General features: G+C 70.8%; 46 protein-coding genes and 3 pseudogenes (2 of these 49 cut by a window edge). 15 read left to right on the top strand and 34 right to left on the bottom strand.

The window, feature by feature from the left end; all coding sequences use genetic code 11:
- The 22 genes and pseudogenes from ACFV7R_RS30205 to ACFV7R_RS30100 all read right to left on the bottom strand — a co-directional run.
- Positions 1–97: the beginning of a PIG-L deacetylase family protein gene (locus tag ACFV7R_RS30205; RefSeq protein WP_385269053.1), read on the bottom strand. 551 nt of this gene lie to the left of the window's left edge; only the first 97 of its 648 coding nucleotides appear in the window; its start codon is at positions 95–97; its stop codon lies beyond the left edge, outside the window.
- Positions 94–903, bottom strand: a complete 810-nt coding sequence (locus ACFV7R_RS30200) for a glucose-1-phosphate cytidylyltransferase (RefSeq protein ID WP_385269051.1) — start codon at positions 901–903, stop codon at positions 94–96. Before ACFV7R_RS30200 ends, ACFV7R_RS30205 begins: the two co-directional genes overlap by 4 nt.
- 11 nt (positions 904–914) lie before the next feature.
- Complete coding sequence (locus tag ACFV7R_RS30195) at positions 915–2,150, bottom strand: class I SAM-dependent methyltransferase (RefSeq protein ID WP_385269049.1); 1,236 nt, start codon at positions 2,148–2,150, stop codon at positions 915–917.
- Positions 2,147–3,391 carry a glycosyltransferase gene (locus tag ACFV7R_RS30190; RefSeq protein WP_385269180.1) on the bottom strand — a complete coding sequence of 415 codons (1,245 nt, stop codon included), beginning with the start codon at positions 3,389–3,391 and terminating at the stop codon, positions 2,147–2,149. The genes ACFV7R_RS30195 and ACFV7R_RS30190 overlap by 4 nt, the downstream gene beginning before the upstream one ends.
- A gap of 21 nt (positions 3,392–3,412) precedes the next feature.
- Positions 3,413–4,695: pseudogene (locus ACFV7R_RS30185) on the bottom strand (O-antigen ligase domain-containing protein); the annotation flags it as partial.
- A gap of 1 nt (position 4,696) precedes the next feature.
- A complete protein-coding gene (locus ACFV7R_RS30180) occupies positions 4,697–6,223 on the bottom strand; it encodes a right-handed parallel beta-helix repeat-containing protein (protein WP_385269178.1) in 1,527 nt (508 codons plus the stop codon).
- Positions 6,224–6,237: 14 nt separating this feature from the next.
- Positions 6,238–8,196: an alginate lyase family protein gene (locus tag ACFV7R_RS30175; RefSeq protein ID WP_385269047.1), complete on the bottom strand. Its 1,959-nt coding sequence runs from the start codon at positions 8,194–8,196 to the stop codon at positions 6,238–6,240.
- Positions 8,193–10,364 (bottom strand): bi-domain-containing oxidoreductase, encoded by a 2,172-nt coding sequence (locus ACFV7R_RS30170; RefSeq protein ID WP_385269045.1) that lies wholly within the window; start codon positions 10,362–10,364, stop codon positions 8,193–8,195. Before ACFV7R_RS30170 ends, ACFV7R_RS30175 begins: the two co-directional genes overlap by 4 nt.
- A gap of 18 nt (positions 10,365–10,382) precedes the next feature.
- A complete protein-coding gene (gene asnB / locus ACFV7R_RS30165; protein WP_385269043.1) occupies positions 10,383–12,305 on the bottom strand; it encodes an asparagine synthase (glutamine-hydrolyzing) in 1,923 nt (640 codons plus the stop codon).
- 3 nt (positions 12,306–12,308) lie between these two features.
- Positions 12,309–13,811 (bottom strand): Wzz/FepE/Etk N-terminal domain-containing protein, encoded by a 1,503-nt coding sequence (locus ACFV7R_RS30160; RefSeq protein WP_385269041.1) that lies wholly within the window; start codon positions 13,809–13,811, stop codon positions 12,309–12,311.
- Positions 13,808–15,175: a Wzz/FepE/Etk N-terminal domain-containing protein gene (locus ACFV7R_RS30155; RefSeq protein ID WP_385269039.1), complete on the bottom strand. Its 1,368-nt coding sequence runs from the start codon at positions 15,173–15,175 to the stop codon at positions 13,808–13,810. Before ACFV7R_RS30155 ends, ACFV7R_RS30160 begins: the two co-directional genes overlap by 4 nt.
- Entirely contained in the window at positions 15,172–16,437 is a 1,266-nt protein-coding gene (locus ACFV7R_RS30150) for a glycosyltransferase family 4 protein (protein WP_385269037.1), read from the bottom strand. The genes ACFV7R_RS30155 and ACFV7R_RS30150 overlap by 4 nt, the downstream gene beginning before the upstream one ends.
- Positions 16,427–17,743: a nucleotide sugar dehydrogenase gene (locus tag ACFV7R_RS30145; RefSeq protein WP_385269035.1), complete on the bottom strand. Its 1,317-nt coding sequence runs from the start codon at positions 17,741–17,743 to the stop codon at positions 16,427–16,429. The genes ACFV7R_RS30150 and ACFV7R_RS30145 overlap by 11 nt, the downstream gene beginning before the upstream one ends.
- Before the next feature lie 73 nt (positions 17,744–17,816).
- On the bottom strand, positions 17,817–19,295 hold the full coding sequence (locus tag ACFV7R_RS30140; protein WP_385269033.1) for a sugar transferase: 1,479 nt from the start codon (positions 19,293–19,295) through the stop codon (positions 17,817–17,819).
- 903 nt (positions 19,296–20,198) lie between these two features.
- Positions 20,199–20,576 carry an SDR family oxidoreductase gene (locus ACFV7R_RS30135; RefSeq protein ID WP_385269031.1) on the bottom strand — a complete coding sequence of 126 codons (378 nt, stop codon included), beginning with the start codon at positions 20,574–20,576 and terminating at the stop codon, positions 20,199–20,201.
- Entirely contained in the window at positions 20,468–21,559 is a 1,092-nt protein-coding gene (locus ACFV7R_RS30130; RefSeq protein ID WP_385269029.1) for a hypothetical protein, read from the bottom strand. Before ACFV7R_RS30130 ends, ACFV7R_RS30135 begins: the two co-directional genes overlap by 109 nt.
- Positions 21,560–22,548: 989 nt before the next feature.
- Positions 22,549–22,872, bottom strand: coding sequence for a helix-turn-helix domain-containing protein (locus ACFV7R_RS30125; protein ID WP_385269027.1), 324 nt, complete (start codon positions 22,870–22,872; stop codon positions 22,549–22,551).
- A complete protein-coding gene (locus ACFV7R_RS30120) occupies positions 22,869–23,909 on the bottom strand; it encodes a tyrosine-type recombinase/integrase (RefSeq protein ID WP_385269176.1) in 1,041 nt (346 codons plus the stop codon). The genes ACFV7R_RS30125 and ACFV7R_RS30120 overlap by 4 nt, the downstream gene beginning before the upstream one ends.
- A 76-nt stretch (positions 23,910–23,985) precedes the next feature.
- On the bottom strand, positions 23,986–24,408 hold the full coding sequence (locus ACFV7R_RS30115; protein ID WP_385269025.1) for a hypothetical protein: 423 nt from the start codon (positions 24,406–24,408) through the stop codon (positions 23,986–23,988).
- A 6-nt stretch (positions 24,409–24,414) separates the two neighbouring features.
- A complete protein-coding gene (locus ACFV7R_RS30110; protein WP_385269174.1) occupies positions 24,415–24,804 on the bottom strand; it encodes a hypothetical protein in 390 nt (129 codons plus the stop codon).
- Positions 24,805–24,873: 69 nt separating this feature from the next.
- Positions 24,874–26,445 carry an oleate hydratase gene (locus ACFV7R_RS30105; RefSeq protein WP_385269023.1) on the bottom strand — a complete coding sequence of 524 codons (1,572 nt, stop codon included), beginning with the start codon at positions 26,443–26,445 and terminating at the stop codon, positions 24,874–24,876.
- A 294-nt stretch (positions 26,446–26,739) separates the two neighbouring features.
- Positions 26,740–28,452: a SulP family inorganic anion transporter gene (locus ACFV7R_RS30100; protein ID WP_385269021.1), complete on the bottom strand. Its 1,713-nt coding sequence runs from the start codon at positions 28,450–28,452 to the stop codon at positions 26,740–26,742.
- A gap of 293 nt (positions 28,453–28,745) precedes the next feature.
- Between ACFV7R_RS30100 and ACFV7R_RS30095 the strand changes: the two genes are divergently transcribed.
- The 4 genes from ACFV7R_RS30095 to ACFV7R_RS30080 all read left to right on the top strand — a co-directional run bounded on the left by ACFV7R_RS30095 (position 28,746) and on the right by ACFV7R_RS30080 (position 31,483).
- Positions 28,746–29,651: a universal stress protein gene (locus tag ACFV7R_RS30095; RefSeq protein WP_385269019.1), complete on the top strand. Its 906-nt coding sequence runs from the start codon at positions 28,746–28,748 to the stop codon at positions 29,649–29,651.
- Positions 29,652–29,677: 26 nt separating this feature from the next.
- A complete protein-coding gene (locus ACFV7R_RS30090; RefSeq protein WP_385269017.1) occupies positions 29,678–30,583 on the top strand; it encodes a universal stress protein in 906 nt (301 codons plus the stop codon).
- Positions 30,584–30,840: 257 nt separating this feature from the next.
- A complete protein-coding gene (locus tag ACFV7R_RS30085; protein WP_385269015.1) occupies positions 30,841–30,969 on the top strand; it encodes a hypothetical protein in 129 nt (42 codons plus the stop codon).
- A 16-nt stretch (positions 30,970–30,985) separates the two neighbouring features.
- Entirely contained in the window at positions 30,986–31,483 is a 498-nt protein-coding gene (locus tag ACFV7R_RS30080) for a flavodoxin domain-containing protein (RefSeq protein WP_385269013.1), read from the top strand.
- A gap of 32 nt (positions 31,484–31,515) precedes the next feature.
- Here the strand turns inward: ACFV7R_RS30080 and ACFV7R_RS30075 are convergent.
- Positions 31,516–32,213: pseudogene (locus ACFV7R_RS30075) on the bottom strand (CBS domain-containing protein).
- Positions 32,214–32,846: 633 nt separating this feature from the next.
- On the opposite strand from ACFV7R_RS30075, the gene ACFV7R_RS30070 reads away from it, so the two are divergent.
- Positions 32,847–33,770: a carbamate kinase gene (locus ACFV7R_RS30070; RefSeq protein WP_385269011.1), complete on the top strand. Its 924-nt coding sequence runs from the start codon at positions 32,847–32,849 to the stop codon at positions 33,768–33,770.
- A gap of 194 nt (positions 33,771–33,964) precedes the next feature.
- Here ACFV7R_RS30070 and ACFV7R_RS30065 read toward each other — a convergent pair whose 3' ends face one another.
- Positions 33,965–34,546 carry a hypothetical protein gene (locus ACFV7R_RS30065; protein WP_385269009.1) on the bottom strand — a complete coding sequence of 194 codons (582 nt, stop codon included), beginning with the start codon at positions 34,544–34,546 and terminating at the stop codon, positions 33,965–33,967.
- A 314-nt stretch (positions 34,547–34,860) separates the two neighbouring features.
- Between ACFV7R_RS30065 and ACFV7R_RS30060 the strand changes: the two genes are divergently transcribed.
- The 7 genes from ACFV7R_RS30060 to ACFV7R_RS30030 all read left to right on the top strand — a co-directional run bounded on the left by ACFV7R_RS30060 (position 34,861) and on the right by ACFV7R_RS30030 (position 43,440).
- Entirely contained in the window at positions 34,861–35,859 is a 999-nt protein-coding gene (locus tag ACFV7R_RS30060) for an Acg family FMN-binding oxidoreductase (RefSeq protein ID WP_385269007.1), read from the top strand.
- A 382-nt stretch (positions 35,860–36,241) separates the two neighbouring features.
- Positions 36,242–36,682 carry a pyridoxamine 5'-phosphate oxidase family protein gene (locus ACFV7R_RS30055; protein WP_385269005.1) on the top strand — a complete coding sequence of 147 codons (441 nt, stop codon included), beginning with the start codon at positions 36,242–36,244 and terminating at the stop codon, positions 36,680–36,682.
- 266 nt (positions 36,683–36,948) lie between these two features.
- Entirely contained in the window at positions 36,949–37,782 is an 834-nt protein-coding gene (locus ACFV7R_RS30050) for a universal stress protein (RefSeq protein ID WP_385269003.1), read from the top strand.
- A gap of 294 nt (positions 37,783–38,076) precedes the next feature.
- On the top strand, positions 38,077–38,700 hold the full coding sequence (locus ACFV7R_RS30045; RefSeq protein WP_385269001.1) for a hypothetical protein: 624 nt from the start codon (positions 38,077–38,079) through the stop codon (positions 38,698–38,700).
- Positions 38,701–38,934: 234 nt separating this feature from the next.
- Complete coding sequence (pflB, locus tag ACFV7R_RS30040; RefSeq protein ID WP_385268999.1) at positions 38,935–41,196, top strand: formate C-acetyltransferase; 2,262 nt, start codon at positions 38,935–38,937, stop codon at positions 41,194–41,196.
- Positions 41,193–41,939, top strand: coding sequence for a pyruvate formate-lyase-activating protein (gene pflA / locus ACFV7R_RS30035; protein ID WP_385268997.1), 747 nt, complete (start codon positions 41,193–41,195; stop codon positions 41,937–41,939). Before pflB ends, pflA begins: the two co-directional genes overlap by 4 nt.
- Before the next feature lie 508 nt (positions 41,940–42,447).
- Positions 42,448–43,440 (top strand): Acg family FMN-binding oxidoreductase, encoded by a 993-nt coding sequence (locus ACFV7R_RS30030; protein ID WP_385268995.1) that lies wholly within the window; start codon positions 42,448–42,450, stop codon positions 43,438–43,440.
- A gap of 115 nt (positions 43,441–43,555) precedes the next feature.
- Here the strand turns inward: ACFV7R_RS30030 and adhE are convergent, their stop codons facing one another.
- From adhE to adhP, 3 genes are all read right to left on the bottom strand, one after another.
- A complete protein-coding gene (adhE, locus tag ACFV7R_RS30025; protein ID WP_385268993.1) occupies positions 43,556–46,228 on the bottom strand; it encodes a bifunctional acetaldehyde-CoA/alcohol dehydrogenase in 2,673 nt (890 codons plus the stop codon).
- A gap of 216 nt (positions 46,229–46,444) precedes the next feature.
- Positions 46,445–49,129, bottom strand: coding sequence for a pyruvate, phosphate dikinase (ppdK, locus tag ACFV7R_RS30020; RefSeq protein WP_385268991.1), 2,685 nt, complete (start codon positions 49,127–49,129; stop codon positions 46,445–46,447).
- Between the two features lie 102 nt (positions 49,130–49,231).
- On the bottom strand, positions 49,232–50,242 hold the full coding sequence (adhP, locus tag ACFV7R_RS30015; RefSeq protein ID WP_385268989.1) for an alcohol dehydrogenase AdhP: 1,011 nt from the start codon (positions 50,240–50,242) through the stop codon (positions 49,232–49,234).
- A gap of 527 nt (positions 50,243–50,769) precedes the next feature.
- Here adhP and ACFV7R_RS30010 point away from each other — a divergent pair.
- Positions 50,770–51,036: pseudogene (locus ACFV7R_RS30010) on the top strand (helix-turn-helix transcriptional regulator); the annotation flags it as partial.
- A gap of 128 nt (positions 51,037–51,164) precedes the next feature.
- The gene (gene gap, locus ACFV7R_RS30005) at positions 51,165–52,193 is read left to right on the top strand and encodes a type I glyceraldehyde-3-phosphate dehydrogenase (RefSeq protein WP_385268987.1); all 1,029 of its coding nucleotides are present in this window, start codon (positions 51,165–51,167) and stop codon (positions 52,191–52,193) included.
- 305 nt (positions 52,194–52,498) lie between these two features.
- Here gap and ACFV7R_RS30000 read toward each other — a convergent pair whose 3' ends face one another.
- Positions 52,499–52,630 carry a hypothetical protein gene (locus ACFV7R_RS30000; RefSeq protein WP_385268985.1) on the bottom strand — a complete coding sequence of 44 codons (132 nt, stop codon included), beginning with the start codon at positions 52,628–52,630 and terminating at the stop codon, positions 52,499–52,501.
- 142 nt (positions 52,631–52,772) lie between these two features.
- Here ACFV7R_RS30000 and ACFV7R_RS29995 point away from each other — a divergent pair, with 142 nt between their 5' ends.
- A complete protein-coding gene (locus tag ACFV7R_RS29995; protein ID WP_385268983.1) occupies positions 52,773–53,765 on the top strand; it encodes an Acg family FMN-binding oxidoreductase in 993 nt (330 codons plus the stop codon).
- A gap of 135 nt (positions 53,766–53,900) precedes the next feature.
- Here ACFV7R_RS29995 and ACFV7R_RS29990 read toward each other — a convergent pair whose 3' ends face one another.
- The 6 genes from ACFV7R_RS29990 to narI form a co-directional block, all read right to left on the bottom strand.
- Positions 53,901–54,278, bottom strand: a complete 378-nt coding sequence (locus ACFV7R_RS29990; RefSeq protein WP_385268981.1) for a hypothetical protein — start codon at positions 54,276–54,278, stop codon at positions 53,901–53,903.
- Between the two features lie 148 nt (positions 54,279–54,426).
- A complete protein-coding gene (locus ACFV7R_RS29985) occupies positions 54,427–54,777 on the bottom strand; it encodes a cupin domain-containing protein (RefSeq protein WP_385268979.1) in 351 nt (116 codons plus the stop codon).
- Positions 54,778–54,788: 11 nt separating this feature from the next.
- Positions 54,789–55,634 (bottom strand): class I SAM-dependent methyltransferase, encoded by an 846-nt coding sequence (locus ACFV7R_RS29980; RefSeq protein ID WP_385268977.1) that lies wholly within the window; start codon positions 55,632–55,634, stop codon positions 54,789–54,791.
- A gap of 422 nt (positions 55,635–56,056) precedes the next feature.
- On the bottom strand, positions 56,057–56,245 hold the full coding sequence (locus ACFV7R_RS29975; protein ID WP_385268975.1) for a hypothetical protein: 189 nt from the start codon (positions 56,243–56,245) through the stop codon (positions 56,057–56,059).
- 68 nt (positions 56,246–56,313) lie between these two features.
- On the bottom strand, positions 56,314–56,949 hold the full coding sequence (locus ACFV7R_RS29970; protein ID WP_385268973.1) for a vitamin K epoxide reductase family protein: 636 nt from the start codon (positions 56,947–56,949) through the stop codon (positions 56,314–56,316).
- On the bottom strand, positions 56,946–57,671 hold the 3' portion of the coding sequence (narI, locus tag ACFV7R_RS29965) for a respiratory nitrate reductase subunit gamma (RefSeq protein WP_385268971.1). It continues 45 nt past the right edge of the window; only the last 726 of its 771 coding nucleotides appear in the window; the start codon falls outside the window, past its right edge; it ends in the stop codon at positions 56,946–56,948. Before narI ends, ACFV7R_RS29970 begins: the two co-directional genes overlap by 4 nt.

Raw genomic sequence — 57,671 nt, 5'->3', positions numbered from 1 at the left:
GCGTCAGCAGCGTGCCGCCGGCGCCGATGGCGATGTCGTCGCAGTGCGCGCCCACCGCGACGATCCGGTCCAGGCGCCCGGCGCCGAGCCGGATCACGCGGTCCTCACCCCGGCGTTCGCCCCCGCGCCGTCCCGTTCCCACACGGCCCACGGGCGGTCGCCCCGGGCGTAGGCGGCGTCGAGCGCGGCCCGCTCCTTCACGGTGTCGGTCGGCTTCCAGAAGCCGCGGTGCTGGTGCGCCACAAGGCGGCCCCGCTTGGCCAGTTGGGCGCATCCGTCCGCGACCAGGTCCCCGTTCTCCGGGATGTGGTCGAAGACCTCCTGGCGGAGCACGAAATAGCCGCCGTTCTCCCACAGCGGCAGTTCGCTCACCGCGGTGATGCCACCCACCAGGCCGTCCTCGCCCAACTCCACGCAGTGGAACGACGACTGCGGCGGCACCACCATCATCGACGCACCCGCGTCGCGCTGCGCGAACCGGTCGATCATCTCCGGCAGCGGGGCGTCGGTGAGCACGTCGGCGTAGTTGGCGAGGAACATCTCGTCGCCGTCCAGGTGGTGCCGCACCCGGCGCAACCGCTCCCCGATCGGTGACTCGATGCCGGTCTGCGCGAACGTGATCGTCCAGTCCGAGATGTCGGTGGACAGCAGCTCGGTCCGCCCGCCTCGCAGTACGAAGTCGTTGGACGTCGTCTCCTCGTAGTTGAGGAAGAAGTCCTTGATGTGGTGGGCCCCGTAGCCGAGGCACAGGATGAACTCCGTGTGCCCGAAGTGCGCGTAGTAGCGCATGACATGCCAGATCAGCGGCCTCGGCCCGACCATCGCCATCGGCTTGGGCACGTCGTCGGCGGCTCCGCTGCGCATCCGCATCCCGTAACCGCCGCAGAACAGAACGACCTTCATGCTGTGCCCTTTCAAGACGCGACCTCGACAATGCTCAGTTCCGGGATGGGAAAGACAAGGCGACCGCCCCAGTCGTGTACGAAGGACAGCTGCTCGACCAGCTCGACCCGCAGGTTCCACGGGAGGACGAGGACGTAGTCCGGTCTGTCGACGGCTATCTGCTCGGGCGGCAGGATCGGGATGCGGGTGCCCGGGGTGAACCTGCCGTGCTTGTAGGGGTTGCGGTCGACCGTGTACGGGAGCAGGTCGGGCCGGATGCCGCAGTGGTTGAGGAGGGTGTTGCCCTTGCCCGGGGCGCCGTAGCCGACGACCGTCTCGCCGCGCTCGGCCGCCTCGATGAGGAACCGCAGCAGGTCACGGCGCACCTTGGCCACCCGGGCTGAGAACTCGGTGTACCCGGACAGCTCCTGCAGCCCGGCGGCCTTCTCCCGGGCCAGCACATCGGCCACCCGCCGGCTCGGCTCGCCGGCCACCTCGACCGGCCGGGCCCACAGCCGGATGGAGCCACCGTGCGTGGGCAGCAGCTCGACGTCCACGAGCGCGAGTCCGCCGCTCGCCAGCGCCCGGGTCGCGGACGCGACCGTGTAGTACTGGAAATGCTCGTGGTAGATCGTGTCGTACTGGTTCTCCTCGATCAGGGTCAGCAGGTGCTGCACCTCGATGGAGACCCAGCCGTCGTCGGCGACCAGGGCGCGCAGCCCCTGGGTGAACCCGACCACGTCGGGGATGTGTGCGTACACGTTGTTGGCCACGACCAGGTTTGCCGGACCGTGCTCTTCGCGGACGGCGGCGCCGGTGGCCGGGTCCAGGAACTCCGTGAGCGTGGGCACACCCGCCTTCCGCGCCGCGGCGCCGACGTTCACCGACGGCTCGATGCCGAGGCAGCGGATCCCGCGGTCCACCACGTGCCTCAGCAGGTACCCGTCGTTGCTCGCGACCTCGACCACGAAGGCGTCGGGGCCGAGATCCAGCCGCTGTACGGCGTCGGCGACGAACGTGCGCGCGTGCTCCACCCAGGAGGTCGAGTAGGAGGAGAAGTACGCGTACTCGCTGAACGTCTCCTCCGGCGTGATCAGCGGAGGAATCTGCGCGAGCCGGCAGTCGGTGCAGACCCGTAGGTGCAGCGGGTACGTCGGCTCCGGCTTGTCCAGTTGGTCCGCGGCGAGAAAGCTCTCACACGGTGGCGTCGCCCCGAGATCGACGACGCTCGTCATCGCTTCCGAGCCGCAGAGTCGGCATCGTGTCATCTACTGTCCCCATCCCCCCTGCTCGCGCGGGTGTCCCCGCCGCGAGCCAGTGCTGACCGACCCGCGATCGCGGTGCGGTACTCCTCCACCAGGCGTTCCAGCCCGACGACCGGGCTGAAGTCCTTCTCGTAACGGCGCCTGGCCGCCTGGCCCATCTCCTGGTTGCGGGCCGGCTCGGCCGCGATCCGGCGTATGCAGGACGCGAGCGAGGCGGGCTCGCCCGGCTGGTGCAGCAGCCCGGTGACCCCGTCCTCGACGAGCTCGACGAAGGCGCCGTGGCCGGCGGCGACGACCGGGACCCCCGCCGCCATCGCCTCCACGACCACCAGGCCGAACGCCTCCAGCCACGTCGAGGGAGCCACCACGGCGACCGCCCGCGCGACGGCCTCCCGGCACTGGGCCGGGTCGTACAGACCGACGTAGCGCACGTCGTCCCGGCCCGCCGCCCAGGCGGTCACCTCGCGCTCAAGTGGCCCCGCGCCGGCGATCACGAGCGGCACGCCCACACCGCCGTCCGCTGCGACCTCGTCCCACGCGGCCATGAGCAGCCGCACGCCCTTGGCCTCCGCCAGCCGGCCGAGATAGAGCAGATGCTCGCCGACGCCAGTTCGACAAGTACCCGGGTCGGGCACGAAGTTGGGCTTCACCGCCAGTCGCTCGGCCGGCATGCCGGCCCGCACCAGGACGTCGCGCTGCGCCACGGAGATGCAGAAGAACCGCTCCACGCCGGACCACCACCGCCGCCGGTTGACCGACAGGCTGACCGCGAGCGGCACCGTCGCAAGGCGGGAGTTCCGGTAGCAGCCGTGCCGGACGGCGGGCAGCGGCGCCGCCGATCCGACGCACTCGGTGCACGGTCGGCCGTCCCGCTGCAGCGTGCCGGGCGGGCAGACCTGGGTGTAGTTGTGCAGCGTGGCGACGGCGGGCACGTCGGCGTCGGCGCAGGCGGCCAGCACCGCGGGCGACAGGAGCGGGAAGACGTTGTGGACGTGGACCACGTCCGGCCGCTCGGTGCGCAGCCGGGCGGCGAGCTCCGCGCGGACCGCCGGGTTCCACGGCACAAGGAGCGGCACCGCGGCCTTGCCCAGCAGGGACCGGGCGGCAATGTCGTCGCTGCGCCGCTCGAACACCTCGACCCGGTGGCCGGCCGCGCGCAGCAGCGCCACCTCCTGGTCGACGACCTTGTTCTCCCCGCTCGGCTGCGCCGAGGCGTAGCGGTTGTGCACCACGAGGACGTGCATGCTCAGGTCACCTCCGATCTCCGCCCAGCGCGGGATGTGTCGTCGAGGACTTCGGGCGTTGCGAGAGGACCGGCCGCGGCAGGTGCCGCCAGCAGCGAGGCGGCCACGGCCAGATGCAGCAGATACGGCGAGGCGTCGCCCAGCCCGGCCTCGGTGTACGACGCGATCGCGCAGTAACTGATCAGGAAGATCGCGCAGGCCCTCGACAGCGACGGTGGCCGCAGCAACGCGACGCCGCCCAGCACGATGATGATCGCCGCCACCAAGGCGACGCCGATCAGACCCTGTTCGTGGTAAACAGCCAGCCAGCTGTTGTCGATCGGCAGCCCGCCGAACGACTTGTCGCCCAGGCCCATGCCGAACACCTTCTCCGCGGTCGTCCGGGGCGCTGCCAGCAGGGCGTCCCAGACCTTGGCCCGACCGGTGAGGCTGGTGAAGTACTCCTTGCTCTGTCCGCGCAGGAACCATGCCTGGAGAGCGGAGCCGAACCCCACCGCGGCCACCGCGGCGCACAGCACCGCCCAGGTGAAGAACCGGCGGGCGGCGGCGCTGGTCAGGATGAGCGAACCGATCGCCAACGTCAGCCCGATGAGCAGGCCGAGCGTGGCCGTCCGGGTATGGGTCAGCGCGAGCAGGACGAGTGACGGCACGATGACCACCGCCGCGCCGGCCCTGTCGGTCCGGCGGCCCAGTACGAGCAGCACGGTGAGCCCGATGATCACCGCGGCGTACTGTCCGATCTGCGGCGGGGTGAGCGGCCACAACGCGCCGACAAGGCGTCCGCCGTAGAGCTCGGGCATGGCCGCGCCCGGTGAGATGACCAGGCCGGCGGCCACCGATCCGAGCACCGCGAAGTACATCCGGATGTGGTGCCGGACGAACGTCAGGCCGCCGTCCCACCAGCGGCTGAGCAGCCACAGCGTGCCGACGAAGAGAGCCAGCCGGGCGCAGCGGAACAGCGCGCCGAACCCGGACTCCAGGTTCACGCTGGAGATCACGCTCGGCACCAGCAGCAGGGTCAGCAGGAACACGAAGGCGCTGGCTCGGATGCGCAGCCGGAGATTGACGGCGAGCGCCAGCGCGAACGCGGCGGCCAGCGCGCCCATGGTGACCATCTGGATGAGGGAGCGGGGCAGCGGGATGATGGTCTTCGCCCCGGCGGAGCCGAGCGTGTTGAGGACCAGCAACCCCCAGACGATCCCGACGATCTTCGGTGTGCCGGCAGGGCGCGGTTCGGCATCGGGCCGCGTGCCCGCCGTGTCCGGTCCGCCCGGCCGCCCACCGCGCCGCAGGTCTCCGCCCATGTCAACCACCGGCCCGTGCACGGAAGGTGCTGCCCGCGTCCTGCTGGTACGGAGTGCCCTGCCACTTCCCGAAGCCGAGCACCCGGCTCGGGTCCTGGGCGACGAACTTCCATGGCCCGAGGTAGACGTTGTCGTGCCAGCGGTTGTGCTGCTTGCGGGTGATCGCCTCGGCCACCCGCTCGCCGTGGTACGGCGACCAGTCCGGATAGGTGCCGTAGTTGGCCAGCACCGCCATGCGGTCGCACTTGTCCGTGCACTTGACGACGGACTTGTCCAGCACGAAGCGGTTGTCGTGGATGTCCACCCGCTGGGTCTTCCACCGGCAGTCGGCGTAGAGCGGTGGCTTGGCGATGGCCGGCCTCGCGCAGCGGTCGGTGTCCCGCACCAGCAACGTGCAGTCACCGGAGGAGGTGTTGGCCGGGCTGTTGCAGAACCGGTCGGCGTTCTCCCACAGGGTGATCCCGGACCAGTTGTTCTCCAGCACGTTCCGGTAGATCTCGATCTTGTCGGTGCGGGCTTTGATCCGTGGTTCGCCGCCGGACTCGGACAGGTAGACCGTCGCGTACGGGAAGTTGTCGCCGCGGTCGGCTTCCCTGCGGCCCTCGACCCAGTTGTTCTGCCGGATCATGTTGTTCCGGACAACCGCGTTGTAGCTGGTCTCGTAGATCAGGGCGGCACCGTCGTTGGCTTCGAGCACGTTGTTCTCGATGCGGAAGTCGTTGTTGTTGGTGTCCGCCCACAACCCTGTTCCGCGGTTGTCGTGCACCCAGTTGCCGCGTACGTCGGCGCCGTCGACGGCCCAGAACTTGATGCCTCCGGTGCAGCCGCAGCCCTCCCGCCGCCGCTCCCAGTCGTCGGTGTTGTTGCCCACGATCTCGTTGCCCTCGACCACCAGGCCGCTGATACGGCCGCCGGCCTTGTACGCGTTCATGCCGTACTGGCCGTTGCCGCGCAGACAGCTGGCGCGGACCCGCTGGCGGGCACCGGCCATCAGCCCGGCACCGGAGTTGTCCTGGATCGTCGCGTGCTCGATCACCCACCCGTCGGCCGAGTCATGGTTGACCACGCCCTCGTCCGGCGGCGCGACGAAACGCTGCACGGTCAGGTGACGAATGGTGACGTTGGGGGCACTGCCGCCGAACGCGTACTGGTTCTTCTTCCGGCCGTCGAGCACCGCGCCTGGCGCACCGAGGTAGCGGTTCCCCTCCTTGGGGATGACCTGGGCGTAGCGGTCCGGGTCGAGCCGGTGCTTGCCCGGTCGAAGCCAGAACGTGGTGTTCGGGGGGCTGTTCTTGGTCTTCGCTGCCAGGTCGCCGACCACCGCGGGGTCGACGGTCACCGCGCCCGCCGGCGCCTTCGCCGGCCCGGCCGCGGGCTTGGCGCACACCCGGGCCACGGGCGGCGTGGACGACGGCGCAGCGGTCGGCTTCGCCCCGGCGTCCGACGTGCTGTCACAGCCGGTCGCCGCCAGCAGGGCCAGCGCCGGCGGTGCCGCCGCCCACGCCCAGTGCCGCCTCTTGCTCTTGATCCCCACGCGCCCCCCTAGCCGCGGAACCTGAGCATGGTGGTGAAGCCCTCCGCGCCGTCGGCGAAGCCGGTGCCGACCAGCGTGGTGGTGGGTTCCTTGCGCCCGAATCCGGCGGAGTACCAGCCCAGCGGCGGGTCGCTCTCGCCGCGATGCGCCCGCCAGCTCAGCTGCCCGGGCAGGTCGAGCACCGCGGAGCGCCCCTCGCCGTCCCGGGTCCAGGTGAGCACGGCCCGGTTCCCCACCAGGTCCGCGACGATCGCCGGGCCGAGGTGGAACGCCAGCTGCACGGCCCGGTTCGGACCGCGCACCTCGTCGACCACCCGCAGCTCCTGGCTCACGGCCGTCAGCTCCACCCGGCGGCGGTGCACGGAACGCTGGTAACCGTGGTGCTCGGCACACCAGCGGGCCACACCCTCGTCGGAGGTGTCCGCGGCCAGGACGCGGCTCATGGCATGCCGGGTCCACAGGAACGGGCCGCCGGAGACGGACTGGTCACCGCCGTCCAGCCGCAGGGTGTTGTGGCCGAGGGTCGACCGGAAGTACTGCCGCCACTCGGGCTGCCCGTGGTAGCAGTACGTCCCCGGGTCGGCGAGCACGTCGACCCCGTCGTGCCGGACCTCCACGGACAGCGCGTCCGCGTGGGCGTGCGCGGCGATGGACAGGAAGCCGTGCGGACCACCGTCGCAGCGGCACCAGATCTCTTCCGGACCGCGCAGGATGGTGAGCCCCGCGTCGGCGAAATGAGCCGGTCGGCTTGCCGGGCGGGTCACGGCCGGTGCGGTTCCGTCTTTCGCGTACGGCCGGATGAGCGCGGCCAGCAGCGGGGTGCGCACATCGGTGCCGGTCACCGCCGGCCACCAGGCGAGCCGGCCGAACACGGCGTCTCCGGTGGCCAGCAGCGACGCCCAGCGATCGGTGCCCGCGCCGTCCACGACCAGACCGTGCCCGTCGTCCGCGTCGCCCTGGCGCGGCGGCCGTAACCGGCTGTCCACGATGGCCGCGAGCGCGTCGGTCATCCGCAGCAGCACCAGCCGGATCGACGCGGGCACCGGCACGTCGGCGGCATCCGCCTCGGCCACCGCGGCCAGGCCGAGTTCCAGCACAAGGCCGTGATACTCGGTGGCCAGCTCGCGGTTGAGACCGGAGTCGAAGGTATTGCTTCGCAGGTGCCGCTCCAGCGACCGCAGTGCGTCGGCTCGCCAACGCGCCGAGGAGGGGAACCACCCGAACGCGCAGGCCGCTGCCAACTGCCCGGCGGCCTCGGCGATGACGTGGTTGTTCGCCGAAGACCCCCGGCTGGGGAAGGCGGCAAGCCAGCGCTGGTGGTGCCAGATCTGGTTCAGCGCCACCGGGTTGCCCTCGAACAGCCCGGCCGCGCCCGGCCAGCCGTCGAGCAGCCGGCGGATCCACACCCAGGACAGCAGTCGGATGCCCAGCTCGATGCCGCTGATCCAATGGACGCCGCGCAGCGGTGGGTTGGCCGCCCACCACGACCGCAGATGCTCGGCCACGCGCTCGGCGTACCGCTCGTTCCCGGTGATCGCGTAGGCGGCGGCGAGCACGGTCAGGTACTGATGCCGGGACGGCTCCCAGATCTGCTTGATGTCCCCGACCGCGTCCTCGTTGCGGTACGGCACGTCGAAGGCGTAGCCGAACGGAGCCCGGCGCCCGGTCTTCGGGTCGTACCACCAGTCCGGGTCGGTCAGGTCGTCGCGGACCACCCCGAAGAACTCGGCGTGCCCGTACATCAGCCGGTCCGCCTCGGCGACGAGACGCTTCGCGGCGTCCGGGGGTATCGCGGCGACCGTCCCGGCGGGCAGTACCGCGGTGAACCGTGCGCCGGTCACGCTCGGGCAGTCCGGCCGCGCCGACCGCCACCGCCGCCTGCGCACCGCGTCGCCCACCCGGCCCGCGACCTCCTGCGGTCCCATCCGGGACAGCCGCCGCAGGTACCAGCCCGCGCTCATGGTCATCGCGCCCCCGCCAACGTCACCGGGGCACCGGCGGCCAGGCCGGCCTGCACGGCGAGGGTGGCCGCCGTGGTGGCGACCAGCGACTGAAGCGGCACCGGCATCGGCCCGCCGGTCCGCACGGCCTTGACGAACGCGGCCAGCTCGGCGTTCTGGCCCTTGTCCCGGGCCTTGGGCAGCCGCGAACTGACCCACCGCTTGCGGCCGTACACCGATGCACGGACGAAGTCGTCGAGCTTCAGCACCTTGCCGTCCGCGACCAGGTCCAGCGTCTCCTTGGGGAAGCCGGGCGCGCCGGTGGTGACGTAACTGATGGTGGCGGTGGACCCGTCCGGGTAGCGCAGCACGACCTGGAGGTCCTCGTTGCCGGACGTGCCGACCGCGTACACCGAGACCGGGTCGGCCCCCAGCAGCCAGCTCGCCGTGTCGATGAAGTGCCCGCCCTCGCCCACGAACCGCGAGCCCTCGCTGCCCTGTTGGAGGTACCAGCTGCCGTGCTGCAGTCGGCCCGCGTTGACCAGGTAGCGGAGGCTCGCCGGGCCGGTACGGGCGCCGAACCGCTGCCTGGCCTCCTGCAGCAGGGGCGCGAACCGGCGGTTGAAGCCCACCTGCAGCCGGTCGTTGCCGGACTCCTCCACTGCCGCCAGCACGTCGGCCAGCTCGTCCTCGGTGAGGGCCAGGGGCTTCTCCACGAACACGGTCTTGCCGGCCAGCAGGGCCTTTCGGGTCAGTTCGGCGTGCGAGCTGTGCCGGGTGACCACGAACACCGCGTCGATGGACTTGTCGCCGAGCACGGCGTCGAGGTCGGTGGTCGCCTCGGCGAAGCCGAACTTCCGCTGCGCGTTGGCCGCGGACAGAGCCGTCGTGGTGACGACGGTCGACAACTCGACGCCGTCGCGCTGTGCCAGGTGCGGCAGCAGCATCGACGTCGCGTAGTTGCCCGCGCCGACGAACGCAAGGCGCACCGGCGTCTTGGCGGCGCGGGCCGGACTCGGCTTCACGTTCACCGCGGGCACGGCGACCGCGGGGGCCTCCGCCTCGACCGTCTGCTCGGGGTACTTGAACAGCACGGCCACGGCCTTCAGGTCGCCGTTCTTCAGGCTCTGGTACGTCTCGACGGCGTCGTCGAAGTCGGCGATGTGGGAGACCAGGGGCTCCACGTCGACGCGGCCGCGGGCGAGGAGATCGAGGAAGCACGCCAGGTTGCGGCGCTCGGTCCAGCGCACGTAGCCGATCGGGTAGTCGCGGCCCTCGAGCTCGTACTCCGGGTCGTAGCGCCCGGGGCCGTAACTGCGGGAGAACCGGACGTCGAGCTCTTTCTCGTAGTACGCGTTCCACGGCAGGTCCAGGCGGCACTTGCCGATGTCGACGACCCGGCCGCGGTCCCGGCAGAGCCGGGCGGCCAGCTCGACGGGCTGATTGCTGCCGCCGCCGGCTGCCAGGTACACCTGGTCCACGCCGTGACCGCCGGTGAGTTCGGCGACGGCGGTTTCCACGGCCGCGGACGTGGGATCGCCGCAGGCCGCGGCGCCCAGGCGCTCGGCGAGCTCGCAGCGCACCGGGTCGGGGTCGACGCCGACGACGCGGACTCCGGAGGCGGCGAGGAGCTGCACCACCAGCTGTCCGATCAGTCCGAGGCCGATGACCAGTGCCACCTCGCCGAGCTGTGACTCGCCCTGGCGGACGCCCTGCAGCGCGATCGACCCGACGGTGCCGAAGGCCGCGTGCCGCGGCGCGAGGCCGTCCGGCACCGGAGTGCAGAGGTTCTTCGGCACCCAGTTCAGCTCGGCGTGCAACGCGTGCTCGTTGCCGGCACAGGCCACCAGGTCGCCGACCTTCACATCGTCGATCCCGGCGCCGACCTGCTCGACCACCCCGCACAGCGAGTAGCCCAGCGGCGTGTAGGAGTCCAGCTTGCCCATCACCTTGCGGTAGGTGGCGGGCACCCCGTTGGTGGCCACGCTCTGCATGACCTTGGCCACCTGGTCCGGGCGGGAGCGGGCCTTGCCCAGCATCGACATGCCGGCCTCGGACACCTTCATGAGCTCGGTCCCGGTGGATATCAGCGAGTAGGCGCTGCGGACCAGCACACCGCCCGGCTTGCACCCCGGCACCGGAACGTCGAGCACCGCCAGCTCGCCGCTCTTGTAGTTCTGCACAACCTGCTTCACCCGAACTCCTCTGATTTCCTAAGCCGTTGACCGAGTGCTCTGGCCGGACCCAGAGGTCGCGTCGCGATACCAGTACTCGAGGGTCAGCACATGCCACAGATGCTTGGAGAAGTCCCGCTGCCCGGCGGCGTCCTCGGCGACGAGCCGCTGCAGCGCGTCGCGGCGCAGGAACCCGGAACGGACGAGCTCGCCGTCATTGATCACCTCGCGCACCAGCGGTGCCAGATCCCGGCTCATCCAGGCGCGCAGCGGGGCGCTGAACAGGCCCTTGGGCCGGTAGACGATCTCCCGGGGCAGGACCGAGCCGGCCGCCTCCTTGAGTACGGCCTTGCCCTGCCGTCCGACGATCTTGCGATCGCCGGGCACGGCGAACGCCGCCTTGACCACCTCGACGTCCACGTACGGCACCCGCACCTCGGTCGACGCGGCCATGCTGGAGCGGTCCGTGTACGTGAGGTTCAGGCCCGGCAGGAACATCCGGGCGTCGCCCAGGCACATACGGTTGACGAAGTCGTCGAGGTCGTTGTCTCGGTAGACGTCCGCGTGCTCGGTCAGCACGTCGTCGACCGTCCCGGCCAGGTCCGGGTCGATGAGAGCGAGGAGTTCGTCCTGGTCGTACATGGTGTAGCTGCGCCGGAACGCGGTCTCCTCCGGCAGATCGGCGAAGGAGAGGAACCGCTTCGCGAAGCGCACCGACCGGTACCCCCGGCGGGACGTGGCGACCGGCAGCCGGTCCACGGCCCTCGACAGGCCGCGCCGCAGGGGTCGCGGGACGCGCTGGTAGCGCAGCGCGAGCAGGTTGGCCAGGTGCTTGCGGTACCCCGCGAACAGTTCGTCGGCGCCCATCCCCGAGAGCATCACCTTGACCCCGGCCTCCCGGGCGGCCGAGCAGATCAGGAACGTGTTGATCGCGGCGGGGTCACCGATCGGCTCGTCCAGGTGGTACGTCATCTGCGGCAGCAGGTCGAGCACGTTCGGGGCGATCTCGATCTCGTGCAGGTCGACGCCGAACCGCTCGGCCACCTGCCGGGCGTAGCGCAGGTCGTCCGGCATGGCCTCGAACTTGGCGTCCTCGGCGCGGAACCCGATCGTGTAGGCGGAGATCCCGGGTTGGTGGCGGGCTGCCAGCGCGGTCAGGTAGCTGGAGTCGAGGCCGCCGGAGAGGAAGGTCGCCACGGGTACGTCGGAGAGCAGGTGGCGCCGGGTCGACTCCTCGACGACGGCGGCGAGGTCCGGTGGCTCACTGTCGCGGGCCTCGTGGGCGACGTCCCGGAGGTTCCAGTACCGGCCGCGCTCCACCCGGCCGTCGGGCCGGCAGCGCAGCCAGCTCCCCGGTGGCAGCTTCTCCGCCTCACGGAACGCGCAGCGCGAGTCCGGCACCCAGTAGTAGAGGAGCGAGGCCACCAGCGCCGCCGGGTCCACCTCGAGCGACCCGCCGGTCGCGGCGGCGAGCGCCTTGAGCTCGGAGGCGAACACCAGACCCTCGCCGCGCCGGAGCAGGAACAGCGGCTTGATGCCCAACTGGTCGCGGGCCAGCACCAGTTCACCGGTGCGCTCGTCGAAGACCGCGAACGCGAACATGCCGCGCAAGCGGGGCAGGCAGTCGGTGCCCCAGCGCCGCCAGGCCTCCAGCAGCACCTCGGTGTCGGAGGTACCGCGGAAGCGCACCCCGGAAGCGGCCAGCTCGGCACGCAGCGCGGGCGCGTTGTACAGCTCGCCGTTGTAGGTGAGGGCGAGGCCGTCCGAGACCATCGGCTGGGCGCCGGTCTCGGACAGGTCGATGATGGCGAGCCGGCGGTGTCCGAGCTGCACTTCGCCGTCACCGACGGGGTGGCCGTACCGGCCCGCCCCGTCCGGACCGCGGTGGGCGAGGGTTTCGGTGAGCCGGTCGGTCACCAGCTTCCCGTCCGGCCATCGGTAAGTACCTGCGATGCCACACATGTCCTACCGCTTCTCCTGGTCGTTGTCAGGGACTCGTACGGCCCATGACGGCCGCTCCGTCCCGTTGTGCCGGGGCAGTCGCTCGCTCCGGCCGCGCAGCGCGGTGTGCAGCCCGTCCCACAGCGTGCCGTCGGTCCGGTCACGCGGATCGGGGTCGATCAGCACCACACCGATCACCGGAATGCGCTGGTCCGCGAGCTGCCGCGCCACGGTGTGCAGCCAGGCGGCGCTGCCGTGCCCGGCACGCACGACGAGCACGGTCCGGGTGCCGAGGTACTGGAGGTCGGTCCACGCCGTGCCGGGCGCCACCGAGCCGACGCCGAGCCGGCGCTGCTGCGGCGATACGGCCGCGACTCCCTCGCCCCTGACCACGGTCGGGTCTCCTGGCTTCGGGCGGCGCTTGGCGAGGTGCGGGCCGGGCAGACCGTCGATGACGGCCACTGGCTCGTCCGCCGCCACTGCCCTGGCGACGTCCAGGGCGATCACGCTCGCGCTGCGCGCACAGCCCAGTTCCAGCAGCGACACCGGTTCCGCGGAGCCGCGCAAGGCGCGGGTCAGGGACACGGTGAGCCGTTCGCGTGCCGCCCGGCTCCGTCGGCGCTGCCACAACCGGCCCGACCGGCGGGGCAGCTCCGCGATGACCGAGGCGCCCAGGTTCGCGGCGATCTCCCGGCGCAGTACGGGGCGGTCCGCCACCACCGCGCCGACCGCGGCCAGCGCGAGCCCGAGGACGAGCCCGAGGGCGAGCCCGATCGCGGCGTTGGTGACGGCGGCCTTGGGCAGGGAGTGCCGCACCGCGCGCGGTGCGTCCACGATCTGCGTGCCGGCGATGACCTTGGGCGTGCCGACGCGCGCCTCCTCGGCGCGCTGGCCGAAATCGGCGATCCGCGAGGTGAGTTCGGCCCGGCGGGCGAAGAGCGACTCGATGCTCGCCGACGCTTTCGGGTCGCTCTCCGGCGATCGGTCTCCGATCTCCTCGTTGACCTCGGCGAGCTCGTCGCGCATGCGTTCACGCTGGTCGAGCAGGGCCTTGGCCTCGGCCTCCGCGGTTTCCCGCATCCGCCGCACATGGTCCGCGACGAACGCATCGGCCAGCGCCTTGGCCCGGGCCACCGCTTGCGCGTCGCTGTCACCGGTCACATCGATCTGCAGCAGGTTGTTGGTCAAGCCGGTGCCCCGGTAGTCCTGCATGAAGTCTTCAGGCTTTTCCGGGGACTTGAGGGCCTGCAGGGCCTGGTCGGCGATCCGCGTGGTCCCCAGCAGCTCGACGTCGGTGCGGATGAGCGTTCCGGTGTCGTTCGGCTGGTCCTCCCGATGCGCGACCAGCACCTTGGTCACCGCGCTCGGCGGCGGCGGCATCAGGACCGCCACCGCCGCGCCGACCAGCAGTCCCAGCAGCGCCATGGCGCACCAGAGGCGGCGGCGCCTGCGCACCGCCACCACCAGCGCCTGCAGGTCAAGGAGTGGAGCGGCTGCCGACGACTCCGAAATCCTGCTCGTCGTCACACTGAACCTCCCGTCGCGTGGCCGCGAACCGCGAGCGCCGGAGCGGGGTTGCCCGGAGGACGGGCGGCGGGCCGTGTCGGGCGGGCCCGGACCGTCTCGGCGACGACGATGCCGACGACCTCATGTCTGCCGTCCGCACACGCCTCGGCGATGCCGGCGAGCTCCTCTGCGGTCCAGCTGCCCCCGCTGAGCACGACCAGGGCACCGGACTCGGTGTCGCGGTCCGGCACCATCGGCCGGTCCATCGAAACCTCCACCACGCGCAGCAGCGGATCGCCCTCGGCCTCGGCGACGAGCTGCCCGGCGGCCCGGCGGGCGATCTCGTCGCCGTCCGGTACGACAACCAGCAGCCGCCGGGGGGCCGGCAGCTGGTCCCGGAGGCGAGCGCACACGCGCCGGTAGCGGATCTGCCTGCCGGCCTCGTCGACGGACCTCTGCGGGGTCGGTATGTCCCACGGCGTGTCGACGCCGAGGAGTCGGCGGATCCGGGCCCGTGAGCCACCGCCTTCCGGCCGGTGCGCGGGCCCTTCACCGGGTACGTCGACGGTGCCGAGGAGCGCCGAGCCCAGCGCCGCGGCGATCTCCGGTTCGGTGCGCAGTCGGCGGTTCACCCGTGCAGCGACGAGATGGCCGATGACCGCGACCAGGAAGAACAGCAGCGCCCCGGCGACGATGAGCTGCATCCTCGTCGGCGGCGCCTCGCCCGTCGGCCGGGCCGCCGGCCCCATGACGACCATGTTGGCCTTGTTCGACGCCGGGTCGGCCTCGTCCAGCTTCTTCATGGCCTCCTGCAGCGCGGTGCGCAGTTTCTCGAGCTCGGTGCGGGCCTGCACGCTCTCCACGGACTGCCCCGGATCGGCCGCATCGGCCAGGTCGGTGATGCGGCGGTCGGTCTCCTCCACCTTCTTCCGCAGCGCCTCGGCCCCCGTCACCGCTCCGGGGTCGGTGCCGCCGCCCGCGATCCGCGCGGCGAAGGTGACGAATTGCTGGGCCGCCTGGTCGGAGAGCCGCTGCGCGCGCTCCGGGGTGTCGGCCGTACCCGAAATCTTGATGATGTTCCCGTCGGCGGCCTCGGCGGTCACTTGATCCCGCAGCTCGGCGCCGCTGACGCCCGGCCAGTCGAGCGTGGCGGCCGCGCGGTCGACCACCGTCGAACTGGTCGCGATGTCCACCTGAGTCAGCAGCTCGCGCTCTTCCCACTGCCCCGGCAGCAACACCGATGCCGAGGTCGTGTACCGCGGCGGAAACACCACCGAGGCGCCGTAGCCGACGAGCGCGCCCACCAGGGCGAGGGCGGCGAGAAGCCGCCACCGCCGACGGAAAATCCGCCCGATCGTGACCAGGCGTATCGTGTCCTCGCTCAACGGCGCTGCCCCTTCCCTGTGCGGACCCGGTCGTCCGCCGACACCGGAGTCCGGTCACGGCAGGCAGCGGCGTAGGCGGCGAGCAGCGACGCTTGCGAGTTCCGCCAGGAAAGCGGCCCGCCGATCCGCTCCTGGCCGATCTTGCCCATCCGGGCCCGCTTCTCCGGATCGTCAAGGAGCAGCGCGATGAGCTCGGCGAATCCGGCCTCGTCGTTGGCGGGCGCGTAGACGGCGGCGTCACCGGCGGAGACGCGCGCCTCCTTCAGGTCGAACGAGACGATCGGCCGGCCCATCGCCATGTACTCCAGGACCTTGTTCATGGTCGACACGTCGTTGAGCGGATTGCGCGGGTCGGGGGAGAGGCATACGTCCGCGGTGGACAGGTAGCGCACCAGGTCGGCGTCCGGAATGCGCCCGGTGAACTGCACCTGGTCGGAGAGCCCGAGCCGCCGGGACAGCTCCACCATCGCGTCGAAGGCGTCGCCGGCGCCGACGAACACCGCATGCCAGTCGGTCCGCCCGAACTCGTCGCGCAGCTTCGCGAGGGCCCGCAAGGCGTAGTCGACGCCGTCCTGAGGACCCATGACGCCGAGGTAGCACAGCAGATGAGGCTTGCCGCGCTTCAACTCCGGCTCGGGCGGCACCGGTTGGAACCGGTCTACCGCGGGCGCGCTGCGCACCACGAAGACGTCCTCCGGCCGCCGGCCGCCACGGCGCAGCGCGACCTCCCGATAGCTCTCGTTCGTGGCGAGCACGACGTCCGCGGCCCGGTAGGTCAGCCGTTCCAGCGCGCACACGGCGCGGTAGAGCAGATCCTTGCCGCGGTCGAACCGGGAGAGGTACAGCTCGGGTACCAGGTCGTGCTGGTCGAAGACGAACCGCGCGCCGCGCCGCTTCAGCCACAGCGCCGGCAGGAACAGCAGGTCGGGCGGGTTGCAGGCGTGGACCACGTCGACCGGGCCGACCTTGCGGGCCAGCCGGGCCGTATGCCACAGCGCCGATCCGTACTCCCGCAGGTAGCCGGCCGGTCCTCCGGTGGCCGCGCGCAACGGGTAGCGGTGGATCCGCACCCCGTCGATCTCCGCCTCCGGCTCCGTGTCCCGCTTTTCTCCCCGGGGACAGATGACGTGCACCTCCCAGCCCGCGTCGCGCAGCGTCGTGCACTCCTGCCACACCCGCCGGTCGAACGGCACCGACAGGTTCTCCACCAGGATCAGCGCGCGCCGGTTCGACCCGTCGCCGCTGGTTGCGTTACCAAGCAAGGCCCATGTACCCCGGTTCGGTCCGGCGCGCCTCGGCGTCGGGAAGATGGACGAGATCGACAATCACCGGTCCTTCGCCATGGGGCAGCGCCGACAGCACGGCCGGATCCCTGGTCCCGACCAGGCACACCTCAGCGTGCTCGAGCACCTCGTCGACGGAATCGGCGAGCAGCTGCGCGAGGTGCGGCAGCCGGGTCTCGATGTACTCGCGGTTCGCGCCGATCAGCCGGGAGAGGCTCACGTTGGCGTCGTGGATCCGCAGGTCGTAGCCCTTGCCGAAGAGCCTCTCCGCCAGCTCGACGAGCGGGCTCTCGCGCAGGTCGTCGGTGCCGGGTTTGAAGGACAGCCCGAACATCCCCACCCGGCGTTTGCCGGTGCGCTCGACCAGCTCCACCGCGCGCTGCAGATGGTCGGAGTTGGAGGGCAGCACGTGGGCGAGGATGGGCACCGAGACGTCGGCCCGCTGCGCCGCGTGGACCAGGCTGCGCAGATCCTTGGGCAGGCAGGAGCCACCGAAGGCGAAGCCGGGCCGCAGGTAGGCGGGGCTGATGTTCAGCTTGCGGTCGGCCAGGAACACGTCCATCACCTGGTGCGAGTCCACCCCGAGCGCCTGGCACACCGCGCCCAGCTCGTTCGCGAAGCCGATCTTGAGGCCGTGGAACGCGTTGTCCGCGTACTTGATCGCCTCGGCCGTCGGGACCGGCACCCGGAAGACCTCGCCGGGCAAGCCGTCGTACAGCGCCATCACCGCATCGCCGCTTGCCGGGTCGAGCTCGCCGATGACGGTCTTGGGCGGGTCGAAGAAGTCCCGCACGCTTGTGCCCTCGCGCAGGAACTCCGGGTTGACCGCGACCCCGATGTCCACCCCGGCCGTGCCGCCGACGTACTTCTCCAGGATCGGTACCAGCAGGTTCAGGCACGTGCCCGGGAGCATGGTGCTGCGGAACACGACGGTGTGCCGCCCACCCCGCTCCGCCAACGCGGCGCCGATCTCCTCGGTGACCCGCTCCAAGTACGTGGTGCACAGGCTGCCGTTGGGCTCCGACGGCGTGCCCACGCAGACCAGCGACACCTCGCTGCCCATGATCGCCTCGCGGACGTCGGCGGTGGCGCGTAACGCTCCGGTCCGCACGACGTCGGCGATGAGCTCGCCGATCCGCTCCTCGACCACCGGTGCCTTTCCGTCGTTGACCAGGTCGACCTTCACCTGGTTCACGTCCACCCCGATGACCTCGTGCCCCATGCCGGCCAGGCACGCTGCCGACACGCAGCCCACGTAGCCGAGCCCGAAAACGCTGACTCTCATGACCCGTTCCTCCCCCCAGGCAGGCCCTTGCGGCCTGCGGTCCGCGCGTCGGCCGGACGACGAACTCCGCGCATCAGTAGGCCCCCTGCCCGTGGAGCACCGCACGCAGCGTCTTCCACAAGATCACTGCGTCCAGGGCGAGCGACCAGTCCTCCACGTACCGCAGGTCGAGGCGGACCGCCTCCTCCCACGGCAGGTCGCTGCGTCCGCTGATCTGCCACAGGCCGGTGAGGCCGGGCTTGACCAGCAGCCGCCGCCGGATGTCCGGGCCGTACGCAGCGGACTCCTCCGGTAACGGAGGCCGCGGGCCGACGAGCGACATAGATCCGGTGAGCACGTTGAAAAGCTGCGGGAGCTCGTCGAGCGAGTACCGGCGCAGCACTGCTCCCACCCGGGTCACCCGCGGATCCCGGCGGAGCTTGAACAGCAGGCCGGCGCCCTCGTTGCGGTCGGCCAGCTCGGCACGCGCCCGGTGAGCCCCGGCGACCATGGTGCGGAACTTGAGAATGGTGAACTCGCGGCCGTCCTTGCCGACCCTGCGCTGGCGGTAGAACACCCCGCCCCGACTGTCCGCCACCACGAGCAGCCCGACGAACACCATCAGCGGTGCGAACAGCATCAGCAGGATCGCCGCGCCCATCCGGTCGACGACCTCTTTGACCGCCCGGCGGCCCCCGGTGAAGGTCGGCATGCTGACCCGCAGCAGCGGGATCCCGAGCACCGCGTCGATGTGCAGCCGCGGGCCGGCCACCTCCATCAGCACGGGGGCCACGACCATCTCGGCGTCGCTGCCTTCGAGGTTCCAAGCCAGCCGCTGCAGCCGGTCCGGTGACCAGTGCGGGTCCGATGTGATCGCGACGACACGGTAGCCGTCGTGGCGGACGTGCTTGGCGACGTCCCCCAGTTGCCCGACGACCGGCACTCCGTCCAGATGGTCACCGTCGAGCCCGAGTCCGTCCGTCGTGCACACCGCCTCCACCCGCCAGCCGAGGTGCGGGAACTTGCGGGTTCTGGTGATCAGGTCGCGCACGGTGTCCAGGCTCCCGGCAGCGAGCACCGGTCTCAGGCACCGTCCTTCCTTCCGCTGTTTGTGCAGCCAGAGGCGCAGCAGATACCGCTCGGTCATGGTGATGAGCGCGATCGCGGGGATCGCGACGAAGATCCAGAGCTTGATGTTGCGCGAGGTGAGCGCGATCCCGCCGAGCGCCAGTACGACGGTCGCCGTGAACAGTGAGCGTCCGAGCCGGCGGAATTCCTCGGCGCCCTGGCCGAGCACGGCCGGAGCCCACGACCGGCTCACCGCAAGCGTTCCCAGCACCAGCAGCTCGGTGCAGAACGCGAGAATCGTCCACTTCTCGTGCCAGTTGGCCGCGTCCCGGACCCCGAAGAAGTTACCTATCGCCGCCACCACGATGGCGGTGGCCACGGTATCGCTGATGATCACGGTACGGCGGTACCGCTGCTCCCAGTCGATCGCGGGCCGGCTGATCGCCCCGTTCGCCAGACGCCCGCGCTCCGACGGAAACGGGCTGACTAATCCCCCTTGCCGCACAGAACCCCCCAGGTCCCCAGTGGTTCGACGTGTTCGCCCAACACTGCTGCTCCCCCGGGAGGCACCCCCGCCCCCCGCGCCGCGCTGTTCCTCCCCTGGGGAGGCCCCCGCCCCCCGCGCCGGACATCCCGGCTATTTCAGCGCTAGTTGAACAACCCACCCTGGCGGCAGCGCACTCGCATGCCCTGCCGGACTCTCGAGATGCCCGGGAACCCGTCGATACCTCGGGTGCTCCCCGCACCCAAGGCCCCCTGTCGGGCTCCAAGAATTGATCACCCCCACGTCTGGCGCCGGGGACGCGACTGCTGGCTTTCCGTAGCGCCGGACCTGTAGATCATTATTGGTCGCTTCGTGCTCGATCAGCTGAAGCACGGTCAATCTAGACCATCGGGGCCCAGTGTGTAGAGGGGATGTGTGTAATTTGTGTTCAAGCTTTGAGGCTGGATCCACCGATTGGTGACTGTCCTACGGGTGCCTTGACGCCACCGCGCGCTCCAGCAGCTCGCCCGGCCCCCGGTTCGGCAACGACTTCCCGCTGTGGGTGCCCGAGGTGGGTGGGGCGATGGAGAGCCTGCGGAACCGACTTGGGCTGCGCCGTGACGACAACCCGAGGTCATGCCCGACCGCCTCCGGCTCGACGCCGCGTAGCAACCAGGAGGACGCCCCCGTGGGCGATGCCGCCGCCCACCGCGGCACGGTCGTCATCCTGACTGCCCTGGCGGTGGAGCACCAGGCGGTGCGGGCGCATCTGGCCGACCTGGAGCAGCGGCAACACGCGGCCGGCATGCTCTTCGAGGTCGGCCGGCGGATTGAAGGCCGACGTCGGCCTCGGCGACGTGGCCGTTGCCACTCACATCATGCCGAACAGAGCGCGGATGTCACCGAACCGGTCGGCGGTGGTGGTCATATGGGTTGTCCGATCGGTCGGATGGTGAGGGTGTTGAGATCGACGCCGACAGGCTGGTCGAGGGCGAAGCAGATGGCGTTGGCCACAGGCCCGGGCGGCAGGGCGAAGGAGGGGGCGCTGCCGCTCTGCCAGAAAGGGGTGTCGGTCATGCCGGGGTTGATGAGGGTGACGCCGACACCCCGGGTGGTGGCGTGCATCCGCAGGTTCTCGGCCAGTCCGGTGACGGCCCACTTGGTGGCGGAGTAGAGGTTGGCGGGGGCGTTCTTCAGTCCGGCGACGCTCCCGATGAGCACCAGTCGCCCGCCGCTCGCTTCAAGGTGGGGCAGTGCGGCCCTGGCCAGCAGTGCGGGGCCGAGGACGTTGGTGAGGACCATGGGGGCAGCAGGACGGGGTTGTGAGCGAAGGTGAAGTACGCGCGGTCGTCCTGTGTGGTGTAACGGTCGGTGGTGAACTCCACGATGCGGCTGACCTGCTGCGCATACAGCCGGACGAAGGCACCGATGATGCGGGCCTCCAGGGGCAGACTGGTGTCGTTCAGGCAGCGGCGTAGATGGTCGAGCTGTTCTTGCTCGGTCAGGAAGCGCGAGGGCCGCGCCCACGGCTTCTTCGGTGGAGCCAGCCCTGCGGTGAGCCGACGGGCGACAGCCCATCGCACGAACGCACCGAGTGTGCGGTGCTTGGCTGGATGGGTGGTGAGGTAGAGGTCCAGGTCGTGCTGTGTCGCGGTGCGAAGGGTACGGTCGTGTTCGTCGAGCCAGGTCATGAAGGCGATGGCTGCCTTGATATCCAGCCGGTCGGCGTGGGCGGCACCGGCGGTGTACGGCCCGCGGGCTGCGCGACGGCGCGCGTCCCGGATGATCTGCCACTCGGCGAACGGCTTGACCACCTGTGCGTGGTGCGGCGGCAGCTGGCCAGCGGTGCGGGCGAACCACAGGCTCAGGCCGGCGAGGTTCTCGTTCCGCCAGGGCAGGGCGCCGGTGGCGACGAGCACCGCGCGGACACGTCGGACGGCTCCGTCCTGGGGGAGGGCGTCGAGCATGTCGTGGGTGATGTCGTGCTCGTGGGCGGCGAGCCGGGCCAGGAGCCGCGCGCCGCGCTGGGCGCGGGTCCATGCGAGGACGGACCAGGGGTCGTCCGCCTTGGCCAGAGCTTCGACCAGCGGCTTGAGCTGTGTTGAGACGGTGCCGTCCGGTCTGGCAAGGAGTTCTTCGACGCGTTTACGGACGATGCATCGGCTGCACGTGCCGTCGGTGTAAATGTCGCCCGGATAGCCACAGCGACGGCATTGGACATTGAGGGAGCCGGCCCCGCAGCACAGTCCGCACTGGTCATGTCCATCCTGCGAGCGGCCGACCATGATCCGGGTTTCCCCGCAGGTGCCGCAGGGTGCGGGGTGCCGCCGACGGCGCAGGTAGCAGGCCCCGTACAGCGGCCCAACAGGGTAGGTCGCCTGGATGGGACGGAGGCGGCCGCAGTCACAGCAGCGGCCGGTGCGTGCCGGCCGACACGCGTTGCAGCGGAAGGAGGCTCCTTGGCCGCTGCCCTCCCGGTACCGTCCGCAGATGTAGCACTCACCGACCCGGGCCCGGGTGTAGCAGGAGTCGCACAGGTCGAGTTGGCCGTTCAGGCTGCGGGCGTGGACGGGACGGACTTTCCCGCAGCGGCCACAAGGCCGGCGTGGGGCTCGGCCGGAGACATAGCACGGGCGGCACACCGGACCGACACCTCGCTGGGCCTTGGCCCCTTTGCTGACCTTGCCGCAGTACAGGCAGGCCCGCTCCGGCCTGGGGGCGCAGCGCTCGCACAGCACCGTGCCGTCATCGCGGCGGGTGTGGACCGGTCGGCTCCGACCGCAGTCGGCGCACGGCTCCCATCGGTCCGGGTCCGCGGCGTAGCAGCGGCGGCAGACGGCGTCCCGGGTGACGACTCGCTTCAGCTCTCCGCACCGTGAGCACGTCTTCAGCGTGGATCTGGCCGCGCACGTCGGGCAGCAGCGGCCTTCAGGAGAGTTGCAGCGAAGGAGAACGTCGGTACGGCCGCAGACCGCGCACGCCGGTTGGGTAACCAGTGCGCCGTAACCGGCAGCGTCCAGCACACGCAGCAGTCGCAGCAGCGCGATCGGAGAATCCGGAGCGGGTGCTTTCAGCGACTCGGGATGGCTTTCCACGTGCGCGGCCAGGGCATAGACGGTCGGCGGGCTCTCCCATGCTTCCGCCCTGCGCAGAAGGTCCTGCGCCGACGCCCCGTCCACCTCCGGCCCCAGCCACTGCTGCAGAAAACCGACCAGCCGCGCCCGCGCGTCAGCCAGAGTGCGTCGGCGCTCGGCATCCCGCCGCCTGTTCGGGATCACTTCGAAGGACGCCGTACGACGGTACGCGGCGGAGCAGGGGGCGTCGGCCCAGCAGTTCCCTCGGCAGTCTTGCGCGCCTGGACGTTGACCACCTCGGGTTTGATCAGGTCGTTCGGCGTGCACTGCAGGATGTCGCACAGCGCAACGAGCGTGTCCATGCTCAGCCGCTGCGGAGGCTGCGTCACCAGCCGGTACACCTGCTCACGGGACAGCGTGACACCGCGTTCGGCAAGCAGCGGCACCAGATCGGAGGTCTGGAACATCTCCCGCTGCGCCATCAGCTGGCGCAGCATCCACTGGTAGCCCATTTTCTTGATCATGCGGTCACATCCCAGTCGCCGCCCAGCCGCTTCTTCATCGCCGCCTCCAGCAGGGTGTTGCGGTAGTCGTTCGAGACCGCCGTGTAGATCGCGGTCGTTGAGCCGTGGGAGTGACCCACCTGCTCCTGCACGAACTGCGGCGGATAGCCGAACTCAATCAGGTGCGAGATGTACGAGTAGCGCAAGCAGTGCAGGTCGAGTCTCGGATCCAGGCCCGCGTCATCCCGGGCGTTGGTGAATGCCTCGTTGATGGACCGCGGCGACAGCCGACCCACACGCTCGGTGACCCACAGGGCCGGATGCCGGCCGGGCGAGAAGTGCGGCCGCAGCTCCGTCAGCCAGTAGTCGAGGGTGTCGGTGACCCAGTCCAGCTCCGGGACGGTCAGGACGGTGCGTCGCCTGGGCGGCGCACCCTTGGTCGTCTTGCCGTGCCGCACCAGCACGCTGCCGTACGGCCCGAAGACGGGCATCTTCGGATTGCGGCGAAGATCCACCAGATCGACCTTCGAGGTATCCGTGCGGCGCGTACCGTAGCCGTAGATGGTCTTCAGTACGGCCGCGTCCCGCAACGCGGACAAGGCGCCCTTGCGTCCCTGCGACCTGATCCGGCTCGGCCGCGCTTCGGCGGCATCGAACAATGCCTGGATCTCGTCGTAGGCGAGGGGTCGACGGCTGGGATTTGCCTCGAAGTCCACCGTGTGAGCGACAGAATTGCCTTCGTGGAAGACCTCCTGCGGTGCCTCGCCGAAGCGTTCCATGCAGGCACGCACCCACCCGTATCGCGGGTCAAGCAGGTACGACACGAACAGCGTGATCGTCACCTCGTACCCGCGCGCGGTGGACACCTCGATGCCCTTCGGCCGACCTGGGCGCGGCGAGCGAAGGTGGGCAATGAACGCCTCGCCCTCGTGCGGTGTCCACTGCCAGGGGTAGAGGCCGGTGAACTCCTCCATGCGACCGACGAGCCGCAGCCTCGGCTTGATGGTCTCCGACCGGAGGAACTGGGCCGCCTGTCGGCGGGCCCAGCCCTCCAGCATCGCGTTGAACATCGCCGGCGCCGGGTCCAGGTGGACCACGTTCCGTGCCAGTACCAGGTGTGCCGAACCAGGCGCTTCACCAGTCACACCCCTGTTGTATCAGATGCAACATTGTGGCGTCAGGGGTCAGTCTGCTGGTCAACCTCAAAGCGCTCATGGATCGATCCCCGACAACCTGACACCGACCAGGCGAAACGAGCAGATGCCGGGCCGGTCGGATGTTGCATGCAATGCAATACATCCTGTTCCGCTCCGCCTCACCCGATGTCGAATCGTCCCCACCCTTGGCACGCCGGCCCTGGACGACCGAACCGCTCGCACAGCAGTCGAGCAGCACGATCTTGGACGCGGCCCGGCAGGACTGAAGGGTCCGCTCCAGGAACTCCGCCGACACCGCGGTACGCGGCAGATCGGCGCGCACTGCCGGAAGGTCGTGGTAGGCGTCGCTGTCGTATGTCGAGACGCCGATCAGCATGGCGTATCGGTCGTTGTTGCGCACCCTCGATCAGCCTGCCGTGGAGGTGTCGTCCCAGCCCGCTGCGCTGTCGGCCGTGTCAGTGTCCGCCGGTGAGGAGCCATGAGCCAGGAACCGTTCGAGACGCTCGTCGTCCTCGTGGGCCTCGCGTCCTGTGATCCGCAAGGTGGCTCCGTCGGGACGGGTCGCGATGACCGTGCGCTGAGGGACCTTGGCCAGCCACACCTGAACGCAGGCTGTCGCGAACGAGCCGGCACTCAGGACCAGACCGACGACCCCCATGGCGTCGCCACCCTTGTCGGTGCTCTCACCGGGGCCGGTCGAAGGCAGGCGAAGTGAGGCCGTCGGATCCGTCCCGGACAGTTCGGCCAGCAGTTCGCGGGCGTCGCTGCGCGTCCTCAGCGGATCGTCGTCAATCACAGAGATCAACAGGCCCGGCCGACTCTGGCTGTCGCCTTCGTCGCTCGGAGATGCGGAGAACCAGCGGTGTTACCGGCGGTGCATGGCCTCCAGTGCCGCGGCCAGGACGTGGGGATCGTGGTGGCCCTTGTAGACCGCAGGTGGGTGCTTGTCGAGCTTCAGGAGCTGGGCCACCGCCGTCCAGGCAGTGCGTACGGAGTACTCGACGGTGAACACCACGTCGTCCGGCACCTCCGCGAACTGCCCGATGAAGGCGAGGTTGACCGAGCCGTCGGGCACGACCCTGGGCCGGTCGTCGCGGCGGCGGGCCAGGAACTGGCTGGTGATGTATGGCATCAGGCAGGGCACGACGGTGGAGGTCTTCCGGACCCGGGCCGCCGCAGCCTCGTCGAACGGCAGATGGTGCAGGATCTCTTCGAGGATCTCCCGGCCGGAGCACATCGTCATGGGCTTGGGGGTGTGGTTGCCGGCGCGGCCGGGGTGCAGGCCGTAGCCCCACCAGACCGAGACGCCTTCGGGCTGGTCGCGGTAGACGGGCCGGCGCGGGGCGACGATGGTGAGCAGCCAGTTGGAGTCGGTGAAGGTCATCAGGCCGCCCCGGCCGGTCTCGCGGCCGCTGAACTCCTCCAGTGCGTCGAGGAAGGCGGGATCGTTCGCGGTGACCGTGAACGACTCCCAGCGGGACTCCTTGACGCGCTTGTCGAAGACGTCCGGGTCGCCGAAGTCGTCGCGTCCCCGGGCCAGCCGGTGCCAGAGCAGCCATGCGTCCGAGCGGTGGGGATGCGGAGGCGGTGCGGAGGTGTGCGAGCCGAGGCTGGAGGCGTCGGTCATGGAGCCGTTGGTGACCAGGACCAGATCCTCGGGGGCTACCTCGATCTGCTCGTCACGGCCGCTGCGGGACAAGTAGACGCGCTCGACCCGCGTACTCCGGCGGCCCGGCGCGAGACCGAGGTCGGTGATGTGGCATCCGGTGTGGAGGGTGACGCCCCGTTCACGCAGCCAGGCGGTCAGGGGCCGCACAATGGAGTCGTACTGGTCGTAGCGGGTGCGGTGGATGCCCGACATGGTGGCGAACTCGGGGAGCAGGTGGAGGAAGCGCCTGAGGTAGCGGTGGAACTCGATGGCGCTGTGCCAGGGCTGGAAGGCGAACGTGGTGCACCACAGGAACCAGAAGGTCGTGGTGAAGAAGTGCTCGCCGAAACAGTCGGTGATCCGCTTGCCGTCCAGGTGGCCCTCGGGGGTCGCCAGGCAGCGGACCAGCTCCAGCCGGTCGCGCTCGGAGAAGCCCATCGAGCGGGTGTCGACGATCTTCCCGTCACCGTCGACGAGGCGTGCGATGTCGTCCCAGGCGAAGTCCTCGTGCCCGGCCAAGATCTCCTGTGTGACCGACACCGAAGGATCGTCGAGGGTGGGAATGCCGGACAACAGGTCGTACGTGCAGCGGAACTCGGCCTCGACCATCCGCCCGCCGCGCATGGTGTAGCCGGCGTCGGCCGTGCCGCCCGCGTCCAGGCTGCCGCCGACGTTCCGCTGCTCCTCGAAGAGGTGAATGTCCGCTCCGTCGAACCCGCCGTCGCGGATCAGGAACGTGGCCGCGGCGAGCGCCGCGATCCCGCTGCCCACCAGGTAAGCCTTCGCCATCACACAACTCCTCGTTCTCGCCCGTCGGTCGGGAACCGCACCACATCAGCGTTTCCTGCGCCGGTGTGCGCCGTCAGTGGGCCGTTGGTCACCCACGGGGGCCGAATGGCCCGCGAGGTGGGCTCCCAGTGCAGGCGCGCTGAACCCCGGAGGCCCGGTCGGTGGACCGTCACCGACCGGGCCTGAACCCACCGCAGACTCACGCGGGGAGAGAGTCCGCCGTCGTGCCACTGCCCTCCGCAGAACGCGGGGTCCCGGTGCCGCCGCGCCACGGAATCCGGTCCCCGCGGTGGCCTACTGAGCGCGGCACCACATCCGGTACGCGGCCACGGCCGTCGGAAGGGTGGGAAAGATCCGCTCGCTCCCGACGGCGTCTGCCAGGCCGTACGCCGTCAGATCGTCCATCAGGTCCTGCTTGACGCGGGCGAGGGCGAAGACGATGCCGCGGTGGGCGAGTTCGCGGCGGAGTTCGTCGACCGCGTCCAGGGCGGTGATGTCGACCTCCACATTGGCCTCGGCGTTCAGGACGAACCAGCGGACCGGTTCGGGCTGCTCGTCGACGGCGGCCAGGGCCCGGCGGCGGAAGTCCTCGGCGTTCGCGAAGAACAGCGGGGAGTCGTAGCGGTAGACGAGCAGGCCGGGGACGGTGCGGGCCTGGGGGTAGTCGTCGACGTCGTGCATGCCGGCCACGCCGGGGACCAGGCCCTGGACGGCGTCGTGCGGGCGGGCCACGCGCGTGAGCAGTTCGGCGACCGACAGTCCGACGGCGACCAGTACGCCGTAGAGGATGTCCAGGGCCAGGACTCCGACCAGGCAACCGAGTGCCAGCAGGAGTTCGCGGCGGCGGAAGGACGCCAGGCGTCGGAAGCCCGTCAGGTCGATCATGCGGACGGCCGCGTAGACGACGAGCGCGCCGAGAACCGCTGTGGGGGTGTGAGAGAGCAGCGGGCTCAGGAAGAGCAGGACCGCGAGGACGGCCGTACCGGCGACCAGTGAGTACGCCTGGCTGCGGGCGCCCGCTGAGGATGCCAGCGCGGTGCGGCTGGCGCTGCTGCTCACGGGGAAGCCGTGCAGCGTGCCCGCGCCGAGATTGGCCGCGCCCAGCGCGAGGAACTCCTGGTTGGCGTCGAGTCCGGGACCATCGTCGTCGCGCCGGGTGAAGGCCCGCGCGGTGAGGATGAAGTCGGTGTAGCCGACCAGGAGGACGCCCACGGCGGGAAGCACCAGATGCGGCAGTTCGGCGAGATCCGGCAGGGCCACGCCGGGCAGGCCCGACGGGATGTCGCCGATCACCTTGACGCCGTATCGGTCGTCGAGGTCGAAGACGGAGACGGCCGCGGTGCCGAAGACGACGGCGAGCAGGGGGCCGGGGATGGTGCGGGAGAGGTGCGCCACGGTGAAGAGGACCCCGAGCGCGACAACGGCGAACAGCACCGTGGCCAGGTGGATCTGCGGCAAGTGCCTTACAAGGGAAAACAGTTGGGGGAAGAAGGCCGAGCCCGTCGTCCGGACACCGGTCAGTTTGGGAAGCTGATCCACGATCATGATCAGGCCCACGCCCGCCAGATACCCGATCAGTACCGGCCGGGACAGCAGATCCGCGACGAAGCCGAGCCGCGTCGCCCATGCCAGCACGCACAACAGGCCGACCGCGATCGCGAGGGTGGCCGCCAGTGTCGCGTAACGGGCCGGATCTCCGGCGGCAAGCGGGCCGACCACCGTGGCCGTCATCAGCGCGGTCGTGGATTCGGGGCCGACCGAGAGCAGGCGCGAGGAGCCGAACAGGGCGTACAGGGCGAGCGCGGGCAGGATGGCCCACAGTCCGGCGACCGGCGGCAGGCCGGCCACGCCCGCGTACGCCATCACCTGGGGCACGAGATACGCGGCCACGGTTACTCCGGCCAGGACGTCGCCTTTCAGCCACGAGCGCCGATAGCCGAGCAGCGCACCGAGCCCGGGTATCGGACGGTGCCACCGCGGAGCGCGGCCGACCGAACTCTGGGACATGATCCTCCTTGGGCCGAAGAACGTCAGGATCCTTCGGGACCCTGGTCGACGGCGAGAGGCCGAACGGTCCGTGGGAATCGTTGGCTGACACAGCCCTGTTGGTCGACGCGCTGCGGATCGACAGCCGGCACATCGTGAGGAACGGCCCGCACCGCGGGGCAAGCCGCGGCGGCGGGAACGCCGCTGGGGCGAGGGGGACTATTGGCCCCAGACCGGGGACCTGCGGTCTCTGCACTACGGCCTCTCCCCGCCACCACCCTGACATCGGAACCCCGATTCAGGAGGTGGACAGCATGTCCCGCAACGTCACCGTGGGCCTCGACGGCTCGCCGGAGAGCCGTGCGGCTGCCGAGTGGGCGGCCCGAGAGGCGAAGCTGCGCGGCCTGCCGCTGCGGCTGGTGCACGTCTGGGAACCCGTCCCGGAGCCCATGGCGCAGGCCCCGCTCCTGGGCGCCGAGACGCAGCAGCACTGGAGCGAACGGATTCCCCGCGAGACGGCCGAGGGACTCCGCCTGCGCCACCCCGGGGTGCACGTGGAGATGGAGCAGATTCCCGGCAGGCCGACGGACGTGGTCGCGGAGGTGGCGAAGGACGCTGAGCTGCTGGTCCTTGGCTCGCGTGGGCTGAGCGGAATCGGAGGGTTCCTCGTCGGGTCCGTGGGCATGGCCGTGATCGCGCACACCGACACCCCCGTCGTCCTCGTGCGGGCCGGGGAACAGGCCGCCGACGAGCACGAGAAGGACCCTGTCGGTATCCCGTCCTCCGCCACTCCGCACCGGCCCGTGGTGCTCGGCCTCGACGTCGACCACCCCGATGACACGGTGATCGCCTTCGCCTTCGAGGAGGCCGCCCGACGCGACACCACCCTGCGGGTCGTGCACGGCTGGAACCTTCCGCCCTACTTCGCCTATGGCCTGCCCGCCGACCCCGGGCTCAACGCCGAACTGGGCCGGCAGGACGCCGCCGCTCTGGCCGCGGTGCTACGGCCCTGGCGGCAGAAGTACCCGGACGTCGAGGTCGTCGCGGAATCCCGGTCCGGCAGCCCTGCCCATCACGTCGTCGACGCCTCCCGTGAGGCGTCCCTGGTCGTCGTCGGCCGTCGGGTCCGCCGCAGCCCCTTCGGCGTCCATATCGGCCCCGTCACGCACGCGGTACTGCATCACGCCGCCGCCCCCGTGGCCGTCGTCGCGCACGACTGAACGAGCTCTCGGAAGGAGTGGAGATCATGAACGCAGGAGTCGAGCGAGTCCGCGGCGGGCCCTTGGTCGTGGGCGTCGATGGTTCCGAGCCGAGTCTGCGCGCCGTCGACTGGGCGGCCGACGAGGCCGAACTGCGCGGAGTGCCGCTGCGGGTGGTGTACGCCTGCCTGTGGGAGCGGTACGAGGGTGCGGCCCTCGCCCGGGACCTCGCCGAACCGACCGCGCTGCCCTTGGCCCAGGACGTGGTGGGCGCCGCCGCTCAGCGGGCCCGCGCCCGGCACCCCGGTCTGCAGGTCACCACCGACGTGGTGTTCGAGGAGCCGGAGTACGCCCTGGTCCACGAGGCCCGGCACGCCTCCGCGCTGGTCGTGGGCACCCGCGGCCGCAGCGGCATCGCCGAGATGCTGCTCGGCTCCGTCAGCCTGGCCGTCGCCGCCCATGCCGACTGCCCGGTGATCGTGCTGCGCGGCAGCCACGACAACCAGGCGACACCGCCGGTCCACGGCCGGGTCGTCGTCGGCGTCGGCGAGGACGCGAAGGAGTCGGCGGCGGTGAGGTTCGCCGCCGAGGAGGCGCGGCGACGCGGGGTGCCGCTGGAGGCCGTACGGGCCTGGCGCTGTCCCGCGCACGAGACCACCGACCACCCCCTGCTGGCCGGCGAACCCGCCCGGCTGCACGAGGAGCGGGCCGCCGAGGAACTCGAAGCGGGGCTCGAGGACCTCCCGGCGGGCGTCGATGTGCACCGGCGCACCGTCGAGGGCCATGCCCGCCGGGTGCTGGTGGACGCCTCGCACCGTGCCGACCTCCTGGTCGTCGGCGCCAGGCGCCGCGAGGGGCACCTCGGGCTCCAACTCGGCCGCGTCCCCCACGCGGTGCTGCACCACTCCGCCTGTCCGGTTGCGGTCGTGCCGCATGGGGGCCACGACGCCTGACCGGCGCTCAGAGGCTCGCCGCGTGATCAGGGACGTGGGTCTGAAGGTCGCGCGGCGGGCGCTCGTAGCCGGTCGAAGACGGCCGCTCCGACCCCATCTGCGCCGGCTCCGCTGAAGAGGGAACAGCCATGCAGTACAACAAGGTCGGCTCCGTGCCACGGACGTCGTCCGCGCCGAGTACGGCACCCCGTTCAAGGAGGTCGCGAGGCTGCTCGCGGCCCACCGGATCAGCGGACTGCCGGTGGTCGACGAGGTCGATGACCCGCCGGATCGACGGCGTGGTCGGCGTGGTCGGCAAACTCACCTACCGACTGGACGACGCCCGCCTGCGCACCCGGGAGCAGGCGCTGCACGGCGTAGCAGACGACTGGCTGCGCCGCATTTGAGAGGAGGCGCATCCCCATGACCGGCACCGTGTTGGTCACCTACGGAACCACGAACGGATCGACGGCGCAGATCGCCGAAACCATCGCCGGCGTCCTGCGCAAGGAAGGGCTGACGGTCGAGGCCCTTCCGGCCCGGTCCGTCTCGAGCGTGGCGTCGTACGACGCCGTGGTGGCCGGCGGCGGACTGTACGCCGGACGCTGGCAGAAGCACGCCCGCCGATTCCTGCGCCGACACCGCCACGCCCTGGCCGAACGCCCACTGTGGTTGTTCAGCAGTGGCCCGCTCGACGCCTCGGCCTCGGAGCGGGACATCCCGCCCGTGCCCGGCGTGAAGAAGGCCATGGTCGCGCTCGACGCCAGGGCACACGTCACCTTCGGAGGTTGCCTGGAGGAGGGGGCGAAGGGATGGGTCGCACGGATGATCCTCCGCAACGGAAAGGGCGGGGACTTCCGCGACTTCACCGCGATCGAGACGTGGGCGGCACGTGTCGCCGACGAGCTGACGCACACGTAACCCTCATCATCCGCTCGGGTGCGTCACGAGGTTCAGGTGTTCTCGCCACGACTCGACGGGGCAGGAGAAGGAACCGAGGGACGGTCGTGCTCGGAGAGGTCGAACTCCACGTCCACGACTCCTTCAACGGCCCGTACCAGACGTGCGGCCACCGGGACCAGCGACGTGTCGCGGATGCGGCCGCTGAGCGTCACGATCCCGTCCCGCACGGCCACACGCGCGGCGGACGTCGACGCGGGGAAGAGGCAGGACACGACCTCCCGGCGGACCTCCTCCGCGATCTCCTCGTCATCGCGCAGGAACACCTTCAGCAGGTCGGCGCGGCTGACGATGCCCTGCAGCATGCCCAGCTCATCGACGACCGGGAGCCGTTTGACCTTGGTGCGTGCCATGGTCCGTGCGGCCTGCGCGAGTGTCGCGTCCGCGTGGACGGTGAGGGCCGGGGAGGTCATCAGCTCCCCCGCGGTCACCGCGCCGGCCTTGGCAGGTCGGACAGGCGCCGCGGCTGGGTGCATCGGTCGGGGTCGCTGTCGCGGAACTCCTCCTTGGGCAGCAGATCGGCCTCGGAGACGACCCCGACTACGCGGCCTTCGCCCTCCAGGACGGGAAGGGCACTGACCTTCCAGTCCTGCATCGTCCGCACGACCTCCTTGAAAGAGGCGCCGCGGCCGACGGCGGCGACGGTGTGCGTCATCACGTCACTCACGCTGTGCGGGCCGCCGTGCCTCATGCCTCCCGGGGCGGGAGCGTTCATGGCGTGTCTCCAGTCAGGCGTACGGATCTGCCACTTCCAGCCTGCGCCCGTGCCCTGTGTCGGACGATGGGCCAACCGGCCCCATGGCCCGGCCGACCGGCACCGCGTCCGGGTCCTTCGGCACCCTGTGCCGGAACGGTTCCGGATGTTCGATGAAGACGAGAGACGACTCGGTGGAAGGGGGTGTGCAGTGTGGCTACGTCACTGACCTCGGAGTTCTGGAGGCTGTTTGCGGTTCTCCTGGTGGTCTCCACGGCGGTCACATTCGTGCTCAGTGCGATATTCGACGCACTGGTACTGCGGACGCTGCGGCGTCGTGCCGGCCGTCGACCGGCCGTTGCGGGGGCGGTGGGGGCGTCCCGCCAACCGGATCGGATACTGGTACATCAGTGAGCAGCCAGCAATGAGCTGGGGAAGCGTGGAGCCGCCGTATCCGGTCAACGGCAAGACGTCGACCGGCCACCGGCCTTCCCGACGCATGGTGTGGGCATCCCGCCCTGGTCGACCGACGTCTTCTCCCCCGCCCGCCCTCTATCGCCTTCGATCAGGTGGAGAACCGGCTGCACACCATCAGCGCTGTATTCGTGGCCACCCTGGAGGTCCAAAGCCATGCGTATCGTCATCGCCCTCGGCGGCAACGCACTGTTGCGGCGGGGCGATCGTCCCGACGCGGACGTTCAGGAGGCGAACATCGACCGGGTGGCCACCGCGATCGCCGGCCTCGCCCTGGAACACGAGATTGTCGTCACCCATGGCAACGGGCCGCAGCTCGGTCTTCTCGCCGAGGAGAGCGCCGCCGATCCGGCGCTGAGGGCTCCCTACCCGCTGGACCTGCTCGGCGCCCAGACACAGGGGATGATCGGCTCGCTGCTGGTCCGTGCACTGTACGACGCGCTGCCGGGGCACCGGATCGCCGCGCTGGTCACGCATACCCTCGTACGGGCCGACGACCCGGCATTCGGCCAGCCCACGAAGTTCGTCGGCCAGGTGTACTCCCGCAGGATCGCCGAGGGGCTGGCCCGCAGGCACGGCTGGCACATCGCCAAGGACGGCAAAGGCTGGCGCCGCGTGGTCCCCTCACCGTCGCCCGAACGGATCCTGGAGAGCGAGACCATCCACGACCTGCTCGGAAGCGGCGCCCTGGTCCTGTGTGCCGGCGGCGGAGGCGTCCCCGTCACCGCCGACAACGACACCGGTGCACTGACCGGCGTCGAGGCAGTCGTCGACAAGGACCTCACGACGGCCCTGCTCGCCGAGGACCTCAAGGCCGACTTCCTGCTCATCCTCACCGACGTCCCGTGCGTCTATGCCGGCTATGGCACCCACGACCAGCAGCCCGTCCTCGACGCAACGCCCGACGACCTGCGCCGCGGAGGCTACCCCGACGGTTCCATGGGCCCCAAGACCGAGGCCGCCGCCCGGTTCGTCGAGCGCACCGGAGGACTGGCGGCCATCGGAGCCCTCGATGCTGCGTACGAGATCGTTCACGGGAAATCGGGGACGCTTGTGCGCCCTGACCTGACTGTCGGCTGAGATGCCCCGCCGTAGGGGAGGGGGCAGCCCCAGCGCTACAGCCCAAGGGCCGAACGTGGGGCAGTTGATCCGCGAGCCGAGGCACGTCGCAGGAGTCGGATCGCCGGCCCACGACCGATACGACCATGGAGGCGGAACCGCCCGCCCGTGTCCTCGTATGCCTTGACCGCTCCTGCCGCGTGGCCGAGCGTGGATCATCCGGTCTTGTGGCCCCACCGCGGGCCGACGAGGTCCCACTCCCTGCCCCACTGCTCGATGCGCTGCTGGTCGAGCCTCCACCGTGCGAGGGCTCCGGCGCCGAAGACGAGGCCGGCGAAGGCGAGCGCGGCCCCGGTGGCCAGGACGCCGGCTTCGACGGCTGCTTCCGTCGGACTCGGCGGCTCGGCGGTGATCTCGCCTCGGCCGTCCGTCCAGACGACGGTCCTGGCCCCGGCCTTCAGACCGATGTTCACCAAGGTCTTGTCGGTGTGGACGGAACCGTCGGGGTCCGTCCAGCGGACTCGCGCGGCGGTTTTGTCGCTGGTGGTCCCGGCCCCCGCCACGCTCCGCGGGACGTCGGTGAGGAGCACAGCGCGCACGGGAACGCGCTCGGCGCGCTGCCGGGCGAACACCTCGTCGGCTGCGTCAGCCGTCATCAGGCCGACGACCGCGCCGCCCACCGCGATGACCACCCACACGGCCAGCACGACCCACGCTTCCACGATGTCACCGCGCCGTCGCAGTGGGTTGTTCCGCCATCGCCAGAACCTCTTCTTCGTACGCCTGTTGGCCTCCATCGGTCTGCCCCTCCTCCTGGTCGTGACGTTCACGAAGGTGACAGTCGAGAACGTGCCTGGGCATGGGCCGACCAGGCAGCACCGGAGGGCCGACGGGGGCCAACTCACAGCCGATGTTGGGCCGTTCAGCCCATGCACGGACGGTGACCGGAGGCGGGAGATATGGCGGTGTTCCCGTCTGCCACTCACTCGGTGAGGTGTGGCCCGTCCGGGCCCGGCGGCGGGACCATCGGCCCCTCACGGGACGGTGGTCAGGCGCCCACGCTCGTAGGACAGCACCCCCCGGTCCTACGCCGACGCTTGAGGAGGGCACCATGCACAGCACACTTCTGGACGGCGTGATTCCGGAGACCTGCGTGTCGGCCGCGGTCGCCGCGCCCTCGATCCACAACACCCAGCCATGGCGCTTCCGCCTGGATGCCGAGTCGAGCACGTTCCAGGTGCGCGCCGCCCCTGAACGCGGCCTGCGGCACACGGACCCGGCAGGTCGTGCCCTGCATCTTTCGGTGGGGGCGTGCCTGTTGAACCTCCGGGTCGCGATCGCGCACTCCGGATGGTCACCGGTCAGGCGCCTGCTGCCCGCCCCGGAGGACCCCGGCCTGCTCGCCGTTGTCCGCTTGGCCGGATCCGCTGCCCGCCCCACAGAGCACCGCGCCGACCTGTATGAGGCGATCTGGCGCAGGCACAGCAGCCGCCTCCCGTTCTCAGGGCGGCCGCTGCCACCGTATCTGCGTAACGAACTTCGTGAAGCCGCCCGCTTGGAGGGCGCGCGGCTGTGGTTCCCCGACCCCATCGAGACGGCGCGACTGCTCCACCTGACCGCAGAGGCCGAGCGCCGCAACCGCATCGACACCGACCGCGCTTCGGAGAGCAACCGCTGGGTGCACCGAGACCTGGAGCCGAATCCCGATGTGGGCCTGCCGCAGGCCGTGCTCGGCCCCCAGGACGCCAGCGAACACCTTCCCCTGCGCGACTTCACCGCGCAGCGGCACACCGAACGACTGGTCGTCCGACTGTTTGAGGCAGCACCCGTCATCGCTGTGCTGATCACCGAGCATGACCGCCGCGCCGATTGGCTGCGGGCCGGACAGGCGCTCCAGCACGTGTGGCTCCTCGCCACGGCCCATGGGTTGCGCGCCTCCCTGCTGCACCAGGCGCTGGAGTGGCCGGACCTGCGCAGGTCCCTGAGCCCGACGCCCGGGCGGACCGGTCATGCGCAGATGCTCATCCGCCTCGGATACGGCCCCGAAGGCGCTGCGAGCCCGCGGCGCGCCCCGCGCGCGGTGCTCGATGAGGTGCTGCCGAGTCGCTAGCCCACCGGTCCGGCCGTCAGCCCGCCGCGGCGGCGGCCTCCGAGGTACGGGCCAGGGCCTCGCCCAGGCTGGAGTGCAGCTCGAAGACACCTGCCGGGCAAAGCGAAGTGGCGGTAGGGCCGGTCGGCCCTACCGCCCGGTTCTGCTCACCGATCGGTTCTGGCGGACCTGCCGCGCCCGCCACGAGGGATGAAGCAGCCGACCGGCCCAAGGCAGGACCAGCACCTCCCCGGAAGGCCCGCCCGTTGGGGGACAGACCTCGGCGTGACACGGGTCGTTCTCCGGCAAGGCTGGGGCCGATGGGCCCCATCGTCCCGGGCCTCATCCCGCTCAGGATGAAAAGACGCAATACCGCTTTACTGGGCGAAAGACAGGCTGGCTGATGTACCCCAACGACGGTTTCCGCGAACTCGGGCGGGAGGAGTGCCTGCGGCTGATGGCCAAGGTGCCCGTCGGCCGCATCGTCTTCACACGCCGGGCCCTGCCCGCCGTGCTGCCGGTCAACTTCAGCCTCGACGGCGACGGCGGGGTCCTGCTGCGCACCTCCGCAGCCTCGGAGCTGGTCCGCGCGATCGACGGCGCGGTGGTCGCCTTCGAGGCAGACGACGTCGACGCGGTCCGGCACTCCGGCTGGAGCGTTGTTGTCACGGGCTCGGCCGCGGTGGTGACCGACCCCGCCGAGCACGAACGCCTGGCCCGCACCGGCCCGGTCTCCTGGGCGCCTTCGCCGCAGGAGGTCTTCGTCCGCATCGAGCCCGAACTCGTCACCGGGCGTGAGCTCATCGGCGGACGCAGCCTGTACGGCTTGAATCTCACCGCCTGAACGTCTCTGCCCTCCTCCCCGGGATCCCTCTCGTCCGGCCGGGGCCGGGGCGGGGGCCTTACGGCCCGACGGGACGGGCCGTAAGGCGTGCCGACGGGTTCCATCGGCCTCTGCCCGCAGCGTCCCGCGGACGATGAGCATCCTTCGTGGACCCGCCGTGGTATCGACGCCCAGTCGACCGGCAGCGGGTTCGCCACCGCCCTCGGGGCTCCCACGGGCGCCCCACGGGGTGGCCCCCGGTGCACGGAACGGAAGGGAACAGGACAATGAATGATCGTCATGTGGTCGTCGGAGTGGACGGTTCACTGGTCGCCGTTCAGGCCTTGGACCAGGCCGCCGAGGAAGCGGTGCGCCGCAGCACCGCGTTGCGCATCGTCTACGCCGTGGCCGACCGCGACGAGGCGGGGCCTGTTCTGGTGTCTGCCGCGGCGCGGGTTGAGGAGCGCCACCCCGGTCTGCCGGTGGAGACAAGGGCCGTGGAGGACGGCGCCGTGCGGGCGCTGGCGCGGGAGAGCGCGGATGCGGTCCTCACCGTCGTGGGCACCCGGGGGTTCGGCAGTGTTTCCGGCCTGCTGGCGGGCTCGGTGAGCTGGCGCCTGACCGCGCACACGCACGGTCCCCTGATGGTCGTACGCGGAGACCATCCCTGCGACGAGGGACGCGAGGTGCTGCTCGGCCTGGAGAGCGACGCCGATGAGGCCGCTGTCGCCTATGCCTTCCAGGAAGCGGCGCGGCGTGGGGTCCGGCTGCGTGTCCTGCACGCCTCGACGCACCGGCACACCACACCCGAGCTGCCCTCGTTGGTGGCCGCGACGAGCCCCGGCCAGGAGCGCCAGGCCCGGATCGACCGGGCGGAAGAAGCCGTGCCGCGGTTCAGCATCGCCCGGCTGAGGGAGGAGTACCCCCAGGCAGAGGTCGACAGCCGGACGGTCCGCACCGACCCGGCTCACGCCCTGTTGGCGGGCACGCGCGAGGCCGGCGTCGTGGTCATCGGTATGTGCCGGCGCGGGGGCCGGCTCGGTCCACCGCTCGGTCCGGTTGCGCACGTCCTGCTGCGCGACTCCCACTGCCCGCTGGTGCTGGTGCCGCAGACCGGATGACGGGCACCGCGATCCCGAGATGGCCCGGTCGGCCCTGTCGGGTACCCGGCGGGTCGGGGAGGACGGGGAGTTACGGACCCGCATGCACCTCCCATCGAACCCCGATCCGGAAGGGCCCCATGACTGGTCCTGGGCGGCTGACCGATGCCAACGGGTCCCGGACAGAGGGGGCCGTTCGGCCCCCTTGCCGGGCCCTGCAGCCTCTCTGCCGGGCGGTGACGACGCGGGACATTGAAGGCGCAACGAGAGTCGTCCACATTCTGCGCGTCGCACCCCTCGAAAGGGATGAGCATCATGGCAGTGCACGACCACCCCCACCGGCATCTGGGATTCCGCTTCCCGTCCCTGCGCAGGGCGGGGACGGCCCCCGCCTCCGCCGACGAGGCGGCCGCCGCCGCGACGGCGACCCGTGCGTACGTGTTCGCCGGGCTCCGCCTGCTGACCGGCTTCGTCTTCCTGTGGGCGTTCCTCGACAAGACCTTCGGCTTCGGCTACGCCACGCAGTCCGGCAAGGGCTGGATCGACGGCGGCTCGCCGACCAAGGGCTTCCTCAGCGGCGTGGCGGTCGGCCCGATGGAGTCCACCTTCCACGACTGGGCCGGGGCCCCCTGGGCGGACTGGCTGTTCATGCTCGGCCTGCTCGGCATCGGCCTCGCCCTGATCGCGGGCATCGGTCTGCGGCTCGCCGCGGTCGCCGGCACCGCCATGATGGCGCTGATGTGGATCGCGGAGTGGCCGCCGGCCAAGCACCTGTCCGACGGGTCGCCGAGCATGTCCACCAACCCGTTCGTCGACTACCACCTCATCTACGCCGTCGTCCTCATCGCCCTCGCGGCCGCGGGCGCCGGCGCCACCTGGGGCCTGGGCAGGGCCTGGGCACGACTGCCCTTCGTCAGCCGCAACCGCTGGCTGCTCTGAGGGCCGCAGGCTCGTCGGACCGGGGCACCTCCGCTCATCGGCGGGGGTGCCCCGGCCGCTCGTCCACGCAGGATCTGTGGGGCGAGGTGCGGCCCCTGACCGGGCCCAATGGCCCGACGTACGAGGGACTGATGGCGTGTCCCGGGTACGCCGACAGGCCCTCTCTGCAGGCACCGCGAGCGACGAGCATCGACAGTGCAGACGTTCACGTGAACAGTGAGGGAGAGACCGGCGATGACGGCAACGGTGACAGCTGGACCCCGGGCGACGACCGAGGCATGGCGAGGCTTCGCCGGTACGCGCTGGCGGGACCGGGTCGACGTGCGCGACTTCATCCAGGCCAACTACACGCCGTACGAAGGCGATTGCGCATTCCTGGCCGGGCCGACCGAGCGCACGCTGGCTGTCTGGGGCAAGGTCAGCGCTCTGTTCCCCGAGGAGCGGCGCCGGGGCATCTTCGACGTCGACACGGCCACCCCTTCCACCATCACCTCGCACCGGCCGGGCTTCATCGACCGCGACCGCGAGCTGATCGTGGGCCTGCAGACGGATGCCCCGCTGCGGCGGGCGATCATGCCGAACGGCGGTCTGCGGATGGTGGAGAACGGGCTGAAGGCGTACGGGTACAAGGCAGACCCTTTCGTCACGCGCGTCTTCGGCACGTACCGCAAGACCCACAACGACGGTGTCTTCGACGCCTACACCCCCGAGATGCGCGCCGCCCGCAAGGCCGGGATCATCACCGGCCTGCCGGACGCCTACGGCCGCGGCCGGATCATCGGCGACTACCGGCGCGTCGCGCTGTACGGCACGACCCGGCTGATCGAGGCCAAGCGCACCGAACGGGCCCGCCTGGATGCACAGCAGTCCGGCCCGGACGTCATCCGCGACCGTGAGGAACTCGCCGAGCAGATCAGGGCGTTGGAAGAGCTCGCGCAGATGGCCGCCTCCTACGGCTGCGACGTCACGCGCCCCGCCGCCACCGCCCACGAGGCCGTGCAGTGGCTCTACCTCGGCTTCCTGGCGGCGGTGAAGGAGCAGAACGGCGCCGCGATGTCCCTGGGGCGCACCTCCACCTTCCTGGACGTCTACCTCCAGCGGGACCTGGACGAGGGGACGATCGACGAGACCCGCGCCCAGGAGCTGATCGACGACTTCGTGATCAAGCTGCGGATCGTACGGTTCCTGCGCACCCCCGAGTACGACGCGCTGTTCTCAGGTGACCCGACCTGGGTGACCGAGTCCATCGGCGGTATCGGCTCGGACGGCCGGCCGCTGGTCACCCGCACGTCCTTCCGCTTCCTGCAGACCCTCTACAACCTGGGCCCGGCCCCCGAGCCGAACCTGACCGTCCTGTGGTCGCCTCGGCTGCCCGAGGGTTTCAAGCGCTTCTGCGCCCAGGTGTCCATCGACACCAGCGCCATCCAGTACGAGTCCGACGAGCTCATGCGCCCGCGCACCGGCGACGACACCGCGATCGCCTGCTGCGTGTCCGCGATGGCGGTGGGCAAGCAGATGCAGTTCTTCGGCGCTCGCGTCAACCTGGCCAAGGCGCTGCTGTACGCGATCAATGGCGGCCGGGACGAGATGACCGGCGAGCAGATCGCGCCCGAGGCGCCCGCGCTGACCCGCGAGTACCTGGACTACGAGCAGCTGACGGCGGCGTACGACCACATGCTCGACTGGCTGGCGGCCACCTACGTCGACACCCTCAACGTCATCCACTACATGCACGACAAGTACGCCTACGAGCGCATCGAGATGGCCCTGCACGACCACCCTGTGCACCGCTTCATGGCGTGTGGCATCGCCGGCCTCTCGGTCGCCGTGGACAGCCTGTCCGCCGTCAAGTACGCCCGCGTGAAGGTCATCCGGGACGCCACCGGACTGGCTGTCGACTACGAGACCGAGGGCGACTACCCGGCCTACGGCAACAACGACGACCGGGCCGACGCCATCGCCACCGACCTGGTGACGTCGTTCATGGCGAAGGTGCGCCAGCACCCCACCCATCGGAACGCCGAGCACACCCAGTCCGTGCTGACCATCACCTCCAACGTGGTGTACGGCAAGCACACCGGCAACACCCCCGACGGCCGCCGCGCAGGACAGCCCTTCGCGCCTGGGGCCAACCCGATGAACGGCCGCGACCGGCACGGCGTGGCTGCCTCGGCCCTCTCGGTGGCCAAGCTCCCGTACGAGCAGGCCCGGGACGGCATTTCGCTGACCACGACGATCACGCCCGAGGGACTGGGGCACGACCCGTCCGAGCGCGCGGGCCATCTGGTCGGCATCCTCGACGCGTACATGGCCTCCGGTGGCTTCCACATGAACGTCAACGTCCTGGACCGGGCGACGCTCGAGGACGCCATGGAGCACCCCGAGAAGTACCCGGAACTGACGGTCCGGGTCTCCGGGTACGCGGTCAACTTCGTCCGCCTGACCCGTGAGCAGCAGCTCGACGTGATCAGCCGTACCTTCCACGGATCGCTGTGAACACCACGGTCGAGCCGGCGACGGGCCGGGTCCACTCCTGGGACCTGTCCACGGGAGTGGACGGTCCCGGGACCCGGTTCGTGCTGTTCCTCAGCGGCTGCCCGCTGCGCTGCCTCTACTGCGCCAACCCGGACACCTGGCACATGCGTGACGGGAAGCCGACCACCGTCGACGAGGTGATGGTCGAGATCGAGAAGTACCGGGCCTTCATCTCCACCGCCGGCGGGGGAGTGACGCTCACCGGAGGTGAGGCGCTGCTGCAGCCCGCGTTCACGGCCGGTGTCTTCCGCCGCTGCAAGGAGCTCGGTCTGCACACCGCCCTGGACACCTCCGGTTTCCTCGGCGCCCGCGCGACCGACGCACTCCTCGCCGACACCGACCTGGTCCTGCTGGACATCAAGTCCTTCGACGTCCGCACCTACCGGAAGCTGACCGGTGGTGACCTCGCACCGACCCTCAACTTCGCCACCCGCCTGGACCGGCTCGGCGTACCGGTGTGGATCCGCTACGTCCTGGTGCCTGGCTGGACCGACGACCCGGTGGCCGTCGACGGCCTCGGCGCGTTCCTCGCCGGGCTGGGCAACGTCGACCGGGTGGACGTCCTGCCGTTCCACAAGCTCGGCGCCCACAAGTACGACGCGCTGGGGATCCCCTTCCCCCTGCGCGACACACCGACGCCGGATCCGGAGCTGACGGAGCGGGTACGAGAGCAGTTCCGGGAGCACGGCCTGCGGGCGCTGTGAACGAGTGGCACATCACGGGCGAGCGAGATGCACAAAGCGAGGCGGCGCTGGGAGTGGTTGGCTGTATTGGCCGGCGGCGTTCCATGAAGCTGCACTGCAGGGTGAGCGCGAGGTGCCGCTGCTGCTCGTACGGAGTGGTGAGTTCGGCCGGGTGGTGAGGGGCCGTTCGGCCCCGTCGGCCCGCCGCCGATGGGGACTGTCGGCTCCTCGGCTTGGGCCGGTCGGCCCAGGCACGTGCGTTCCTGGCGCATGACGATGGAACGGTGAGACGAGGAGGCGGACATGACCCAGACGGTGCCGCCCCGGTCGAGAGCGGCGTAGGGGGCTACGCGCAGCATGCGCAGGTTCGATCCGGCCCTGAGGACGGGCGATCGAGGCGGCCGACGGGAGCGCCCTGCCCGGGTCTGGATGCCTGTCGCGGAGCGAGCCGCGGTGGCAGCCTGGAGGTGTAAGGGCCCGGAGACGGACTCGCCCAGGGGCCCGGGGGTGCTCCGGAGTGGAGGACGCGGTGTCGGTGCAACCGCTCACCCGGGAGACGGTGACGGCCTTGGTTTACGACGCCACGGCCGCGCCGTCCCTGCACAACGCGCAACCGTGGCGGTTCCGCTGCTTCCTCGGCAGCCGAACCCTTCATGTGCGCTCGGATCCCCAGCGTGCCGTACCGCACACCGACCCCCACGGCCGGGCCCTCCACCTCGGCTGCGGCGCCGCGCTGATGAACCTGCGCGTCGCGGCCGTGCACGGCGGGTGGCATCCGGGGACCCGGCTGCTGCCCGATCCTCGGGACACCGAGCTGCTCGCCTCCGTACAGCTGACGGCCCTCGGGAGCGGTAAGGGAACCCTCGGCGCGCTGTATCCGGCCCTTCGCACTCGGCATACCAGCCGGCATCCGTTCGAGGAGACGGAGATCCCCGATGCCGTACGGGCTGCTCTGGCGGACGCTGCCCACGACGAGGGCGCCTCGCTGACCTTCCCCACCGGATGGCATCTGCAAGAGGTGTTGGAACTGGCCCAGGAGGCCGAGGCCCGCAACCTCACCGATCACGGCATCCGCGAAGATCTGAGGCAGTGGACCCACGGCGGTGTGCCGTTCTCGGACACGGCCGCGGCAGGGGTGCCGGAATACGCGTTCGGTCCGCGCAAGCTCGGCGGGAAGGCGCCGATGCGCGACTTCGCCGGCGGCCGACCGGTGCCGGGCCGTGCCGCTGCCGAGTTCGAGCACCACCTTCATCTGGCCTTGCTGAGCACGGCCCGAGACCGCCCGGAGGACTGGTTGCGCGCCGGCCAGGCGATGGAGCGCGTCCTTCTGCTGGCCACCCTGAAGGGCCTGTCCAGCTCCTTCGTCACCCAAGCCCTGGAATGGCCCGACCTGCGTCGGCGACTGCGCGATCCGGTGACGGGCACCGGGTATGTGCAGATGGTCCTGCGCCTCGGATACGGCCCGACAGGCCCCGCGACCCCGCGTCGCCCCATGCGAGATGTGCTCGACATCGAGCCCTGACCAGTCACCCCGCGGCCGGCATCCAGGTCGTGGAGGGGCTGCGCAGGCGGTGACCCGCAGCACCCATCAGTGGAGGCCGAGGAGCAGATCGAACAGGACTGTTCGCTGACGGGGCCTACTCGCCAGGTATGCGGTCAGGGCCGTAGTAGGCCGCTCGCATGATCCCCTCCATGTCGTCGAGCATGGGCATCCGAGGGTTGGCGGGCGCGCACTGGTCCTCGTAGGCGTTCAGGGCCTGCTGGGGCAGTGCGTCGAGGAATGCGCGCTCGTCGACGCCGAGGGCCTGGAAGGACGGTTCGATGCCCACGGAGTCGCGCAGCCGCTCGACGGCTGCGGCGAGGGACTCCACGCCCTCGGCCGGGGTGGCGGCGGGCAGGCCGAGGGTGCGGGCGATGTCCTGGAAGCGTTCGGGGGCGCGGTAGTTCTCGTACTTGGGCCAGCCGGTCAGCTTCGTGGGGACGGTGCCGTTGTAGCGGATGACGTGGGGGAGCAGGACCGCGTTGGTGCGGCCGTGCGCGATGTGGAAGGTGGCGCCGAGGGTGTGGGACATGGCGTGGACGATGCCGAGGAAGGCGTTGCCGAAGGCCATGCCCGCGATGGTGCCGGCGTTGTGCATCTTCTCTTGCGCCTCTGGCCGCGCGGCACGGTTGTTCACCGCGGCTTCGATGTGGTCGAAGATCAGGCGGATCGCGTGCAGGGCGAGGCCGTCGGTGAAGTCGTTGGCGTAGACGGACACGTACGCCTCGATGGCGTGCGTGAGGGCGTCGAAGCCGCTGTCGGCGGCCAGGGCCGGGGGCAGTTCGGTGGTGAGCAGCGGGTCGACGATGGCCACGCTGGGCGTGAGCGCGTAGTCGGCCAGCGGGTACTTCTTGCCCGTCGCCGGGTCGGAGATCACGGCGAACGGCGTGACCTCCGCGCCGGTGCCGGAGGTGGTGGGCACGCACACCAGGCGGGCCAGCCTGCCCAGGACGGGGAAGCGGAAGGCGCGCTTGCGGATGTCGGAGAACTTGTGCCGCATGTCGGCGAAGTCGATGTCCTTGCCGTCGGCCTGCTGCTCGTACAGCAGCCACATCACCTTGGCCGCGTCCATGGGCGAGCCGCCGCCCAGCGCGATGATCGTGTCCGGGCGGAAGTCGCCCATGAGGCGGGCTCCGCGGCGGACGGAGTCGATGCTCGGCTCGGGCTCGACGTTGTCGATGACCTGGACGGTCACCGGCTCGCGGCGGCGCTGCAGGACGCGGGTAATGCGGTCGACGAAGCCGAGGCGGGTCATGGTCGCGTCGGTGACGACCGTGACGCGGTGGATGTCCGGCATGTCGGCGAGATAGCGGATGGCCTGCGGTTCGAAGTAGATCTTCGGTGGGACCTTGAACCACTGGAGGTTGTTGCGGCGGGTGGAGACCCGCTTGACGTTCAGCAGCTGGGGAGCGGAGACGTTGTTGGACACCGATGTGCTGCCCCAGGAGCCGCAGCCCAGGGTCAGGGAGGGCAGCAGGTTGTTGTAGATGCCGCCGATGGCGCCCTGCGAGGAGGGCGAGTTGACGATGACCCGTACGGTCTTCATACGTCGGCCGTACGCCTCGGCGAGCGCGCGGTCCTCGGTGTGGATGACGGAGCTGTGGCCCTGTCCGTGGAAGGCGACCATGTCGGCGGCCAGGTCGAAGCCCTGCCGGTCGGAGCCGGCGCGCAGCACGGCGAGGACCGGGCAGAGCTTCTCGCGGGTCAGCGGCTCGTCCGGGCCGACCCGTTCGGCCTCGACCAGGATGACCGAGGTGTCCGCGGGGACGGTGAATCCGGCCTGCTCGGCGATCCACTGAGGGCTCTGGCCGACGGCCGCCGCGTTCACCTTGGGCTCGCAACCGCTGTTCGAGGCGGCGGCGGGGAAGAGGAACCGCTCCAGCTTCACCTTCTCCTCGGCGGTCGCCAGGTGGGCGTGCAGGGCGCGGAACTCGGCGATGGCCGCGTCGTAGATCTCCTCGTCGAGGATGACGGCCTGCTCGGAGGCACAGATCATGCCGTTGTCGAACGACTTGGACAGCACCAGGTCGTTGACGGCCCGGCGCAGCTTCGCGCTCTTGTGCACGTACGCGGGAACGTTGCCGGCGCCCACGCCCAGGGCGGGCTTTCCGGCCGAGTAGGCCGCCTTGACCATGGCGTTGCCGCCGGTGGCCAGGACGAGGGAGACGCCGGGGTGGTGCATGAGTGTCCTGGTCGCCTCGACGGACGGGGCCTCGATCCACTGGACGCAGTGCTCCGGCGCCCCCGCGGCGACGGCCGCGTCCCGCACGATCCGGGCCGCCTCGGCGCTGCACCGCTGGGCGGAGGGGTGGAAGGCGAACACGACCGGGTTACGGGTCTTCAGCGCCATCAGCGCCTTGAAGATCGTGGTGGAGGTCGGGTTGGTCACGGGCGTGATCGCGCATACCACGCCGACCGGTTCCGCGATCTCGACCATGTCCTCGATGTCGTCGCGGGCGATGACGCCGACCGTCTTCATGTGGCCCATGCTGTGCGTGACGTGCTCGCACGCGAACATGTTCTTCGCGGCCTTGTCCTCGAAGACGCCGCGTCCGGTCTCCTGCACGGCGAGCCGTGCGAGCGCGGTGTGCCGGTCCAGAGCGGCGACCGACGCCTTGTTGACGATGTGGTCGACCTGCTCCTGATCGAGGGCCTCGTAGTCGGCCAGTGCCTTGAGCCCGTTCGTGACCAGCCGGTCGACGGCGACGGCGATGTCCGACGGCGCCTCGGCGGGGGCAGCGATCCCGGTTCGGTCGTCGTGGCGGGTCATGTGTGTACCTCCGTGGTCGAAGTGAAGCCGCACAGCGGCCCGTACAGAGCGGCGCTGTGGGGGAGCGGCGTGGCTCCACCACCAGCGTCTGTCCGGCACCGCCCCGCTGTGCAGGTCCCCGGGGCCCCGTCGGGCGTCCGGCCGGCCCTGATCACCCGGGCCGGGTGGCCCCCACCGCGCCGTGATCGTGCGCTGCGGAGCGGCGCAGGTGCCCTGTCACCTGCTGTCGCTGCCCTCCGTCTCGGGCAGGGCGGCACGTCCGGCCTCGAGGCGCGCGACCGGGACGCGGAACGGTGAGCAGGAGACGTGGTCGAGCCCGGCAGCGTGGAAGAAGTGCACCGACTCCGGGTCGCCACCGTGCTCGCCGCAGACGCCGATCTTCAGGTCGGGCCGTGCGGCGCGGCCCTCGGCCACCGCGATCTCGACGAGGCGCCCCACACCGTCGCGGTCGATCGTCTCGAAGGGGGACACCTTGAAGATGCCCTTGTCGAGGTAGGCGGAGAAGAACGCCGCCTCGACGTCGTCGCGGGAGAAGCCCCACGTGGTCTGGGTCAGGTCGTTGGTGCCGAAGGAGAAGAACTGCGCCTCCTCGGCGATGTGGCCCGCGGTGAGGGCGGCGCGGGGCAGCTCGATCATCGTGCCGACCGGGCATGCGACGGGAATGCCGGACTCCTTGGAGACCTCGGCCAGTACCTGCTCCACCTCCTCACGGACGATCCGCAGCTCCTCGACCGTGTCGACGAGGGGCACCATGATCTCCGCCCGCGGATCTCCGCCGGCCCGCTTGCGCTGCACGACCGCCTCGGCGATGGCCCGTACCTGCATGGCGACCAGACCGGGTGCCACCAGGCCCAGGCGGACACCGCGCAGGCCGAGCATCGGATTCTCCTCGTGCATGCGGTTGACGGCATCGAGCAGTTCGGCGTCGTGCGGGTCGGGCCGGTCGCCGTGGGCTTCGGCGGCGGTGATGCGTACGGCCAGTTCGGTGCGGTCGGGCAGGAACTCGTGCAGCGGCGGGTCGAGGAGGCGGATGGTGACCGGCAGGCCGTCCATCGCCTCCAGAATGCCGACGAAGTCCTGCCGCTGCAGCGGCAGCAGAGCCTCCAGCGCGCGTTCGCGTTCGGCATCGGTGCGGGCCAGGATCATCGCCTCGACCAGCTGCCGACGGTCGCCGAGGAACATGTGCTCCGTGCGGCACAGGCCGATGCCCTCGGCTCCGAACCGGCGGGCGCGGGCGGCATCCTCGGGAGTGTCCGCGTTGGCCCGGATCCCCAACCGCCGTACGTCGTCGGCATGTTGCATGGCGCGGGCCACGGCGTCGACCACCCCGGCCGAGACGTCACCCGTCTCGAAGTACCGCATCACCGCCGAGTCCACCAGCGGGGCCGCGCCCGGGTAGACGGCGCCCTCGGAGCCGTCGACGGAGATGACCGTGCCCTCCTCGACGGTGGTGTCGCCCACGCTGAGGCGGCGCTCCTGCGAGTCGACGGAGATCTCCTCGGCACCGCACACGCACACCTTGCCCATGCCGCGGGCGACCACCGCCGCGTGGCTGGTCTTGCCGCCGCGGCTGGTGAGCACCGCCTGGGCGGCGACCATTCCGGGCAGGTCGTCGGGTGTGGTCTCCTGCCGTACGAGGATCACCTTCTCCCCGGCGGCGGCACGCCGGACCGCCTCGGCCGAGTCGAAGACCGCGGCGCCCACGGCTGCGCCCGGTGAGGCCGGGATGCCGTGCGCGAGCGCCTCTCCTATGGCGGAGGTGTCGAAGCGGGGGAACATCAGGCGGGCGAGGCCGTCGCCGCTGACACGTACCAGGCCCTCGTCGGAGGTGATGAGTCCCTCGTCCGCCAGCTCGGCGGCGATGGCGAAAGCGGCTTCGGCGGTGCGCTTGCCGACCCGGGTCTGCAGCATCCACAGCCGGCCGCGCTCGATGGTGAACTCGATGTCGCACAGGTCGCGGTAGTGGGTCTCCAACAGCCCCATGTGGTCGCGTAGTTGGACGTACGCTTCCGGGTTGAGGTGCTTGAGCCGGTCCAGCCCGACGGTGTTGCGGATGCCCGCGACGACGTCCTCGCCCTGGGCGTTGGGCAGGTAGTCGCCGTACAGACCGCGGTGCCCGGTGGCCGGGTCACGGGTGAAGGCGACACCGCTGCCGGAGTCGGGCCCGAGATTGCCGAAGACCATGGTCTGCACATTGACCGCGGTGCCCAGGCCGTCGGGGATGCGCTCGCGACGCCGGTAGAGGCGGGCGCGCTCGCCGTTCCAGGACTCGAAGACGGCCAGGACCGCCCGACGCAGCTGCTCCGCCGGGGACTGCGGGAAGTACTCACCCGTCTCCTGACGGATCAGCTCCTTGTACGCCTCGACGAGTTCCGCCAGATCGACCGCGTCCAGGTCCAGGTCGTCGACCGCGCCGCGGGCTTCCTTCAGGCGGGCCATGACGTTCTCGAACAGTGCACTGTCGACGCCCATGACGGTGCTGCCGAACATCTGCAGAAGGCGGCGGTAGGAGTCCCAGGCGAAGCGTTCGTTCCCGGAGGACTTCGCCAGGCCGAGGACCGATTCGTCGTTGAGGCCGATGTCCAGGATCGTCTCCATCATGCCGGGCATGGAGAAGCGGGCTCCGGAACGGACGGACAGTAGCAGCGGGTCGTCCGGCTGCCCCAGCCGCCGTCCGGCGGCCTGCTCCAGGACGGTCAGGTGGTGGGAGATCTCGCGGGACAGGCCCTCCGGTTCGGAGCCGGTGGCGAGGAAGGCCCGGCAGGCTTCGGTGGTGACGGTGAAGCCGGGCGGCACCGGCAGACCCATCCGGGTCATCTCGGCCAGGTTGGCGCCCTTGCCGCCGAGCAGGTCGGCCATGTCACGGCCGCCCTCGGTGAACGCGTACACGTAACGGACCATGACAGTGCTGTTCCTTCCTGCTTTGCAGGGGCGGGTGTGGGCTGACCACTGGCCGAGCTGCACCCCGATCGGTGCACGAGGCGCAGCGGTCATGCGGGAGGGTCACATCTCGAAGACGATGCGTGCCTTGATCTGACCGTTCAGGACTTCTGCGATGGACTCGTTGACGGTCTCCAGGGCCCGGGTCTCGTAGATCACCCGGGTGCGTCCGGCGGCGTGCAGCTGGAAGACCTCGTCCAGGTCCTGGCGGGTGCCGACGATGGAGCCGATGACGGAGGTGCCGTTCAGGACGGTGTCGAAGATCGGTACCTGGATGGTGCCACCGGCGGGCAGGGCGACCATGACCAGCTTGCCGCCGCGCCGCAGACCGCCGTACACGGAGGCGAACGCCTGCTCGTTGACGGCCAGCGCGATCGCCGCGTGCGCGCCCCCGTGCCGCTTGAGCACCTCGGCCGGGTCCTCCTTGCGGGCATCGATCAGGATGTCGGCGCCGAGTTCCGCGGCGAGTGCGAGCTTGTCGTCGGTGACGTCGATCGCGGCCACCGTGGCTCCGGCGATCTTCGCGTACTGCACGGCGAGGTGCCCGAGGCCGCCGATCCCGGAGATCGCCACCAGCTGGGTCGGGCGGACGTCGGCGACCTTCAGCGCCTTGTACGTCGTCACGCCGGCGCAGGTCAGCGGGGCGGCGTCGCGCGGGTCGATGCCCTCGGGGACGCGTGCGGCGAAGTCGGCCGGGGCGAGCATCTTCTCCGCGTACCCGCCGTCCACGCTGTAGCCGGTGTTCTTCTGCTGCTCGCACAGGGTCTCCCAGCCGGACAGGCAGTGCTCGCAGCGACCGCAGGCCCACCCCAGCCACGGCACCGCCACCCGCCGGCCGACGGCCAGGTGTGTCACACCGTCGCCGAGCGCCTCGACGATGCCGACGCCTTCGTGGCCGGGGACGAACGGCGGGGTCGGCTTGACGGGCCAGTCGCCGTGCGCGGCATGGATGTCGGTGTGGCACAGTCCGGACGCCTCGAGCCGGATGCGCACCTGGCCCGGACCGGGCTTCGGATCCGGCCGCTCCTCGATCACCAGCGGCTCGCCGAAGGACCGGACGACTGCTGCCTTCATGGAATGCTCCTCGGACTCTGTCGATGCGGTGCGGTTCCAGGGTCGACCGCGGTGCGGTGCCGCGGCAGGTGCTGGACGTCCCCGTGACCGGGGCCGATCGGCCCCGAGTTGCGCCGCGACGGCCCCCGGCCCGAGCGGAATTCGCCACCTGTGGCGTGGCCGACCACCGTGGCTCAGGCCCTTGCGGCAGGCCGTACGCCGTTGTGGGCGTGACCGAGACCGACCGCCCATGCGATTAGGATCTGGAGATCATTCTCGCGCCACGGCTGAACGCGCCCCCCAGACCGTTGTTCGGTGGCAGTGGCCACGGGCAGGCGATCCGACGGCGTACCTGGTGGGGAGCCGGGGAGAGCAGGGCCGACCTGCCCTGGCCCTTCGGTCCGGGATCACGCAAGGTCTGCGATAGCCAAGGACCGGTCGCACTCATGGGCGAAATCCGGTGCGGGATTCAGACGGCGCAGAACAAGGAGTATCCGATGGCGGACGGCGAGCAGCCGGTCCCGACAACCCGATCCGGGTCTTCCTGCTGGACGATGCTGATGGCACGGCTGCGTCAGGGCCAGGAGCCGGAGCCCGACGCCCTGCCGGGTCTGACCGACCGGGAGCGGGAGATCCTGGCGCTGATCGGTGAGGGCCTGACCAACCGGCAGATCGGCCAGCGGCTCTACCTCGCCGAGAAGACGGTGAAGAACCACATCTCCCGCTTGCTCGCCAAGCTCGGTGTGGAGCGACGCATCCAGGCCGCCGTCCTCGCCGGCCAGGCCCAGGACCGGCTGAAGCAAGAAGGCCACTGACGCCGCCCGGGCGAGCCCTGGGGCCGAACGTCCCCCGGCTCGCCCCCGTACGGCCCATGCCCGATCGCATCCCCGGCCAGCAGGCTGGCAGCGCATACAGGCGTGGATCGATCGGGAGGACGACGGACATGAGCGTGCGCGTGGGCATCAACGGCTTCGGCCGTATCGGACGCAACTACCTGCGCTGTGTGCTGCAGCGCGCGGAGACCGAGGCCGGCACGGCCGTCGAGGTCGTGGCGGTCAACGACCTCACCTCGCCGGCCGCGCTGGCCCATCTGCTGGCGTACGACTCGACGTACGGCCGCCTCGGCCGCACCGTCGAGCACGACGACGCCTCGATCACCGTCGACGGGCACCGCATCGCCGTGACCGCCGAGCGCGACCCGGCCGCCCTGGACTGGGCCGGCCTCGGCGCCGACATCGTCATCGAGTCCACCGGCCGCTTCCGCACCCGCGAACAGGCCGGCCTGCACCTGAAGGGCGGCGCCCGCAAGGTACTGCTCTCCGTGCCGGGCAAGGGCGTCGACGCCACCGTCGTCATGGGCATCAACGAGGACACCTACGACCCGGAGCGGGACCACGTCGTCTCCAACGCGTCCTGCACCACCAACTGCGTGGCGCCCATGGTGAAGGTCCTCCACGAGCACTTCGGCATCGTCAAGGGACTGATGACCACCATCCACGGTTACACCAACGACCAGGTCGTCCTCGACGGCCCGCACAAGGACCTCCGCCGCGGCCGCAGCGCCGCCGTCAACATCATCCCCACCAGCACCGGAGCCGCCCGCGCCGTCGGCCTGGTCCTGCCCGAGCTGGCCGGCACTCTGGACGGCATCGCCGTACGCGTCCCCGTCGAGGACGGCTCGCTCACCGACCTGAGCGTGGTCCTCGACCGGCCGGTGACCGCCGACGAGGTCAACGCCGCCTTCCGGGAGTCCGCCGACGGGCCGCTGAAGGGCATCCTGCGCGTGTCCGACGCCCCGATCGTCTCCCGCGACGTCGTCGGCGACCCCGCCTCCTGCGTCCTGGACGCCCCGCTGACCCAGGCGCACGGCGAGTTGGTGAAGGTCTTCGGCTGGTACGACAACGAGTGGGGCTACACCAACCGGCTGCTCGACCTCACCGAGTACGTCGCGAACACGCTGCCCCGGAACTGACCGACCGGGCCCGTTGGACTCCGGATTCCACGAACGGCTCCGAGCCATGGAACAAGGGGACGTGCGCGTCAACGTCATTGGCTGGTAACGCTGTTGGGGCGGCCGCAGCTGAGAGTGCACAGCGCGCCGGGCTGCGCCGGTACCCGCCTCGAGGGCACGTCCCGACGTTGCTCGGCGTCGACCCGAATCCCGTCGATCCGCAGCCCTCCGGGGCCGCGCTGCCGACCGGCGCGGGCGCCGTTCCGCCGGGGGACGGGGGAGCCCCTCGCGGTGGTCGATCCCGACGCCCGCGCCTGACCCAATGATCACTGCGAGACCATGGATGCGAGAGGGACGAGCGGCCCCGGATCGGGGCCGATGAGGGCCTTGCGTTCGCGTTCGCGGTCTGTCGTGCTGCTGGGCGTGTCGTCGGCATGCGCACCTGCGATGGCGCCCACGATGCAGTGAGACGCCCGGTGCCCCTTGGGCGGACACTGGAACTGGCTCGTCGGGCGCGGACCGATCGCCGTCGTGACCGTGGTGCCGGGGTACACGCCGATGCAGACCCGCGGTGCGTCCGCGGCACGTGAGGAGGATTCCATGGCTTCGCGGCAGCTTGATGAGAAGACCGTGACGGGGCTGGTGGCCGAGGCCGCCGCGGCACCGTCCATGCACAACGCGCAGCCGTGGCGCTTCCGCTACCTGACCGGCGAGCGTGTCCTGCTGCTGCGTGCCGACCCCGAGCGGGCCATGCCCCGGTCCGATCCCGACAACCGCGCCCTGCACATCGGCTGCGGGGCGGCACTGTTCAACCTGCGCGTCGCCGCCGTGCACGCGAACCTCCTGCCGGAGACCCGCCTTCTGCCCGAGCCGCGGGACCCGCTGCTGCTTGCTGCCGTCCACCTTGCCGACGATGCCGGTCGACCGCGGGACGAGGACCTGGCGCGGCTGCACCCGGCGATCCGCCGGCGGCACACCAGCCGCCACCCCTTCACCGAGAAGGACGTCCCCGAAGACGTGCGGTCCACCTTGCAGGACGCAGCCGAGCGGGAGGGGGCCGTGCTGCTCTTCCCCGATCCCTGGCACGCCGAGACCGTGCTCGACCTGATCCGCGACGCCGAGAGCCGGGACACCCTGGACCCGGACGCGAGCGAGGACCTGGTCAGTTGGACCCGGCTCGGGCCGGAGGCGCAGACGGCCGTCGACGGCGTCCCGGAGTACGCGTTCGGGCCGCGCAAGTGGGACGGCAAGGCTCCCGTACGGGACTTCGCCGGTCGCCGGCGTGTCGCGGACCGCGGAACCGCCACGTTCGAGCACACCCCGCACCTGGCCCTGCTGAGCACCCCTGGTGATGGACCGGCCGACTGGCTGCGTGCCGGGCAGGCGCTGGAGCGCGTGCTGCTGGAAGCGACCCTGGCCGAACTGGCCACCTCGCTGACGTCTCACGCGCTGGAGGACCGCGCGCTGCGGCTGCTGGCCCGCGACCCCGCGTCGGGCGTGGGCCAGGTGCAGATGGTGCTGCGCCTCGGCTACGGCCCGACGGGTCCGGCCACGCCCCGTCGCCCGGTACGGGACGTGCTGGAGATCGTGTAGCCAGACGGCCCCGAGCTACTCGGCGGTGTTCTTATGCGTGCCGGTGGCCTCGGTGGGAATTGAACTCGGCCCAGGCGCGGTCCCACTGCGCCGTGCGACGCACGTCCAGCCGCACCCGGACGGCCCACCAGACGCCTACCACCCGAGCCACACCGTGGTGGACGAACCCGCCTTGCTGCCCGCTGCCACCGGGGCCGTACCCGTCTTGGGAGAGCCGTCGGGCGTCGTCCACCGCACGGTCGCCCGGACGCGGTCGTCTGCGATTCCGGAGAACCGTAACGGCGTCGCGGGCGCGTCCTCGACAAGGCGAGCCGCAGTGCGGTGCAGGCCCTGTGCCTGGTGGAGAGCGGAGCGCTCGCCGAGGGCAGCCGTCACCACGCCCACCGCAGGTGCCATGAGCAGCAGCATCGCCGCCGCTGCCACCGCGATCCAGGCTTCGGCGACGTCGGAGCGCCGCCTGAGCGGGTTGCGCCGCCAGCGCCAGAGCGACACCCTGCCACTCCGTTTCAGCATGCGCGCATCCCTCCGGGCACGACGGACCTGAACGTCACACCTACGGTGACGGATCGGCGATCGATGACGGCAGAGACCAACGGGGCCGCCTTGTGAGGGCCGATCGGCCCCGTTGCGAACGCCAGTCGGGCCCGGCGGCGGGCGTCGGTCAAGCCGCGGAAGACCCCCCGGATCCGGACGGCTCCGGGGTGGGCAGCATGGTCAGCAGCATGACGCTGGGCTCGGTGGCGCGCACCGTGTGCGGCAGCCGTGCGGGCAGGTGGATCCAGCTCCCCGGTGTCGCCTCGGTCTTCTCGTCACCCAGGACGAGGTCGAGGCGGCCGGAGACGACCTGGATGACCACGGGCAGGGCCGAGGTGTGCTCGGTCAGCTCCTGGCCGGCGGCGAAGGCGAAGCCGACCACGCGCAGGCGGTCGTCGCGGTACAGGACGCGGCTGAGAGTGCCGTCCTCGGGCACGGCCAGTTCGGCGGCCAGGTCGGTGATCACGGTGGCGGGCATGGAGGGCCTCCTCAGGCTTGGGACGGGGTGGGGACGGCGAGCAGGCTGATCGCGCCGAGGTGAGCGCTGTGGCGTCGGAAGACGCGCCGCATGTGCAGCACGCGGCGCAGGGCGGCCGGGTCCCGCAGGGCGCGGCCGGCGATGCGCAGGGCGGGGACAAGTCCTTCGTCGTCGATCAGCCGACGCGGTTCGAGCAGCGCCATCGGTGCTGTCTTCCGGGCGGTGACGGTGAAGCCCTCGATGGCGAGGAGCTCGCTCCAGTCGCTGGGGGTCAGGGGGCGGGCGCCCACGTGGATGGCGTCCTGCAGGTCGGCGGTGATCCGGTCGGCGAGGGCCGGGTCCAGGCCGTCGGGCAGCAGGCACAGTTCGTGGATGGCGTAGCGGCCGGTGGAGCCGTCGAGCAGCCGGCGTGCCTCCCGTACGACGCGCCGCTTGGCCGGGTAGGGCTGCATGGTCAGCATCGCCTCCCCGTACACGACGGTGGCCTCGCCGTCCGGCAGCCCGGTGTCCGAGGCGTCCGACCGGACGGCGCGCACCTCGGTCGCGCCGGGGCCGACGAGGGCGCTCAGCGTGGCCACGGCGGCGGCGTCGCGGTCGACGGCCGTGTACGCGGCCGGGCGGCGGCTGAGGGTCAGCCTGGCGGTGGCCCCCAGGCCGGCGGCCAGCTCCACCACCCGGTCCTCCGGATCCACACCCAGGGCGTCCAGCATCCACCGGGTCAGCTCCACACCGCCGGGGCGCAGCACGCGCTTGCCCAGACGGGCCAGCAGCCAGTGACCGGGCATGCGGGCCGGGTCCAGTCCGTCGCCGGGGACAGGGATGCCCTTCTGCAGGGGCTGATGGTTGGTCGACGCCATGGTCGTGCCTCGCTCTCTGCCTGCACTGGCATTACTTAGGTAAACCTAAATTGGAGTGTCGGTGGGGGGCCGAACGTCCCGATTCCAGGGCCCAGTGGGCCAGACGCGGCAGGCTGCCCAGCACGGCTGTACGCGTGTCCAAGACAGCCGGGAGGAGAACGTCGGGCCACCTTCGACTCCGCGGCACCTCTACTCGTCGTGGAACAGGTCCGTGCTGAGGCACCGCTCTCCGGTGTCGGGCAGGAGCACGACGATCAGGGCACCCCTGTGTTGCGGGCGACGGACCAGGGTGACGGCGGTGTGGAGGGCGGCTCCGCCGGAGATACCGGTGAGCGCCGAGGCCGGAGGCTTCCCAGGCGGCCTGTCCGAGTGCCTCGGACAGGCGTCGTTCGAGGCGGGTGATGTGCGCGGACAGGCGGCTGTTACGGGCCGTGAGGTTCGCGACGTCGGCCAGGAGCGACTGGCGGCTGACCTGTGTCCCGGCGGTCGCGCCGAGCCACGCCCTGAGTGACGTCGCCTGCCAAGGTGAGCAGGAGGGGCCGGTCGACCTTGAGGTCGATGCCCAGGTCGGCCTTCACGGCGGTCGTCCATTCCTTCAGCAGGTCGTCCATGATCGTCGTTGATCGTCGTTCTTTCGTCCGGGTGTCCTGTGAGCGGCTTGTGCGGAGTGTGGTGGGGGTTACAGGAGACCGCTCCAGTACGGCCAGAAGCGGGTCAGGACGAGCAGCGTGAGCACTCCGTACCAGGCGGCGAGCAGCATCCAGTGCGTGTCCCGGACGAGCTCCAGCACGCCCCGGGGCACGCGGACGATCCCCGCTTCCAGGCAGTGCAGGGTCACGTACCAGAACAGGGCGATGGTGACGACCCAGACGACCGCGCAGTAGGGGCAGATCTTGTTGAGTTCGTAGAGCGACTCTCCGATGAGCCAGTGGACGAACACCACCCCGGCCAGCGCCCCACTCTCCAGCGCGAGCCACAGCCGGCGGTGCAAGCGCGCCCCGCAGACCACGGCGACGCCCAGGGCGGCTACGGCGGCGAAAGCCCCCAGTCCCAGCAGCATGTCGGGGAAGCCGAACAGGCTGCCCTGCGCGCTGGACATGACGCTGCCGCAACTCACGACGGGGCTGATGTTGCACGGCGGTTGATAGGCCGGGTCCTTCAGGAGCCGCCAGTCGTCCACGGTGAGCTGGAAGGAGGCCAGCCAGCCGACGGTCCCGGCGAGGACCATCACCCATCCCGTGCGGTGGCTCCCGCCCCCCGTGTGCGGGCGCCGGGTGGTCGTGGCGTCCGGCGCGAGCGCGGGTCTGCGGCTCATGCCGCTCGCCGGGAGTCCGAGGCCGACCGTGGCCGGCCCGGCGCTGTCGGGGCGGGGGCCGATGTCGCCCGCCGCCGGTAGACGACGTACGGGCGGGCGAGGTATCCGATCGGGGCGCTCCACACGTGGACGAGGCGGGTGAACGGCCAGGCCGCGAAGAGCAGGAAGGCGCTCAGGGCGTGCAGCTGGAACAGCAGGGGTGCCCCGGCGATGGCCTCCGGCTGTGGCTGGAGGACGAACAGGCCGCGGAACCATACGGAGACGGTGGAGCGGTAGTCGTATCCGGCGCCGAACACGTTGTGTGCGGCGGTGGCGGTGATGCCCAGCAGGACGGTGGCGGACAGCAGCGGGAAGAGGAGCTTGTCGCTGCGGTCGGTGCCGAGCCGGATCCGGCGGGTCAGCAGCCGGCGGGCGCACAGCATGCCCAGCCCCGCGACCATGGCGACGCCCGCCACCGAGCCCGCCCACACGGCCGTGGTGTGGTACGCGTGCTCGCTGATGCCGACGGCCTCGGTCCACGAGTCGGGAACGGCGAGCCCCACGACATGCCCGGCGATCACCATGAAGGCGCCCAGGTGGAACAGGGGGCTGCCCCAGCGCAGCCAGCGGTGTTCGAGGAGCTGGGTGGTGCGGGACGTCCAGCCGAACTGGTCCTGCCGGTAGCGCCAGACGTGCCCGACCACGAACACGGCCAGGCAGATGTAGGGGACGGCGACCCACAG

Origin of the sequence: Streptomyces sp. NPDC059866, assembly GCF_042731325.1 — a bacterium.
Taxonomy (GTDB): Bacteria; Actinomycetota; Actinomycetes; order Streptomycetales; family Streptomycetaceae; genus Streptomyces; species Streptomyces flavusporus.
This window is presented reverse-complemented; position numbering and strand designations above follow the sequence as displayed.

What these genes read in the sequence shown, in the direction of transcription:
- ACFV7R_RS29985 (WP_385268979.1), bottom strand. Translation starts at nt 54,777, where the DNA reads ATGCCCGCCACCGTGATCACCGACCTGGCCGCCGAACTGGCCGTGCCC.
- ACFV7R_RS30200 (WP_385269051.1), bottom strand. Translation starts at nt 903, where the DNA reads ATGAAGGTCGTTCTGTTCTGCGGCGGTTACGGGATGCGGATGCGCAGC.
- ACFV7R_RS29975 (WP_385268975.1), bottom strand. Translation starts at nt 56,245, where the DNA reads ATGGACGACCTGCTGAAGGAATGGACGACCGCCGTGAAGGCCGACCTG.
- ACFV7R_RS30145 (WP_385269035.1), bottom strand. Translation starts at nt 17,743, where the DNA reads ATGAGAGTCAGCGTTTTCGGGCTCGGCTACGTGGGCTGCGTGTCGGCA.
- ACFV7R_RS30070 (WP_385269011.1), top strand. Translation starts at nt 32,847, where the DNA reads ATGCGTATCGTCATCGCCCTCGGCGGCAACGCACTGTTGCGGCGGGGC.
- ACFV7R_RS30090 (WP_385269017.1), top strand. Translation starts at nt 29,678, where the DNA reads ATGAACGCAGGAGTCGAGCGAGTCCGCGGCGGGCCCTTGGTCGTGGGC.
- ACFV7R_RS29990 (WP_385268981.1), bottom strand. Translation starts at nt 54,278, where the DNA reads ATGCTGAAACGGAGTGGCAGGGTGTCGCTCTGGCGCTGGCGGCGCAAC.
- ACFV7R_RS30085 (WP_385269015.1), top strand. Translation starts at nt 30,841, where the DNA reads ATGACCCGCCGGATCGACGGCGTGGTCGGCGTGGTCGGCAAACTCACC.
- ACFV7R_RS29995 (WP_385268983.1), top strand. Translation starts at nt 52,773, where the DNA reads ATGGCTTCGCGGCAGCTTGATGAGAAGACCGTGACGGGGCTGGTGGCC.
- ACFV7R_RS30095 (WP_385269019.1), top strand. Translation starts at nt 28,746, where the DNA reads ATGTCCCGCAACGTCACCGTGGGCCTCGACGGCTCGCCGGAGAGCCGT.
- ACFV7R_RS29980 (WP_385268977.1), bottom strand. Translation starts at nt 55,634, where the DNA reads ATGGCGTCGACCAACCATCAGCCCCTGCAGAAGGGCATCCCTGTCCCC.
- adhP (WP_385268989.1), bottom strand. Translation starts at nt 50,242, where the DNA reads ATGAAGGCAGCAGTCGTCCGGTCCTTCGGCGAGCCGCTGGTGATCGAG.
- asnB (WP_385269043.1), bottom strand. Translation starts at nt 12,305, where the DNA reads ATGTGTGGCATCGCAGGTACTTACCGATGGCCGGACGGGAAGCTGGTG.
- ACFV7R_RS30080 (WP_385269013.1), top strand. Translation starts at nt 30,986, where the DNA reads ATGACCGGCACCGTGTTGGTCACCTACGGAACCACGAACGGATCGACG.
- ACFV7R_RS30130 (WP_385269029.1), bottom strand. Translation starts at nt 21,559, where the DNA reads ATGGTCGGCCGCTCGCAGGATGGACATGACCAGTGCGGACTGTGCTGC.
- pflB (WP_385268999.1), top strand. Translation starts at nt 38,935, where the DNA reads ATGACGGCAACGGTGACAGCTGGACCCCGGGCGACGACCGAGGCATGG.
- ACFV7R_RS30125 (WP_385269027.1), bottom strand. Translation starts at nt 22,872, where the DNA reads ATGATCAAGAAAATGGGCTACCAGTGGATGCTGCGCCAGCTGATGGCG.
- ACFV7R_RS30135 (WP_385269031.1), bottom strand. Translation starts at nt 20,576, where the DNA reads ATGGTCCTCACCAACGTCCTCGGCCCCGCACTGCTGGCCAGGGCCGCA.
- gap (WP_385268987.1), top strand. Translation starts at nt 51,165, where the DNA reads ATGAGCGTGCGCGTGGGCATCAACGGCTTCGGCCGTATCGGACGCAAC.
- ppdK (WP_385268991.1), bottom strand. Translation starts at nt 49,129, where the DNA reads ATGGTCCGTTACGTGTACGCGTTCACCGAGGGCGGCCGTGACATGGCC.
- ACFV7R_RS30120 (WP_385269176.1), bottom strand. Translation starts at nt 23,909, where the DNA reads ATGCTGGAGGGCTGGGCCCGCCGACAGGCGGCCCAGTTCCTCCGGTCG.
- ACFV7R_RS30055 (WP_385269005.1), top strand. Translation starts at nt 36,242, where the DNA reads ATGTACCCCAACGACGGTTTCCGCGAACTCGGGCGGGAGGAGTGCCTG.
- ACFV7R_RS30050 (WP_385269003.1), top strand. Translation starts at nt 36,949, where the DNA reads ATGAATGATCGTCATGTGGTCGTCGGAGTGGACGGTTCACTGGTCGCC.
- ACFV7R_RS30100 (WP_385269021.1), bottom strand. Translation starts at nt 28,452, where the DNA reads ATGTCCCAGAGTTCGGTCGGCCGCGCTCCGCGGTGGCACCGTCCGATA.
- ACFV7R_RS29970 (WP_385268973.1), bottom strand. Translation starts at nt 56,949, where the DNA reads ATGAGCCGCAGACCCGCGCTCGCGCCGGACGCCACGACCACCCGGCGC.
- ACFV7R_RS30045 (WP_385269001.1), top strand. Translation starts at nt 38,077, where the DNA reads ATGGCAGTGCACGACCACCCCCACCGGCATCTGGGATTCCGCTTCCCG.
- ACFV7R_RS30065 (WP_385269009.1), bottom strand. Translation starts at nt 34,546, where the DNA reads ATGGAGGCCAACAGGCGTACGAAGAAGAGGTTCTGGCGATGGCGGAAC.
- ACFV7R_RS30195 (WP_385269049.1), bottom strand. Translation starts at nt 2,150, where the DNA reads ATGACACGATGCCGACTCTGCGGCTCGGAAGCGATGACGAGCGTCGTC.
- ACFV7R_RS30190 (WP_385269180.1), bottom strand. Translation starts at nt 3,391, where the DNA reads ATGCACGTCCTCGTGGTGCACAACCGCTACGCCTCGGCGCAGCCGAGC.
- ACFV7R_RS30060 (WP_385269007.1), top strand. Translation starts at nt 34,861, where the DNA reads ATGCACAGCACACTTCTGGACGGCGTGATTCCGGAGACCTGCGTGTCG.
- adhE (WP_385268993.1), bottom strand. Translation starts at nt 46,228, where the DNA reads ATGACCCGCCACGACGACCGAACCGGGATCGCTGCCCCCGCCGAGGCG.
- ACFV7R_RS30175 (WP_385269047.1), bottom strand. Translation starts at nt 8,196, where the DNA reads ATGACCATGAGCGCGGGCTGGTACCTGCGGCGGCTGTCCCGGATGGGA.
- ACFV7R_RS30105 (WP_385269023.1), bottom strand. Translation starts at nt 26,445, where the DNA reads ATGGCGAAGGCTTACCTGGTGGGCAGCGGGATCGCGGCGCTCGCCGCG.